Annotated in this window: 56 protein-coding genes and 1 riboswitch (2 of these 57 cut by a window edge); of the genes, 40 read left to right on the forward strand and 16 right to left on the reverse strand. The window is 57.0% G+C overall.

Going from position 1 to position 57671, the window contains the following annotated elements; genetic code table 11:
• Nucleotides 1-616 carry the 3' portion of a ribokinase gene (locus AC2FFP_RS07235; protein ID WP_496766004.1) on the forward strand. The gene continues 257 nt to the left of window position 1, outside the view, so the window shows 616 of its 873 coding nt (coding positions 258-873); the start codon falls outside the window, past its left edge; its stop codon occupies nt 614-616.
• Here AC2FFP_RS07235 and msrA read toward each other — a convergent pair.
• The 3 genes from msrA to AC2FFP_RS07250 form a co-directional block, all read right to left on the reverse strand.
• Nucleotides 613-1284, reverse strand: a complete 672-nt coding sequence (gene msrA / locus AC2FFP_RS07240) for a peptide-methionine (S)-S-oxide reductase MsrA (RefSeq protein WP_496766002.1) — start codon at nt 1282-1284, stop codon at nt 613-615. The genes AC2FFP_RS07235 and msrA overlap by 4 nt on opposite strands.
• Before the next feature lie 98 nt (nt 1285-1382).
• The gene (locus AC2FFP_RS07245; RefSeq protein WP_496739263.1) at nt 1383-1664 is read right to left on the reverse strand and encodes an SCP2 sterol-binding domain-containing protein; all 282 of its coding nucleotides are present in this window, start codon (nt 1662-1664) and stop codon (nt 1383-1385) included.
• Nucleotides 1665-1812: 148 nt separating this feature from the next.
• Nucleotides 1813-3039: an argininosuccinate synthase gene (locus AC2FFP_RS07250; protein WP_496726272.1), complete on the reverse strand. Its 1227-nt coding sequence runs from the start codon at nt 3037-3039 to the stop codon at nt 1813-1815.
• A gap of 91 nt (nt 3040-3130) precedes the next feature.
• Here AC2FFP_RS07250 and AC2FFP_RS07255 point away from each other — a divergent pair, with 91 nt between their 5' ends.
• From AC2FFP_RS07255 to AC2FFP_RS07270, 4 genes are all read left to right on the forward strand, one after another.
• Nucleotides 3131-3946, forward strand: a complete 816-nt coding sequence (locus AC2FFP_RS07255) for a hypothetical protein (protein WP_496880856.1) — start codon at nt 3131-3133, stop codon at nt 3944-3946.
• A gap of 56 nt (nt 3947-4002) precedes the next feature.
• Entirely contained in the window at nt 4003-5229 is a 1227-nt protein-coding gene (ilvA, locus tag AC2FFP_RS07260; protein ID WP_496765997.1) for a threonine ammonia-lyase IlvA, read from the forward strand.
• Between the two features lie 175 nt (nt 5230-5404).
• The gene (locus AC2FFP_RS07265; protein ID WP_496880857.1) at nt 5405-7039 is read left to right on the forward strand and encodes an SAM-dependent methyltransferase; all 1635 of its coding nucleotides are present in this window, start codon (nt 5405-5407) and stop codon (nt 7037-7039) included.
• 161 nt (nt 7040-7200) lie between these two features.
• Nucleotides 7201-7929, forward strand: coding sequence for a glycosyltransferase family protein (locus tag AC2FFP_RS07270; protein WP_496765994.1), 729 nt, complete (start codon nt 7201-7203; stop codon nt 7927-7929).
• A 333-nt stretch (nt 7930-8262) separates the two neighbouring features.
• On the opposite strand, the gene AC2FFP_RS07275 is transcribed toward AC2FFP_RS07270, so the two are convergent.
• Nucleotides 8263-8586, reverse strand: coding sequence for an Hpt domain-containing protein (locus tag AC2FFP_RS07275; protein WP_496765989.1), 324 nt, complete (start codon nt 8584-8586; stop codon nt 8263-8265).
• 151 nt (nt 8587-8737) lie between these two features.
• Here AC2FFP_RS07275 and AC2FFP_RS07280 point away from each other — a divergent pair, with 151 nt between their 5' ends.
• Nucleotides 8738-10009, forward strand: coding sequence for a PP2C family protein-serine/threonine phosphatase (locus AC2FFP_RS07280; RefSeq protein ID WP_496880858.1), 1272 nt, complete (start codon nt 8738-8740; stop codon nt 10007-10009).
• On the opposite strand, the gene AC2FFP_RS07285 is transcribed toward AC2FFP_RS07280, so the two are convergent.
• On the reverse strand, nt 10006-10449 hold the full coding sequence (locus AC2FFP_RS07285) for an NUDIX hydrolase (protein WP_496777004.1): 444 nt from the start codon (nt 10447-10449) through the stop codon (nt 10006-10008). The genes AC2FFP_RS07280 and AC2FFP_RS07285 overlap by 4 nt on opposite strands.
• Nucleotides 10450-10525: 76 nt before the next feature.
• On the opposite strand from AC2FFP_RS07285, the gene hslO reads away from it, so the two are divergent.
• The 8 genes from hslO to AC2FFP_RS07325 all read left to right on the forward strand — a co-directional run bounded on the left by hslO (nt 10526) and on the right by AC2FFP_RS07325 (nt 19745).
• A complete protein-coding gene (gene hslO, locus AC2FFP_RS07290) occupies nt 10526-11503 on the forward strand; it encodes an Hsp33 family molecular chaperone HslO (protein ID WP_496765983.1) in 978 nt (325 codons plus the stop codon).
• Nucleotides 11487-12092, forward strand: coding sequence for a CoA pyrophosphatase (locus tag AC2FFP_RS07295; RefSeq protein WP_496765981.1), 606 nt, complete (start codon nt 11487-11489; stop codon nt 12090-12092). Before hslO ends, AC2FFP_RS07295 begins: the two co-directional genes overlap by 17 nt.
• Nucleotides 12089-13243, forward strand: coding sequence for a CCA tRNA nucleotidyltransferase (locus AC2FFP_RS07300; protein ID WP_496765979.1), 1155 nt, complete (start codon nt 12089-12091; stop codon nt 13241-13243). Before AC2FFP_RS07295 ends, AC2FFP_RS07300 begins: the two co-directional genes overlap by 4 nt.
• Before the next feature lie 190 nt (nt 13244-13433).
• Complete coding sequence (locus tag AC2FFP_RS07305) at nt 13434-15272, forward strand: ABC transporter ATP-binding protein (protein WP_496765974.1); 1839 nt, start codon at nt 13434-13436, stop codon at nt 15270-15272.
• Nucleotides 15269-17101 carry an ABC transporter ATP-binding protein gene (locus tag AC2FFP_RS07310; protein WP_496880859.1) on the forward strand — a complete coding sequence of 611 codons (1833 nt, stop codon included), beginning with the start codon at nt 15269-15271 and terminating at the stop codon, nt 17099-17101. Before AC2FFP_RS07305 ends, AC2FFP_RS07310 begins: the two co-directional genes overlap by 4 nt.
• Nucleotides 17102-17139: 38 nt before the next feature.
• Nucleotides 17140-18363 (forward strand): class I SAM-dependent RNA methyltransferase, encoded by a 1224-nt coding sequence (locus AC2FFP_RS07315; RefSeq protein ID WP_496777013.1) that lies wholly within the window; start codon nt 17140-17142, stop codon nt 18361-18363.
• 21 nt (nt 18364-18384) lie between these two features.
• On the forward strand, nt 18385-19170 hold the full coding sequence (locus AC2FFP_RS07320) for an ion transporter (protein ID WP_282170605.1): 786 nt from the start codon (nt 18385-18387) through the stop codon (nt 19168-19170).
• Between the two features lie 56 nt (nt 19171-19226).
• The gene (locus AC2FFP_RS07325; RefSeq protein WP_496736634.1) at nt 19227-19745 is read left to right on the forward strand and encodes a L,D-transpeptidase family protein; all 519 of its coding nucleotides are present in this window, start codon (nt 19227-19229) and stop codon (nt 19743-19745) included.
• Here AC2FFP_RS07325 and AC2FFP_RS07330 read toward each other — a convergent pair.
• The 7 genes from AC2FFP_RS07330 to cysQ all read right to left on the reverse strand — a co-directional run bounded on the left by AC2FFP_RS07330 (nt 19729) and on the right by cysQ (nt 27727).
• Nucleotides 19729-21174 (reverse strand): nodulation protein NodH, encoded by a 1446-nt coding sequence (locus AC2FFP_RS07330; RefSeq protein ID WP_496880860.1) that lies wholly within the window; start codon nt 21172-21174, stop codon nt 19729-19731. The genes AC2FFP_RS07325 and AC2FFP_RS07330 overlap by 17 nt on opposite strands.
• 6 nt (nt 21175-21180) lie before the next feature.
• Nucleotides 21181-22881: a DUF5927 domain-containing protein gene (locus AC2FFP_RS07335; RefSeq protein WP_496880861.1), complete on the reverse strand. Its 1701-nt coding sequence runs from the start codon at nt 22879-22881 to the stop codon at nt 21181-21183.
• Complete coding sequence (locus tag AC2FFP_RS07340) at nt 22878-23864, reverse strand: glycosyltransferase family 2 protein (protein ID WP_496880862.1); 987 nt, start codon at nt 23862-23864, stop codon at nt 22878-22880. The genes AC2FFP_RS07335 and AC2FFP_RS07340 overlap by 4 nt, the downstream gene beginning before the upstream one ends.
• A 165-nt stretch (nt 23865-24029) precedes the next feature.
• Complete coding sequence (locus AC2FFP_RS07345; RefSeq protein ID WP_496880919.1) at nt 24030-25022, reverse strand: glycosyltransferase family 2 protein; 993 nt, start codon at nt 25020-25022, stop codon at nt 24030-24032.
• Nucleotides 25023-25077: 55 nt separating this feature from the next.
• The gene (gene galE / locus AC2FFP_RS07350) at nt 25078-26061 is read right to left on the reverse strand and encodes a UDP-glucose 4-epimerase GalE (protein ID WP_496880863.1); all 984 of its coding nucleotides are present in this window, start codon (nt 26059-26061) and stop codon (nt 25078-25080) included.
• A gap of 68 nt (nt 26062-26129) precedes the next feature.
• Nucleotides 26130-26930 carry a 3-deoxy-manno-octulosonate cytidylyltransferase gene (locus AC2FFP_RS07355; protein ID WP_496844848.1) on the reverse strand — a complete coding sequence of 267 codons (801 nt, stop codon included), beginning with the start codon at nt 26928-26930 and terminating at the stop codon, nt 26130-26132.
• Nucleotides 26930-27727 (reverse strand): 3'(2'),5'-bisphosphate nucleotidase CysQ, encoded by a 798-nt coding sequence (cysQ, locus tag AC2FFP_RS07360; protein WP_496844849.1) that lies wholly within the window; start codon nt 27725-27727, stop codon nt 26930-26932. The genes AC2FFP_RS07355 and cysQ overlap by 1 nt, the downstream gene beginning before the upstream one ends.
• 123 nt (nt 27728-27850) lie before the next feature.
• On the opposite strand from cysQ, the gene AC2FFP_RS07365 reads away from it, so the two are divergent.
• Nucleotides 27851-28672: an ABC transporter permease gene (locus AC2FFP_RS07365; protein WP_496844850.1), complete on the forward strand. Its 822-nt coding sequence runs from the start codon at nt 27851-27853 to the stop codon at nt 28670-28672.
• On the opposite strand, the gene AC2FFP_RS07370 is transcribed toward AC2FFP_RS07365, so the two are convergent.
• Nucleotides 28669-29271 carry an alpha-ketoglutarate-dependent dioxygenase AlkB family protein gene (locus AC2FFP_RS07370; RefSeq protein ID WP_496726250.1) on the reverse strand — a complete coding sequence of 201 codons (603 nt, stop codon included), beginning with the start codon at nt 29269-29271 and terminating at the stop codon, nt 28669-28671. The two genes, AC2FFP_RS07365 and AC2FFP_RS07370, sit on opposite strands and share 4 nt — an antisense overlap.
• A gap of 212 nt (nt 29272-29483) precedes the next feature.
• Between AC2FFP_RS07370 and dnaK the strand changes: the two genes are divergently transcribed.
• The 13 genes from dnaK (at nt 29484) to radC (ending at nt 41053) form a co-directional block, all read left to right on the forward strand.
• Nucleotides 29484-31394, forward strand: a complete 1911-nt coding sequence (gene dnaK, locus AC2FFP_RS07375; protein ID WP_496765948.1) for a molecular chaperone DnaK — start codon at nt 29484-29486, stop codon at nt 31392-31394.
• Between the two features lie 74 nt (nt 31395-31468).
• Complete coding sequence (gene dnaJ / locus AC2FFP_RS07380) at nt 31469-32623, forward strand: molecular chaperone DnaJ (protein ID WP_282119766.1); 1155 nt, start codon at nt 31469-31471, stop codon at nt 32621-32623.
• Between the two features lie 129 nt (nt 32624-32752).
• Nucleotides 32753-32858, forward strand: a riboswitch (TPP riboswitch).
• A 45-nt stretch (nt 32859-32903) separates the two neighbouring features.
• Nucleotides 32904-33707 (forward strand): bifunctional hydroxymethylpyrimidine kinase/phosphomethylpyrimidine kinase, encoded by an 804-nt coding sequence (thiD, locus tag AC2FFP_RS07385; protein WP_496765944.1) that lies wholly within the window; start codon nt 32904-32906, stop codon nt 33705-33707.
• Nucleotides 33704-34681, forward strand: coding sequence for an FAD-dependent oxidoreductase (locus tag AC2FFP_RS07390; protein ID WP_496765941.1), 978 nt, complete (start codon nt 33704-33706; stop codon nt 34679-34681). The genes thiD and AC2FFP_RS07390 overlap by 4 nt, the downstream gene beginning before the upstream one ends.
• On the forward strand, nt 34665-34859 hold the full coding sequence (gene thiS / locus AC2FFP_RS07395) for a sulfur carrier protein ThiS (RefSeq protein WP_496721321.1): 195 nt from the start codon (nt 34665-34667) through the stop codon (nt 34857-34859). Before AC2FFP_RS07390 ends, thiS begins: the two co-directional genes overlap by 17 nt.
• Nucleotides 34860-34862: 3 nt before the next feature.
• A complete protein-coding gene (locus AC2FFP_RS07400) occupies nt 34863-35627 on the forward strand; it encodes a thiazole synthase (RefSeq protein ID WP_496765939.1) in 765 nt (254 codons plus the stop codon).
• The gene (locus AC2FFP_RS07405; protein ID WP_496765937.1) at nt 35624-36220 is read left to right on the forward strand and encodes a thiamine phosphate synthase; all 597 of its coding nucleotides are present in this window, start codon (nt 35624-35626) and stop codon (nt 36218-36220) included. The genes AC2FFP_RS07400 and AC2FFP_RS07405 overlap by 4 nt, the downstream gene beginning before the upstream one ends.
• Nucleotides 36217-37179, forward strand: a complete 963-nt coding sequence (locus AC2FFP_RS07410) for a HesA/MoeB/ThiF family protein (RefSeq protein WP_496880864.1) — start codon at nt 36217-36219, stop codon at nt 37177-37179. Before AC2FFP_RS07405 ends, AC2FFP_RS07410 begins: the two co-directional genes overlap by 4 nt.
• A gap of 20 nt (nt 37180-37199) precedes the next feature.
• A complete protein-coding gene (locus AC2FFP_RS07415) occupies nt 37200-38135 on the forward strand; it encodes an ABC transporter substrate-binding protein (protein ID WP_496765932.1) in 936 nt (311 codons plus the stop codon).
• Nucleotides 38132-38806 carry a thiaminase II gene (gene tenA, locus AC2FFP_RS07420; RefSeq protein ID WP_496765930.1) on the forward strand — a complete coding sequence of 225 codons (675 nt, stop codon included), beginning with the start codon at nt 38132-38134 and terminating at the stop codon, nt 38804-38806. Before AC2FFP_RS07415 ends, tenA begins: the two co-directional genes overlap by 4 nt.
• A complete protein-coding gene (locus AC2FFP_RS07425) occupies nt 38803-39531 on the forward strand; it encodes an ABC transporter ATP-binding protein (protein ID WP_496765928.1) in 729 nt (242 codons plus the stop codon). Before tenA ends, AC2FFP_RS07425 begins: the two co-directional genes overlap by 4 nt.
• A complete protein-coding gene (locus AC2FFP_RS07430; protein ID WP_496880865.1) occupies nt 39528-40262 on the forward strand; it encodes an ABC transporter permease in 735 nt (244 codons plus the stop codon). The genes AC2FFP_RS07425 and AC2FFP_RS07430 overlap by 4 nt, the downstream gene beginning before the upstream one ends.
• 35 nt (nt 40263-40297) lie before the next feature.
• A complete protein-coding gene (gene radC / locus AC2FFP_RS07435) occupies nt 40298-41053 on the forward strand; it encodes a RadC family protein (protein ID WP_496736660.1) in 756 nt (251 codons plus the stop codon).
• Between the two features lie 3 nt (nt 41054-41056).
• Here radC and AC2FFP_RS07440 read toward each other — a convergent pair whose 3' ends face one another.
• From AC2FFP_RS07440 to secA, 3 genes are all read right to left on the reverse strand, one after another.
• Nucleotides 41057-42613 (reverse strand): phosphate ABC transporter substrate-binding/OmpA family protein, encoded by a 1557-nt coding sequence (locus tag AC2FFP_RS07440; protein ID WP_496880866.1) that lies wholly within the window; start codon nt 42611-42613, stop codon nt 41057-41059.
• 24 nt (nt 42614-42637) lie between these two features.
• Nucleotides 42638-43564 (reverse strand): hypothetical protein, encoded by a 927-nt coding sequence (locus tag AC2FFP_RS07445; RefSeq protein ID WP_496880867.1) that lies wholly within the window; start codon nt 43562-43564, stop codon nt 42638-42640.
• Nucleotides 43565-43664: 100 nt separating this feature from the next.
• Nucleotides 43665-46382 (reverse strand): preprotein translocase subunit SecA, encoded by a 2718-nt coding sequence (gene secA / locus AC2FFP_RS07450; protein WP_496844861.1) that lies wholly within the window; start codon nt 46380-46382, stop codon nt 43665-43667.
• Between the two features lie 176 nt (nt 46383-46558).
• Here secA and AC2FFP_RS07455 point away from each other — a divergent pair, with 176 nt between their 5' ends.
• The 12 genes from AC2FFP_RS07455 to AC2FFP_RS07510 form a co-directional block, all read left to right on the forward strand.
• Nucleotides 46559-47407, forward strand: a complete 849-nt coding sequence (locus tag AC2FFP_RS07455) for a peptidylprolyl isomerase (RefSeq protein WP_496844862.1) — start codon at nt 46559-46561, stop codon at nt 47405-47407.
• 5 nt (nt 47408-47412) lie between these two features.
• Nucleotides 47413-48639, forward strand: coding sequence for a bifunctional glutamate N-acetyltransferase/amino-acid acetyltransferase ArgJ (argJ, locus tag AC2FFP_RS07460; protein WP_496765918.1), 1227 nt, complete (start codon nt 47413-47415; stop codon nt 48637-48639).
• Nucleotides 48636-49034 (forward strand): 8-oxo-dGTP diphosphatase MutT, encoded by a 399-nt coding sequence (gene mutT / locus AC2FFP_RS07465; protein ID WP_496765915.1) that lies wholly within the window; start codon nt 48636-48638, stop codon nt 49032-49034. Before argJ ends, mutT begins: the two co-directional genes overlap by 4 nt.
• A gap of 34 nt (nt 49035-49068) precedes the next feature.
• Nucleotides 49069-49362, forward strand: a complete 294-nt coding sequence (locus AC2FFP_RS07470) for a hypothetical protein (RefSeq protein ID WP_496765911.1) — start codon at nt 49069-49071, stop codon at nt 49360-49362.
• Between the two features lie 246 nt (nt 49363-49608).
• Nucleotides 49609-51552 (forward strand): AMP-binding protein, encoded by a 1944-nt coding sequence (locus tag AC2FFP_RS07475; protein ID WP_496844906.1) that lies wholly within the window; start codon nt 49609-49611, stop codon nt 51550-51552.
• Between the two features lie 78 nt (nt 51553-51630).
• A complete protein-coding gene (locus AC2FFP_RS07480) occupies nt 51631-52449 on the forward strand; it encodes an ABC transporter ATP-binding protein (protein WP_496765909.1) in 819 nt (272 codons plus the stop codon).
• A 29-nt stretch (nt 52450-52478) separates the two neighbouring features.
• A complete protein-coding gene (locus AC2FFP_RS07485) occupies nt 52479-53465 on the forward strand; it encodes a branched-chain amino acid ABC transporter permease (protein WP_058279216.1) in 987 nt (328 codons plus the stop codon).
• Nucleotides 53466-53469: 4 nt separating this feature from the next.
• Nucleotides 53470-53727, forward strand: a complete 258-nt coding sequence (locus tag AC2FFP_RS07490) for a hypothetical protein (RefSeq protein WP_496844864.1) — start codon at nt 53470-53472, stop codon at nt 53725-53727.
• Nucleotides 53728-53730: 3 nt separating this feature from the next.
• The gene (locus AC2FFP_RS07495) at nt 53731-54807 is read left to right on the forward strand and encodes a branched-chain amino acid ABC transporter permease (RefSeq protein ID WP_496844866.1); all 1077 of its coding nucleotides are present in this window, start codon (nt 53731-53733) and stop codon (nt 54805-54807) included.
• Nucleotides 54808-54882: 75 nt separating this feature from the next.
• Nucleotides 54883-56163, forward strand: a complete 1281-nt coding sequence (locus AC2FFP_RS07500; protein ID WP_496844867.1) for an ABC transporter substrate-binding protein — start codon at nt 54883-54885, stop codon at nt 56161-56163.
• A 75-nt stretch (nt 56164-56238) separates the two neighbouring features.
• Complete coding sequence (locus AC2FFP_RS07505; protein WP_058275083.1) at nt 56239-57072, forward strand: ABC transporter ATP-binding protein; 834 nt, start codon at nt 56239-56241, stop codon at nt 57070-57072.
• A 19-nt stretch (nt 57073-57091) separates the two neighbouring features.
• Nucleotides 57092-57671: the beginning of a phenylacetate--CoA ligase family protein gene (locus AC2FFP_RS07510; protein WP_496765892.1), read on the forward strand. The gene runs 638 nt beyond the window's last position; 580 of the gene's 1218 nt are visible here — the first part of the coding sequence; its start codon is at nt 57092-57094; its stop codon lies beyond the right edge, outside the window.

Genomic DNA, 57671 nt, shown 5'->3' on the forward strand with positions numbered 1-57671 from the left:
GCCCACAGGTCACGCGATCATTGCGGTGGACGAGCAGGGTGAGAACCAGATCATTCTGTATCCCGGCGCGAACCACGCCATCGAGCAGGATCAGCTAGCACAGGCGTTATCGCAGGCTGTTCCCGGCGATCTGCTGGTCATGCAGAACGAAACCAACGCCCAGGTCGAGGCCGCCCGCATGGGCCGTGATCTGGGACTGACCGTCTGCTATGCCGCAGCGCCGTTTCAGGCTGATGCCGTACAGGCGGTGCTGCCCTATCTGGGCTTCCTGATCCTGAATGAGGTCGAAGCAGAACAGCTGCGTGAAAGTACGGGGCAATCCGTCGCTGAATTGCCCGTCAAGCATGTTCTGGTCACGTTGGGGTCCAAGGGCGCGCGCTATCTACCCAAAGATGGCGACGTGCTTGAGATTTCGGCACACAAGGTGAAAGCCGTGGACACGACCGGCGCAGGGGATACCTTCACCGGTTACGTTCTGGCCGGAATGGACCGCGGGTTGCCGATGCCGCAGGCGATTGCACAAGCAAATCGTGCCGCGGCCCTGATGGTCACGCGGCACGGTACGGCTGATGTTATTCCCGACCTCAAAGAGGTGCTTGAGGCCCGGTTCGGTTAGGATCCGGCGAATGGCGCGTTGCCGCCCCACAGCTGTTTGACCCGGGCGTCCCGACCGCAGGCTTTGCGGTAGGCTTTGTATGCGTTTTTCTGGCGTTTCGGACCAAAGCGGGTGAACACCAGCTTGTCGCCCTTGTAGTAATCCTGATGGTAGGCTTCGGCTGGGTAAAAGGCGCCCGCGTTCAAGATGGGCGTGACTACGGTTTGACCCAACGCTTGCTGCGCATTGGCTTTGGCTCTCTGCGCCAATGCCTTTTCGCCTGTGTTAGAGACAAAAACAGCAGTGCGATAGCTGTTGCCGCGATCACAGAACTGGCCGCCTGCGTCGGTTGGATCAACGGAACGGAAAAACATGCTCAGCAACGTTTCACGGGAAACCCGCGCAGGGTCGAAGGTGATCTGAACAGCCTCGTAATGGCCAGTACCGCCTTTGGTTACTTGGTCATAAGTCGGATTGGCTGTCTTGCCGCCGGTAAAGCCGGATACGGCGCCAATCACGCCGGGAACCGATTCAAAATCGGATTCAACACACCAAAAACACCCTCCGGCGACGGTCAGGGTTTCGGTGCCGGCAGCTGGTGCGGGCAGGGCGCGCAACATCGCAGCCAGTGTGATCAGGACAAACAGAAGCGACGGTTTAACGAAACAGAGGTATGCGGTCCGGGTCATGGCAGATCTCCTTCTGAGATCAGGCTGCCCCGACTTTTCTACGGTTGCAATCCGCTGACATGGTTTGTCACGCGCTGGTGAGACGAGTTTATCGGCGCTTACCCCAGCAACTGTCCAAGTTTCATCGCCACACCCATATTGCCCGAGATCTTGAGCTTGCCCAATGCCACACCGGTCATCGGGTTCAGCTTGCCGGTCAGCAGTTTGGCCAGATTTTCCTGTGAAATTCGTATTGTACAGTCTGCATCCTGATCTTGCGTCGTCGCTTGATTGTCGATCAGCACGATCACCCCGTCATCACCGCAATCGAACTTAAGAGAGCCGTCAAATGACTTGCCATTCAGGCCTTTTTGAATTCCGTCAGCGATGTCCTGAAGCATGGTGTACCCTTTCCTGTTGACCTTTGCGTAAAGACAAACAGGCAAAGCAGGCAAGGGTGACGCTACTGGAACTGACTTGTCAGCGAAGACAAAGAAAAACCCGGCATCCTTTCGGGCACCGGGTTCGTCGTTGCAGCGATGGCAAAAATTACTTGGACAGACGCTTCTCGCGCGAGGCCAGCAGTTTCAGACGCAACGCGTTCAACTGGATAAATCCGGCTGCGTCTTTCTGATCGTATGCCCCGGCATCGTCTTCAAAGGTCACGTGTTCCTCGGAGTAAAGCGAGTGATCCGACCAGCGACCAACGGTTGAAGCCAAACCTTTGTAAAGTTTCACGCGGACGGTGCCGGTGACGTGTTCCTGCGACTTGTCGATTGCAGCCTGCAACATCTCACGCTCAGGCGAGTACCAGAAGCCATTATAGATCAGCTCCGCATATTGCGGCATCAACTGGTCCTTCAGGTGCATTGCGCCACGGTCCATGGTGATGGATTCGATACCACGATGTGCTTCCAGCAGGACGGTGCCGCCGGGCGTTTCGTAGATGCCACGCGACTTCATGCCCACAAACCGGCCTTCGACCAGGTCAAGACGCCCAATGCCGTGCTTGCCGCCGTATTCGTTCAGCTTGGTCAGGATGGTCGCGGGGCTCATCGCCTCGCCATTTATGCTGACCGCGTCGCCTTTTTCAAAGCCGATCTCGATGAATTCGGGTTCATTCGGCGCATCCTCGGGGTGGACGGTGCGCTGATAGACGTAATCGGGCGCCATATCGGCGGGGTCTTCCAGAACCTTACCTTCGGACGAGGTGTGCAGCAGGTTGGCATCGACCGAGAAGGGCGCCTCGCCACGTTTGTCCTTTGCAATCGGGATCTGGTTCGCCTCGGCAAACTCCAGCAGTTTGGTCCGGCTGGTCAGATCCCACTCACGCCAAGGCGCGATCACCTTGATGTCGGGGTTCAGCGCATAGGCCGCCAGTTCAAAGCGCACCTGATCGTTGCCCTTGCCTGTCGCGCCGTGGGCGACGGCATCGGCACCGGTTGCCTCGGCAATCTCAACCAGACGTTTCGAGATTAGCGGACGCGCGATTGAGGTGCCCAGCAGGTAAAGACCTTCGTATTGCGCATTGGCGCGGAACATCGGGAAGACAAAGTCGCGGACAAACTCTTCGCGAATGTCTTCGATATAGATGTTTTCGGGCTTGATCCCCAGCAGCTCGGCCTTTTGGCGGGCGGGTTCCAGTTCCTCACCTTGACCCAGATCGGCGGTGAAGGTCACAACCTCACAGCCATACTCGGTCTGCAGCCATTTCAGAATGATCGAGGTATCAAGGCCACCGGAATAGGCCAGAACAACTTTCTTGGGCGCGGACATCTGACTTCCCTTTATGCGTAGAACGACTGGCCCCTAGCGGGTTTTGGACGCGGGGGCAAGCTGTGTGGATTGACGCAGGCCCGGAATTGGGGTGAAACGGTCGGATAGAGAACAAGGATTGGTTGAGAGGGCGGTTTTTGTGTTGGGACTAGAGATTTTGGTGCATTCGGTGAAGATGGTTCTAAGGAACCTTAAACAAGCGCTGCAGATTTCAGTTGTGCCTGCGCTCATCGGCGGGCTTCTGGTCATCGGATTGTTTTTTCTGTTCGGCATCCCTTTTGAAGAATTCGACAGTGAAACGAACGGCTTCCCTGAAGGCGTAACAGCGGTTTCCTTCGCGGGGTTTCTGTTGTGTTTAGTGGTGGTTATCTTTGGGGTTATGCTCTGGATTGTCGTGTCGTGGCACCGGTTTGTTCTGCTTGAAGAATACCCGACCGGGTTGGTTCCACCTTTCCGGTTCGACCGAGTTCTCGCCTATTTCGGGCGTCTTCTCATGCTTTGCCTCATAGCTTTTGTAATCATGATACCGGCGGTGCTGATCATGGGTATGATGGCGCAAGCTTCAGCAGCGTTGGGAATTTTGGTCTGGGTGGCTTTGGTAATCTTTCTCACCATCGGGTTTTATCGGGCATCCCCTATTTTGCCCGGCGCAGCCATCGGAAAACCACTAAAACTTTCTGAGGCTTGGCAGGCAACTTCGGGTGCCAACGGTGCAATTGTGCTTCTGGTCATTTTATCCATTCTCCTCCAGTTGTTGCTTCAACTGCTGGCGTCGCTGTTGCTCTTTGTTCCGGTAGTCGGCGTCCTGATCGTGTTGTTTGCCAGCATGCTGGTTGTCCCATTGATCAATGTCAGCATCCTGACCACGATCTACGGCGTCTTTATCGAAAGACGCCAGCTCTCGTGAGCCGTACACATATGTATTCCTTGCCCTTTTGGTCGGGATAGGCCACTGAACGGGTCATGTGTGATTTCGTGACCCGCGCCCGCGCTGCCGAACAGGCGATGCGCTCTGTGTTTCCAGCGACGCCGCTGCAACGGAATGCCCATCTGTCCGACCGCTACGGTGCGGACATCTGGCTCAAGCGCGAAGACCTAAGTCCGGTGCGGTCCTACAAGATCCGTGGCGCATTCAATGCCATGCGCAAGCAGCAGGGGCAGGACCTGTTCGTCTGTGCCAGCGCGGGCAATCACGCGCAGGGTGTAGCCTATATGTGCAAGCATCTGGGTGTGAAGGGGGTGATCTTTATGCCGGTGACGACGCCGCAGCAGAAAATCCAGAAGACCCGGATTTTCGGCGGCGACAATATCGAGATCCACCTGACCGGAGACTATTTTGACGATACTCTGTCTGCGGCGCAGGACTGGTGTGCCCAGCAAGGTGGATATTTCCTGTCGCCGTTCGACGATGAAGATGTGATCGAAGGGCAGGCTTCCTTAGCGGTTGAGATTGAGGAACAGCTTGGACAGGTTCCCGATCATGTCATCTTGCCAGTGGGTGGTGGTGGCATGTCGTCTGGCGTGGCCACGTGGTTCGGGGATCGCACCCATTGTCTATTTGTGGAGCCGGCGGGTGGCGCCTGTCTGCGTGCTGCATTGGCGGCGGGTCATCCGGTGGCTCTTGATCACGTGGACACGTTTGTCGACGGTGCGGCCGTGGGTCGGATTGGGGAAAAGCCATTTGAGCTGTTGAAATCCCGCCACCTGTCTGACGTTCTCGTGCTGTCCGAAGATCGCATCTGTACCACCATGATCGAAATGCTGAACGTCGAGGGCATCGTACTGGAACCTGCGGGTGCTCTGGCGGTCGAAGCCGTCGGTGACGTGCAAAGTTTCATTCGTGGTAAGACCGTGGTGTGCGTCACCTCGGGCGGCAATTTCGATTTCGAACGCTTGCCCGAGGTTAAGGAACGGGCGCAGAGGTATTCGGGCGTCAAAAAATACTTCATCCTCCGCCTGCCACAACGTCCAGGCGCGTTGAAGGAATTTCTGGGCATTCTAGGTCCTGAGGACGATATTGCCCGCTTTGAGTACATGAAAAAATCGGCCCGCAATTTCGGATCTGTCCTGATCGGGATCGAAACGCGAAAGCCTGAGAATTTTGTGCGCCTGTTCGCGCATCTTGATGATGCGGGCTTTACCTATACCGACATTACCGAAGACGAAACGCTGGCGCAGTTCGTGATCTGACGGGCGCAAACGCCACGGCGGCTGGATCACGGGCCGGATTGTGGTGTCGTCGTTCGCTTGGCAGCGTGGGTGCAGGTCAACCGAATGGGAACGCTTCTGTCCAAATTCCCTCTAGAGACAACTCCGGTTGCCGGATAGTGTGCAGCCACCAACACCCTCAGATAGCTTGATCAAAATGACATACGTACAAGATGCCGAACACAACATTTGGGTTCGCAACGATTCCGCAGACATCCTCTATTCGGATGGTGTCGCGAAGGAGGATAGACTCTTTAATGGTGTATCAAGCTGTAAGGACCGATCCGTAAATTCATCCGAGATCGACGCATTGATCACGGATTGGGCTTCCGAATACCATTTCTCGGCCAAGCGCCACTTTGTTCTGAAAGGCTTGGACTTCAAGAAAAACCAGTCGGTACTGGAACTAGGTTGCGGTTGTGGTGCCATTTCCAGGTATCTGGCAGAGCAGGGCGTGGATCTAACATCCGTCGAAGGAACGGTCTCGCGTGCACGAACCGCATCAAAACGATGCGAAGACCTGCCGAACGCCGAGTTTTATGTCGACAATTTCACCAAGTTTCAGTCCGACAAAAAATTCGATTGGGTCCTCTTTATTGGCGTGCTGGAGTATGCGCCGTTGTTTGGTGACCAGAATGACCCGTTCGGTTCTTATTTGGAAGTGGCCAAGCGGCACCTAAAGCCCGGCGGTAAAATGGTCATCGCGATCGAGAACAAGCTTGGTTTGAAGTACTGGAACGGGGCGTCAGAAGATCACGTGGGAAGCCCTTACTACGGAATCCACGATTTGTATGATGGGGGCTCAGCTGAAACATTCAGTAAGCGGGAAATAGCGAACCTACTGTCTGACAAAGGTTTTGAACATCAAGAATTCCAATACGCTTTTCCAGATTACAAAGTTTGTGAGACTTTGCTTACCGAGGCCGGCCTTATTGCTCCTGGCTTCAATTCCTCTGATCTGCTTCTGGGCACCCGCTCACGCGACTACAGCCGAAAGTGGGAGCCAGCATTCACAGACGGTCTTGCCATCTCTACTCTGAACAAGGCCGGGCTTCTTGGTGAGTTCGCCAACTCGTTTCTGATCGTTGCAAGCTCTCGGAAATTCAAACACGCCACGAAACTTGCGTTCACGCATAACATCGGAAAACGGCACCTGGCATTTACCTGCGAGACCGCATTTGTGCCCCGCAGAGGTCAGATATCCGTTCAAAAAACGACAGCAATCTCAGAGCCGGACAGGAGAATTGACGTCGGCCCCTACACCATTTGTCACGACACCTCTTCCGCGCCATACGTTTCAGGCGTCAGTGAGGGTGGCCAGATTATCCGCCAGATGCACCGAACCCCACGTCCCGTCCGTCTTTGGCAGAGTTTTGTGCCTTGGGCAGAGCATCTGAAAGCCCAGTGCACGCAAGCAGCGGACAGCAACTCAAGTGAAGACTGGACCATCGACGGTTCTTATGTCGACGCTACACCATTCAATTTCATCAGAACCCCCAGCGGGCTAAAGCAAATTGATGTCGAATGGCGGGCAGAACAAGACATTCCATTGGGGTGGGTGATCGCGCGCGGTGTCAGGCAGGTCATGATGCATGGATCGCCCAAGATTTCATACAATCAAGCAAGAATTTTTGGCACCGCAAGAATGGTTTTGGAAGGCATTGGTTTGACGCTGACGAATGACGAATATGATCGTTTCACACAGCTTGAGCGTTCTTTCATGCGTGCCGTCAAATCTGCCCCGGCAAAAAAAAAAGATCCTCTACATCGCGCAGAACTGACCCAGTCCTGATTGCTGTAAAATCACCCTATCAAGAAGGCAAGCAGCACAGTTGGGGGGAAAAAATATATGCACACAGCCTTGCTGACGCATTTTCCGACATTGGTCTTCCTGCGCGGGTAGATGACCACAACGAGTGGTCATCAAAATCTGACGCCGACGAAGCGGCCGTTTTGATTCGCGGTAAGTTGAAGTATCCGTATGAAGCAAAACAGGGCTCTGCCAGTTGGCTAATCAGCGAGATGATTCAGGGCGAGGTTTCAAAAGAGGCCGACAATCATACAGCCAACTTCTTTGCATCGCGTCTCTTTTTCGAGGGAATCAAAACTCGCCCTCAGGATTCCGTTCTTTTTCAGGCAACGGATCATCGCATTTTCTACCCGGGCGAGCGTGACTATGGTGGTCCTACGCTGTTTGTCGGAAACAATTACCGAAGATGGGAAGTTCGGCCGGTCATTCAAAAAGCATTAACCGAGGCATTGCCTGTCGAAGTCTACGGAGACAGGTGGGACAGGAAATTAACCTCGGATCGCCTTCGTGCTGCAAGCGTTCCGAACCTCCAGTTGGGTCAACTATATCGATCTGCGGGCGTCGTCCTGAACGATCACCGCCCCCCGATGCGTGAGAATGGTCTGATTTCCAACCGGGTCTTCGATGTGCTTGCCTGCGCAGTCCCGCTGATTTCAGATAGAATAAAAGGCCTGCCTGATGGGTTCGAGGAATTTATTTATATGTTTGATGATGATTTACCGCTGGCGGACTTAATCACACAGGCAAAAACGGAATCGGCTGCGAAACGCCGCAAGCGCGCAGACTTCGCGCACTATGTTGTGCAGGAGTACAGTTTTCTGGCGGCGGCAAAAACTATCGCTGCTAGCCTAGGGTTACCGCAGAAACCCTAACCGGAACTGACATGCATTATTTGAAAACCTTCAGCTGGGTTTCTTTCTTTGTTCGACACTGATCAAAGTATTAATACCCGGCAGAAAATGAACAGTCGCGCGCACGAATGAACGCCACGGTTCGCGCCAACTAGGACACACATGCAGAGGACTGCGGTATGAAGGACGGCGTGGAGTTGTGCCGACAGGGCGCGCTGCGGATCCTGAAAAAGATGGGCGTTGGGTATTTCACTCAGGATTGAGGATTGGAGTTCAGCTTCAAGAAATCCCCTTCTTTGGACGGGTTTGCCCTGAAAATCTTGCGCCTGAATGTTCCGAAAATGGCCTTGGGCGTTAAAGATCGCCCAACCCAGTCTTGAATTCACTGGCAGAGCGTTCGAATACACTGAGGATATTGGCAAGGTCGACCACCTGGCTGTTCCCTTGCGCCGATTGTCGTTCCCCATCCTGACACAGCTTGGCCAAAGCTTCGAACCCAAGGCTCAGTGCGCTGCCTTTTACGAAATGCAGGTTTTGTTCAAACTCTGTGCGGGCGGTGTCGTTCCGAAGCCGGGTAAGGGCTTCGTTCACCTCATCAAGAAAGATGTTCACCACCTCTTCAAATTCGCTGGCGCCAACCTCGTCCCTTAGTTGCCGGACCCTGGAGCAGTTGATCATGCCATCCTCGCTTTATCTGCCAGGGGATTTGGTACCGCAGAACCGGTAAAGAGCAGGTTAAGCGGAATGAACTTCGGCTTTCACCCATTGTTAAACTGCGGCGCGATAGGGTCTTCCTATTCTGATAAGAGCCGCTGGGCAGAGGGTTAAGGTGACAAGGTTCAGTCAGGCAGACAGTGGATCAGATCTGGATTTTGGTGTGATCCAAAAGGTGCTTGTCGTCGATGACAGCCGCCTGCAGCGTCGTATTCTGGTCGCATCGCTCAAGAAATGGGGATTTGACGTGCTTGAGGCCGATAGTGGTGATGTTGCGATTGAAATGTGCGCAACGGACCCGCCGGATCTTGTCCTCAGCGATTGGGTAATGCCGGGGATGAGCGGGCTGGATTTCTGCAAGGCGTTCCGCGCCTTGGACAACAGGCAGTATAGCTATTTCATCCTGCTGACGTCCAAAAGCGAAAAGCAAGAGGTGGCGCGCGGTCTGGATGCCGGCGCGGATGATTTTCTGATCAAACCGCTTGAGGCAGATGAGCTGCGCGCGCGTATATCAGCTGGTGCGCGTATTTTGGATATGCAGCGCGAATTGTCCAAGAAAAATCAGATGATCGAATCCGCGCTTGAGGAGCTGCGCGTCGCCCATGACGCGATCGACAAGGATCTGATCCAGGCACGCAAGATACAGGAATCGCTAGTGCCCGAATTGACGCGCGAATTCGGTAAGTCCCGAGTCAGCATGTTGCTGAAACCCTGCGGCCATATCGGCGGCGATCTGGTGGGGATGTTCTCTCCGGGTGTGAACAGGCTTGGGTTTTACAGTATCGATGTGTCCGGGCACGGCATCACATCTGCGATGATGACCGCGCGTTTGGGGGGCTATCTGTCCAGCAATCATTTTGATCAGAACGTGGCGATGGCGCGGCGTTTCGACAAGTTTTATGCTCTGCTGCCGCCGGAAGAAGTTGCCGAAACCCTGAACTCGCGGCTGATGGCGGATACGGGAATCGAAGAGTATTTCACAATGGTCTATGCCATCGTAGACCTGCGCAATGGGCATGTGAAAATGGTGCAGGCCGGGCACCCTCATCCGCTGTTGCTATGTCAGGACGGCAGAACTGAATTTCTGGGCGAGGGCGGGTTGCCTATCGGATTGCTGCCGGACGTCACCTTTCAGCGGACCGAATCCTACATGCAACCCGGCGACCGGCTACTGCTTTATTCCGATGGGTTCACAGAATGCAGTCTCGCCGACGGTGGCCTGCTGGACGAGGATGGCTTACGACAGATGGCGCTGGATTGCGGGCCCGATCGAAACGGAACGGAGTTCCTTGACGATATGTTCTGGCGGCTGACACAGGCGATGGCACCTGGCCGGGGTATGGATGATGATGTTTCGGCTGTTTTCTTTGAATACAACGGTCACTAAAGCCGCTTTTCATGCAGCGCGGCAAAGTGGCGATCTCCGTCATTGCCCAGCAATTGGACCGCATCGGCGGTGTCCATCCATATGGCTTCATGGAACGGCTCAGACGGTGGACCCATGCGCTGGATGGGACGCGCGCGATAGATATGGCACAGCTTTTCGGCCCACAAATCGTATTCGGGCATATAAGTGAACCGACGAAAAGCGCCGATGCGGCGGGGCGACGCGATCAACCAGCCGGTTTCTTCGAACACTTCTCGGTGCAGGGCTGTGATGGGTGATTCGCCCGGATCAATTCCGCCGCCGGGCAATTGCAGATCGGGCCCGGGTTCTGTCTGACAGGTCAGTAAAAGGCTTCGACCTCGGGGCAGCAATGCATAAACACCCACCCGGCGTGTATATGTTCGCCCAGCTTGAGGGGTTTCACCAAACCGTCTGATCATGTATGGCCCCTTAAAACCCGAATAGTTCGACCTATATGCTGGCGGTATGCCAACCTGTGGCGTGTAAGGAAACCCCATGTCTCTTGGAACAAAAATCGCGTGGGACGATACCGTCCTGCCCTTTCAACTCGATGTATCGGATATCCGCGGCCGTGTGGCCCGTCTGGATGGTGTGCTTGATGGCATCCTGAGCCAGCATGACTATCCCGAAAAGGTCGAGGCGCTGGTGGCCGAGATGGCCCTGCTGACCGCATTGATCGGCCAGACTGTTGCGCTGCGCTGGAAGCTGTCGCTGCAGGTTCAATCCAAAGGTCCGGTGCGCATGATTGCGACCGACTATTATGCGCCTCAGCATGAGGGGGAGCCGGCCCGCATTCGCGCCTATGCCAGCTTTGACCGTGATCGCCTGACCGATGGTGCGCCGTTCGATCAGGTGGGCGAGGGGTATTTTGCCATCATGATTGATCAGGGTGAGGGAACCCAACCTTATCAAGGCATCACACCCCTGGACGGTGGATCGCTTAGCGCTTGTGCCGAGGCATATTTCGCCCAGTCGGAGCAGTTACCGACGCGGTTTTCGCTGAGCTTTGGCAAATCGACCGAGCCGGGCGTTGGCGAACATTGGCGTGCAGGTGGGGTCATGTTGCAGCACATGCCCAAAGCCTCGCCTTTTGTGGCCTCCGGTGAGGGCGAAGGGAACATCCTGACTGCAAATGATCTTGTTGATGGTGAAGAAGGCGAAAACTGGGGTCGCGTCAACGTGTTGTTGGACACGGTTGATGACCTGGAGCTGATCGGCCCGTCAATTGCACCGACGGATTTGTTGATCCGTCTGTTTCATGAGGAACAGCCGCGGGTCTACGATGCGCAGTCGGTGCAATTTGGGTGCACATGTTCCGAAGATCGTGTGCGGCAAAGTCTGTCGATTTATTCGGCTAAGGACATCGAGAAGATGACTACGCCCGAGGGTGACGTGACCGCCGATTGCCAGTTCTGCGGTGCGCATTACGTGCTTGATCCTTCCACGGTTGGTTTTGATGCGGACAACGCCTGATCCAACTGATCAGCTGCGGGCGGCCTTGCGCCGCCCCGGCGAAGGTTCAAGCGATTTCGACCTGAACCCTGATTTTGTTCTTCCCGAAGGTCGTAAACTCCGTCCCGCCGGAGTTTTGGTTCCGATTTCACTGGTGGGTGGTGTGCCCCGCCTGATCCTTACAAAACGATCTTCGGCTCTTAAACATCACCCCGGTCAGATTGCTTTTCCGGGTGGCAAACAGGATAAAGGCGATGCGGATGTAACCGCCACCGCTTTGCGCGAAGCCCAGGAAGAAATCGGGCTGCCACAGGAGTTGCCGGAAATTCTTGGCCACTTACCGACACATGAAACGGTGACCTCCTTCACGGTCACACCTGTGGTGGCGATCCTGCGGGAACCCTTCCAACCGGTACCGGAACCGGGCGAAGTGGCAGAAGTGTTTCCGGTTCCGCTTGCACATGTGCTCAACCCCGCGAATTATATCGTTGAATCGCGTCGCTGGCGCGGACAAAGGCGGTATTATTTCACGGTACCTTTCGGCCCCTACTACATCTGGGGTGCAACCGCCCGAATTTTGCGGGGATTGGCAGCACGGATTAACGAATGACACACATCATAGAAGACTGGGTGTCCGAACCTGCAACGCAAAGGTTCTGCGCCGCCCTGACCGATGCCGGTTTCCAGGCTCTGTTTGTCGGCGGATGCGTGCGCAACGCGCTATTAGGATCTCCGGTATCAGATATCGACATCGCCACCGACGCGCGGCCTGAAAAAGTGGTCGAGCTGGCGCAGAAAGCAGGGCTTAAGGCCATTCCCACCGGGATTGATCACGGCACAATCACCGTGGTTAGCCAGGGTATCCCGCATGAGATCACTACCTTTCGCCGTGATGTTGAAACGGATGGCCGGCGCGCCGTCGTCGCTTTTTCAGACAAAGTCGAAGAGGATGCCGCACGTCGCGATTTCACGATGAATGCGATCTACGCGAGGCCTGACGGTATCGTTCTGGACCCTTTGAATGGCTTGCCTGATCTGAAGGCGCGTCGCGTCCGGTTTATCGGCACTGCTGCGAACCGAATTCGTGAGGATTACCTGCGGTCGCTACGCTATTTCCGCTTTCACGCCTGGTATGGGGATGCCGAGGCTGGGTTTGATCCCGACGCTCTGGCGGCCATTGCGTCCAACCTGGATGGTCTGGCGGGATTATCCCGCGAACGCGTGGGGGCCGAGCTATTGAAACTGTTGGGGGCACCTGATCCCGCGCCCTCCGTTGCCGCGATGCGCAGTGCCGGAGTTATGGTGCAGCTATTGCCGGGCGCAGATGATCGTGCATTGGCACCGTTGATCGCGTTGGAACAGCAGGCTGGCGCCGATCCGGAACCGGTGCGGCGACTGGCGGCCATTGCGCCACCCGAGGTCGCGAAATCGTTGCGTCTGAGTCGTGCACAATTGCAGCGCCTGACCCGTATGCGGGATGAGGCATCCAGCCCGGCCAGCTTTGCCGAATTGGGATTTCGGTACGGTGAAACAGACGGGCTGCATGAATCGCTTTTGCGCTGTGCCTTTCTGGAACAGCCCTGGTCAGACACTATCAAACGCGATCTTCACGCAGGTGCCGCTGCGATCTTTCCAATCAAGGCAACCGATCTGATCCCTGAATTCACCGGCCCTGCGCTGGGCAAGAAACTGGCTGAGCTTGAGGCGCAGTGGATTGCTTCGGGCTTCACGCTGCGTCGCGAAGACCTGCTGGGTGAATGAAGGAAGTCTCAAAAGGGGATGACAAGCAAATAAGTTTATGGTTACTTGCCCCTGTCACATGAATGGAGGGATGCGAATGTATTACGGGATCTGGGACAGCTAAGGCTGGAACACTTTGACCCGTAAGGGTGGTGTTCTGACGCCATCTTTCTTCGCATGACTTACTTTTTGCTCAACCGGAGCACCCTCCATGTTTCGCTATTTCGAAAACCTCGTTGACCCTTTTATTGCCTACAAAGAAACCGACACGCCGCCGACGCGGTTGTGGCCATTCATGCTGGACTACTCGCAGCCGTTCATGCGGGTGTTCTTCTGGGCTGGTTTAATCTCTGTCGTTGTTGCGGCAGTTGAAGTTGGCCTGATTTACTACATGGGCCGAGTGGTTGACCTGCTGTCGGGCTCTCCGGCCGAGGTCTGGCAGAACCACGGCACCGAATTTATCCTGGTCGCGGCGTTTGTGCTGCTGCTGCGCCCGATGCTGCATGTCGTGGATGTGCTGTTGTTAAACAACACGATCCTGCCGAACTTTGGCACCCTGATCCGCTGGCGTGCCCACAAACATGTTCTGCGACAATCGGTGGGGTGGTTCGAAAATGACTTTGCCGGACGCATTGCCAATCGGATCATGCAGACGCCACCTGCCGCAGGCGAGGCCGTGTTTCAGGTGTTTGACGCCATCTCATTTTCGATCGCCTATCTGATTGGCGCGGCGATCCTGTTGATGGCGGCGGATCCACGGTTGCTGTTGCCGCTGCTGATCTGGTTTGCGCTTTACGCCATTCTGGTGCGCTGGACGGTGAAAAGGGTCGGTCCGGCTTCGCAGGCTGCGTCCGATGCGCGCTCGGCTGTGACGGGTCGGGTGGTGGACAGCTATACCAACATCCATTCGGTCAAGATGTTCGCCCATAACGAACAAGAGTTGGACTATGCCCGCGAAGCCATTGAAGAAACGCGTCGTACCTTTCAGGTCGAAATGCGGATTTTCACCATAATGGATGCGGTACTGGTCGCTCTGAACGGTTTGCTGATCGTCGGCGTGGTTGGTTGGGCCATTTCCCTTTGGATGCAAGGGAGCGCATCTGTGGGTGTCGTTGCGGCGGCGACTGCCTTGACCCTGCGACTGAACGCGATGACTGGATGGATCATGTGGGCGTTGACCAGCTTCTTCCGCCAGCTTGGTGTCGTGGCAGAGGGCATGCAAACAATTGCCCAGCCCGTTGACCTGCTGGATATGCCGGACGCTAAGTCCTTGCAGCTGAACAAGGGCCAGATCGAAATTCGCGATCTGTCGCACCATTATGGCCGTAAAACCGGTGGGCTGGATCACATCAATCTGACCCTCCATCCAGGCGAAAAGATTGGCCTAATCGGGCGGTCTGGTGCGGGGAAATCGACCCTAGTTAAGCTGCTTTTGCGGTTTTACGACGTTGAACAGGGCGCGATCCTGATTGACGATCAAGATATCGCCAGCGTCACGCAGGACAGTTTGCGCAGCCATATCGGTATGGTTCAACAGGACAGCGCTCTGCTGCATCGTTCGGTGCGCGACAACATCCTCTATGGCCGTCCCGAAGCCACAGAAGAGCAGATGATTGCTGCCGCCAAGCAGGCCGAAGCCCATGAGTTCATTCTTGATCTGCAAGATCCCGAGGGGCGCACCGGCTACGACGCGCATGTGGGTGAGCGGGGCGTGAAGCTGTCTGGCGGTCAGCGGCAGCGCGTAACACTGGCGCGGGTGATCCTGAAAGATGCACCAATCTTGCTGTTGGACGAGGCGACATCCGCTCTAGATTCCGAGGTCGAAGCGTCAATTCAGGAAACTCTTTACGGCATGATGCAAGGTAAAACCGTGATCGCAATTGCCCACCGGCTGAGCACCATCGCGCAGATGGACCGTATTCTGGTCATGGATGGCGGTCGGATCGTCGAAGAAGGCGGCCATTCCGAACTGTTGGCGCAAGGTGGGCTTTACGCGCAGTTCTGGGCACGGCAATCTGGGGGCTTCCTGAATCCGGAGGCCGCTGAATGAGGATTGCCGACCTCATAAACCCGTTCAAGAACACCGAAACGCCCCCGCCGCAAATGCTGGGGGCGTTCATTCGCTGGTGCCTGTCCGGCGCATGGCCAATGATCTTCGTTGCAGCGTTTTTCTCGGCTACCGCGGGTGCGATGGAGGCGGGCACTGCGTGGATGCTGGGCCTGGTCATTGACGCAGCAACCACAAGCGGGCCTGAGAACTTTCTGACCGCCAACAACGTCTGGATGATCCTTGGGGTCGTTGCGTTTTTCATGCTACTGCGCCCGGCACTGTTCGGACTTTCGTCGCTGACCAACAACTATATCGTCATGCCCAATATCACGCCGTTGGTTCTGGCCAAGCTGAACCGGTGGACGTTGGGCCAGTCGGTCACATATTTCGACGACGATTTTGCCGGGCGGATCGCGCAGAAGCAGATGCAAACATCCAACGCGATGGCGTCGGTGGTGTCCGAGACGATCAGTGCGATCGTGTTTGCCTTGGCCTCGCTGGCGGGCTCATTACTTTTGTTAGGGTCTATTCATCCGCTGGTTATGCTGCCATTTGCGGCTTGGCTGGTCGTGTATTTCTTGCTTGTCCGTTGGTATCTGCCGCGCATCCGTAAACGCTCAGCGGCGCGGGCAGGCGCTCGCGCGATGGTGTCCGGGCAAGTTGTCGACACGATCACCAATATCAAGACCGTTAAACTGTTCGCCCATTCGGAATTCGAAGATCACGCCGCGCGAAATTCCATGGTTGATCTGCGTGAAAAGATGTTGGCGTTCGGAAGCCTGTCGGCCAGTTTCCGCTTTATCTTGATGCTGTTGGCCGGGGTTCTGCCGGTTTTGCTGATAGGTGCAACGCTGTGGCTGTGGCAAGCGGGGTCTGCGACAGCCGGTGACGTTGTGGCCGCAGGTGCCATTTCCATCCGCATTGCCCAGATGACCGGCTGGGTAAGTTTCACCCTCATGGGTCTTTACGCAAATGTTGGCGAGATCGAGAACGGCATGAATACGCTGGCCAAGCGTGAACGGGTTGAGGATCAAACGGGCGCGGCGGAGTTGTCCGTACCCGAAGGCCAGATCACCTTTGACCATGTCAGCTTTGCCTATGGTCGGGATGTCGGTGGTGTATCAGGCCTGAACATGACCGTGCACCCCGGCGAGAAACTGGGCATTGTCGGCGCTTCGGGGGCAGGGAAATCAACCTTGGTTTCGCTGCTGTTGCGCCTGTACGACGGTGAAAAGGGCACGATCTTGATAGATGGTCAGGACGTATCCGGAATAACGCAGAACAGCTTGCGCCGTCAGATCGGCATGGTCACGCAGGAAACCGCGATGTTCAATCGGTCGGCGCGGGAGAATATTCTTTACGGCCGCCCTGACGCCTCGGAAGAGGAAATGATCGAGGCGGCCAAAAAGGCCGAGGCGCATGAATTCATCCTCAGCCTTCAGGATGCCCACGGACGCACCGGCTATGAAGCACATCTGGGCGAGCGCGGAGTGAAACTTAGCGGTGGCCAGCGACAGCGGATTGCGCTGGCGCGCGCCATTTTGAAGGATGCGCCTATATTGGTGCTGGATGAGGCAACCTCGGCGCTGGATTCCGAGGTTGAGGCCTCGATTCAGACGGCGTTGCATCGGGTGATGCAAGGCAAGACGGTTCTGGCTATCGCGCATCGGTTGTCCACACTCAGCGAGATGGACCGGATTATTGTCCTGGACCAAGGGCGTATCGTGGAAACCGGCACACATGACGCGTTGTTGGACCAGGGTGGGCTATATGCCCGGTTCTGGCATCGTCAGTCAGGCGGGTTCATTCAGGCCGAGGCTGCGGAATAAGGGTTTTGTTGCCGGCCAAGCCCCGGTATCAGGCCCTCATGACGCAAACCTACACCATTACCCGCCTTGGTCATCAAGGCGACGGCATCGCTGATGGCCCCGTTTACGCTCCGCGTACCTTGCCGGGTGAGGTCGTCAGCGGCACGCTGCTGGATCAATTTCTGACAGATATCCGTGTCGAGACGCCCTCGGATCAGCGGGTCAAGGCACCGTGTCGTCACTACAAATCCTGTGGTGGATGCCAGTTGCAGCACGCGGCAGATAGATTCGTTGCGGATTGGAAGGTCGAAGTGGTGCGCACCGCGCTGGCCGCTCAGGGGTTGGAGGCGTCGATGCGCCCGATCCATACGTCACCAGAACGGTCCCGCCGTCGCGCGACGATCGCGGTACGACGGACCAAAAAGGGCACTCTGGCCGGGTTCCATGGCCGCGCGTCAGACACGATCACCGAGATCCCGGATTGCCATTTGCTCGACCCGGCCCTGATCGCGGCCATTCCGGTGGCCGAAGCACTGGCGATTCTGGGTGGCAGCCGTAAAGGCGTGTTGGCGGTGACGCTAACCTTGTCCGAAGCCGGGCTTGATGTGGCGGTCAAAGGCGGCAAACCGCTAGACGGCCCGCTTGAGTTGGCTTTGGCACAAGCGACCGAGAAACACGGTCTTGCCCGGCTCAGCTGGGATGGTGAAGTAATTGCCATGCGCCAGCCACCCGTTCAGCGTTTTGGTCAGGCAAATGTTGTTCCGCCGCCCGGTGCGTTTCTGCAGGCGACAAAGGACGGAGAACAGGCTCTGTTAAAGGCCGTTTCCGAAGCTGTGTGTGGTTCCAAACGCATTGTGGATCTGTTTGCTGGCAGCGGCACATTCTCTTTGCCGCTAGCCGAGGGGGCTGAGGTTCACGCCGTCGAGGGCGAAGCAGCGATGACGCAAGCGCTGGATCAGGGGTGGCGCAGGGCGCAGGGCCTCAAACGGATAACGACCGAGGCACGGGACCTGTTTCGGCGACCGCTGATGCCGGATGAGCTAAAGTCTTTTGATGCTGTGGTGATCGACCCGCCACGCGCCGGGGCCGAGGCGCAAGTGACCGAACTGGCGCAGGCCCTGCGCCCGGTGATTGCCTATGTGTCCTGCAACCCTGTGACCTTCGCCCGTGATGCGAAAATTCTTGTTAATGCGGGCTACACCCTTGAATGGGTACAGGTTGTTGACCAATTTCGATGGTCGTCACACACCGAACTCGCGGCACGGTTCACCCTGAACCCTTAAGACTTACAGGAGACTACCCGAATGGGGATCACCCAACGCCTGCTGACCCTTGTCGAAGCACCAGCTTTCGGGAAGTTCATTACCGGTGTCATAATCTTCAACGCCGTGCTGCTGGGGATGGAGACATCACCCACCCTTATGGAAGTTGCAGGTCCATTGATCGTAACACTGGACAGCCTTTGCCTGACCATTTTCGTTGTTGAAATTTCGATTAAACTTCTGGCCACTGGGCGCAGGTTTTTCACCAACGGCTGGAATGTCTTTGACTTTGTGATTGTCGGCATCGCTCTTGTACCGGGTGGGTCCGGCCTTTCGGTGCTGCGGGCATTGCGGATTTTGCGGGTGCTGCGCGTTATCTCGGTCGCGCCACGCCTGCGCCGCGTGGTTGAGGGTTTTATTTCGGCCTTGCCCGGCATGGCCAGCGTGTTCCTTCTTATGGCGATCCTGTTTTACATCGGTGCGGTGATTTCAACCAAACTGTTCTCACAGACCTTCCCAGACTGGTTCGGCGATCTGGGCCTTTCAGCCTATACGCTGTTCCAGATCATGACGCTGGAAAGCTGGTCCATGGGGATCGTGCGCCCGGTGATGGAGATCTATCCTTACGCTTGGCTGTTCTTTGTGCCGTTCATCATGGTGACCACTTTTGCGGTGGTAAACCTGCTGGTCGGTCTGATCGTGAATTCGATGCAGGATGCGCACCATGCCGAGGACGAAGTCAAAACCGATGCCTATCGTGACGAAGTGCTAGAGCGGCTTGAAAGCATCGAGCGTCGCCTGACAGAGCAGCAAAACATCAAAAAGTGATTTCAGTTTTCACATTTTCTGGCATAATACAGAAAAAAAAGCAGCAGGCAGTGAACATGGATCGTCGAGCATTTGGATTGGGTGCAATGGCAACGCTGAGCCTCTCAGCTTGTGCCTCGGCCAACCCCAGAATTCTAACTTACAACGGACCCGAAGTGACCTCTCTGGTCATCAACAAGGGCTCGCGGAAACTATATCTTCTGCACAATGATAAGATCCTGAAAGAATACAATGTTGATCTTGGATTTGCGCCCAACGGCACCAAAGCCAAGCGCGGTGATGGGCGTACGCCGGAAGGCAGCTACCTGATTGATCGGCACAATCCAAATAGCCGCTATCATCTGTCGCTGGGGATCTCGTACCCGAATTCTGAAGATGTCGCGAAAGCGAAGGCCATGGGTGTCGATCCGGGCGGCGATATCTTCATCCACGGACAACCGAACCGTCGCAAAGAGCGTAAGCGCGCTAAAAAGACGTCGGATTGGACCGCGGGCTGCATCGCCGTCAAGAATGACGAGATCGAAGAGATCTATTCGATGGTAAACCGGGGCACGCTGATTACTCTGCGTCCCTAATCGGTTTCCAGGGCCCAAATCCGAACTGCATATAGTCACGCTGGTACGCCTGGGCGGCCAGCGTTTCCAGTTTGTCGTCATAAATCTCGGCCAAGGTAAACGGTGTATCCGGTTCGCTGAGTTCGGGTAGGGGCGGTGTGCTGTGCCCCATCCGGCGCGCCAGGTCGGGCAGGGCTGTCGTGACCTCATCCTCCCTCAGGATCAGGTCGGGCAATGCGAAGGGCGCCATCCCCTCAAGGGCCTGCGACTGACTGCACCATGCTGCATCCACGCGTATGGCGGTCTGTAGGGCAAGGTTCTGACGCAGGAATGTCAGGAACGCCGAAAACGCCTCGTAGTGCTGCTCAACCGGGTAATTGCCGTCGCGCAATTGCCCGGGGATCGGAATCTTTAACCGGTTGCGCAGGACGTGTCGGATTTTCGGATAGGCGCCGGAACCTGTGTTGAGGATATGTCTGCAAAAGGCCCGATGCGCGCGCGCCATTGGGTGTTGCAGTACGGCGAACTTTCGATGCCCGGGATTGGACAAAAACCACTGACGCGTCTGCTTTCTGTTCTGGTTGGTGAGCAATTGTTCGACATCAACTTGGTCCAGTGCGGCCATCCACCTTGTTACCGGGCTTTCCATTCCCCCGCGGATGGGCATGTACATCAGTGGTGTCTTTGGTGCGGCAACGTAGTTCGCCACCAAGGGGCGTCGGCGTGGTTCGAAATTCGGAGTGCTGTGCAGATTAAAGCTGTCGATCTGTGACAACGCCTGCTCCATTTCGTCGGGGTTCGTCACCTTTGCCAGCGCAGGCTCGGGGTTTTGTGGTTTGAGTGTTTCGTCGATCGCCGACAGCCTGCCGGACACACCCAGCCAGGCGGCAAGACCATTCAACAGGTGCACCTGGTTCAGGTCTTCATAGGCAATGTAAAATGGGGTCTGGCCGCTTTGCTGCAAACGCTGCGCCAGCATCAGGTGGTATTCATGCTGCCGGTTCAGGTATTTCATGAACGCTTCGGCATCGAACTCAACCTGTGCTTCGCGACGACGCTTGATGTTCTTCAGCTGCCACTGCTTGGTTTCGCGCGCAATCTTCAATGAGATGAAACTGTCCAGAGGGTTTCGGGTCAGAATGATCTTGGCGCAACGCGGATCGTCCAAAGCAGGCTCTAACACACGAGAATCATGCCCCTGAAAAAGGCGAAACCCGTTTAGTTCCCCTGGTGCCTGCCGGATCGCTTCAAGCAATGCGGAAGGATCACGATCCCGCTCTTCCACCGAGATGCCCAGCAGAGTGTCGGATTTTAAGCGCCCGATGAAATGGGGATTGAACGCCTCGCCATGGCTGGTGACTCCTTCGATGGCATTCAGGTTCGCCTCAAGCAGGTTGGAACCGGTCCGCATGGCCGCAAGAATGATAAAATAGTCAAATTGGGGCGTCATTTAGCTTTACTGCACCAGATAGGGTTTTCGATATGGCCGGACCCGGTCGGCAAAACTGTCATCCGGCGGGAAATCGCCCATCAGATAGGGGTGCATGCCCTGGTTCTTTAGGTTTTGCAGGAACTGGCCGAACCCGGACAGATCCACCATTTTCGGTGCTTCGGTCAGGTGGCTGGTTTGGGTGGTTCCGGTATCCTCGACCGCGGTCTGCAAAGGCTCGACCGGAGATTCAACGAATTCTGCCAGTGTCCACCTGCGAACCCGCGCCTTGGTCCAGACAGAAGACAGGATTTCCAGTTGCTTGGTTTCGATCTGCTGCAGCCGCGCGGCCTCGGCCCGGATATCGGCAAAGTTTAAGTTTGATCGAAACAGCGGGATCGCCCAGGCCCCGGTTATGACGGAAATCAGCGCATTCTTGTCCCGAGCCAAGAGCCAGTTGATCTCTTGCGTGTCGGCGGGGCCGAACTGAAAACACTGTTTTTCGCCGCGTGTGTTCCAGATCAGGTTCGAAAGGAAAGCCGTTGGGTTGTAGTCCCGCAGCTTTGCGCAGTCGCTGAGGCCGCCGTTGACGATGGTTTCTCCTCCAGCGAATTCAGCGCGCTTCGGGTCAAACAGGTGCCCGTGGACACGCGCGCCGGTGATGTTGCTCAACCAGGGTTCAAAATCTTCGAACACTTCGGTAAAGCCCTGAAAAACTGAATACGGAGAGGACGTCAGCCCGTTTTCGTTGCCGTGCCGTGGAAACCGGCTTTGCATGTACAACCCGTCCCGCCCACGTGTGCGCCGTTCGACTGCTTTGGAAAACACCCGGTCAATTTTGCTCGGGTTGGGCTCTGTGGGTTTCATGGCTCCGGCCTGATCGGTCAGAAAGGCCTGATACAGGCGATCCGCGTCGGGCCAGGCTTTGCGGGCAACAAAACAGTCGGATCTGCGCAGCAGCTGCAGGTGATCGTCATAGAAAATATGCGGACGACCCTGATAGTCGAATTTGGACAGGGTCAGAGACCGACTTTCGATATGGGTCGAATACAGGCGCGCCAGCGTCTGGAAGTAACTTTCGTCGGGAATCCAGACGCGCCGGAAATACCGGTCATAGGTCTCGCGTTTTGGATCCTGCAATATGGCTGACAGGGTTTGGCGGGTAAGGCACCACCACTGACTACCCATATGCGGCACCAACCCTTCGGGTATGTGGCGTCGAATGCGCAATGCGCGCTGCAGTTTCACATAGGCATCGAACAGTTTGCGGTTCTTGCGCCACGAGAACGGAAATCTCAGGGTAAAGCGTTCCTGATCCAAGCCCCCCATAGTCCAGCTCACATCAGAGGTTGTGGCGCTTTCGATAAAATCCACGCGCGGCCGGTCCGAGAGGTAATTGACCAGTTCATCCACTGGTCGCAACGGAAGACAAGACCCCGAAGTCAGGAAAACATGGCGGACATCGGGGAATGTCTCAAGCATCAGCGTGGCGGCAGATTGCGAGGCGGCAACGATGCCCCACCCACCCCAGTTGCAGACATGACGGTCAGAAAACCGGATAAGCGGGTCATTCGCACAGGCGTCAACGAATTCCGCATAGACCTTGTTTGGCACCTTGCGATCCACATGGATCACCACCGGGCACCCCGAAGAGGTCCAGTGTCGGGCCACTTGCCCGGCCCGGTTCAGCGCGGTGTGAACCAGCATAATGATGCCAAGGTCGCTCATGCCCAGTTTCCTTTCGACATGAGGCCCAGAATCTCAAGTTGTCGCCAGTTGATGTAGGCTTCGGACCTATCGCACCAGAACTCGGGCATATCCGCCAAATGTTCGGCATAGGCGCGATATTCGTCAGAGCTGCGGTAATGCTGGCCGCGCTCCATCTCTTCCTGGGCCTTCTCGCCCAGTGTGCTGATGAGTTTGGCGTGCAACAACGCGCCGCTTGCTTTTTCGCCACCCCATTCATCAAACACCTGGTTCAACCCGCGTGGCAGCAGCGCATGGGTCGAGCTGACATAGACATAGCGCTTGTCCCATTTCACCAATGGTATCTTGTTTAGCGCAGGCGCTTTTTTCGGCGTGTCCTTAAAGAACACACGCGTGCGGGGTCCGCCTTGAATCCAGAGATTCCCGTAGGTCGGGTTCTTTGTGATCGTATAATTGCCTGCATCAAACCATTTGGCGATTTCGAACGGGTTTTGTCCCTCAGAATAGATGGCGTCTTCGACTGGTCCTTCGGGATACATGTCGATCAGCATTGCACTGAAGCTGCGCACGGCGCAGCCGTCCAGCCAGTCGGTCAGGGCACGGATCGGCCGGGTATCGCAGAATGGATAGATGAAGAATTCGTCCGGATCGACGGTCAGAACCCAGTGGCGGTGTGCATATTTGCGCAGCAGGTAGTTTGTCCAGTCCACCCCAAACGACGCACGCTTATAGCTTGCATCGGCTCGCCAGACCGAGACGTCGGGTTGACCCGCCAGATATTCAAGTGACCCGTCATTGCTGGCGTTATCAACGAACAGAAAATGGTTGATGCCCAGCTGCCGGTAGTAGGCCAGAAAATATGGCAGGCGGATTTTCTCATTCCGTATGACGCTGACCAGCAGGACGTCTTTCCGTTTTATCGAATTTGTATTTACGGAAACGGGAATAAGGTCGCGCCGCTTTCGAAGACAGCGCAGGATACGGCGCTTGCGCCGCAATCTCATTCGGTATGAATCCAATAGGCCCACGCGACTGCCCAACCTTTGTTATTTACGCGAGCGTGCCCGGAGGCTGTACAAGCCAGAGTGGTACCGGACAATTGCCGTTTTATGCCATTTTTCCATCTTTCGAAGCAACGACTTTAAAAACCGTTAGTTCGAGTTGTGACTTTACCAGTCAATTATTCCCATCAGGCCCAGCTGCTGCAAAGATTCCCAACCAGTGTATCGCTTGGAATCAGGCGTCCACATGACAGGGTGTTCCATGATGCCGTCATAGTAGTCTGCAAACTGTTCAGGATCGTGAAAGTGTTGCCGGCGCTCTTTCTCGATCTTTGATTTTTCCACAACTTCGGGCAGGAATTTTGTGTGTAACAAGACACCAGATGACGCTGTGTCGCCGGGCCCTCCGTAACTGGCGTTCAAGTAGCGTGGCAATGCGGAATGGCACGAATTCACATAGGCGTAGCGCCGCGACCACCGGACCAGTGGGATTTTGTTCAGCGTCGGAGATCGGCGCGGGGTGTCGGCAAAAAACATGCGCTCGCGCGCGCCGCCCTGTACCCAAAGGTTGCCCAGCGGGCTTTGCCTTTGTGCCCGGTAGGGGGCGGCATCAAACCACCTCACCACGTCGGTCGGGTCGGTTTCAGGATCGTAGCCTTGTTCCCCCAGCGGGCCATTGGGATAAAGATCCAGCATCAGCGCGCCGAATGCCACACGTCCCTGATCATCCAGCCATTTCGTCAGGTCGGGTAGGGGCCGGGTGCCATGATCGGGGTAGATCAGCAACTCATCCGCGTCGACCATCAGGGTCCAGTGGTCGTGCCCATAGCGCATTTGCAGCCAGGTCAGCCAATCCAGCCCATAGCGCGACATGCGATAGCTGTCCCGGGTCTGCCACAGAGAAACGTCCGGCTGTTCCTTGAGAAAGGGCACCGAGCCATCGTCGCTGTCGTTGTCGACGATCAGAAAGTGATTGACGCCCAATGCGCGATAATGGCGCAGGAACCAGGGCAGGCGGGTGATTTCATTGCGCAGCGTGGTGAAGGCCAGAATACCACCGGGTATGATGTTCGCCGTGCGATCGCTCAGACAGGACAATTGATGGCGGCTGCGAAAGGACCGCCACAACAACCGCTGTCGTTTTAGCCGCAACTTGTACATTTGCACCCATGAGATGGACGGAAGCGTATCTTCCCCTGTACCAGTCACAATAAGCTCATTTTTCGTAATGGCCGTTCTGATGCCAGCGCCATGCATCGGCAATCATTGTCTCTAACGTTGATCTTTCCGGGGACCAGCCAAGCTCGTTACCCGCAAGAACAGAACCGGATACCAGCTTGGTGCAATCGCCCGCTCGACGCGGTCCGATCGCGAAAGGCACGTCGCGGTTGGTGACGGCCTTGGAATGGCTGATCACATCCATCACCGAAAACCCCGACCCGGTGCCAAGGTTGAACACGCGGCTGCCCTTGTCTTGCTCCAGCCAGTTCAGCCCCAAGACATGGGCGTCGACCAGATCGCAAACGTGTACATAATCGCGGATGCAGGTGCCGTCTGGTGTGTCGTAGTCCGTCCCGAATACCGTCAATCCGTCGCGCTTGCCGTCGATGGCATCCAGCATCAGAGGCACAAGGTGGGTTTCCGGGCGGTGGAACTCACCCACCTCGCCATCAGGGTCGGCACCGGCCACGTTGAAATACCGGAAGATCACGTGGTTCAGCCCGTGCGCGGTCTCGAAATCGCGCAGGATATCTTCGATGGCACGTTTTGAGGCGCCGTATGCGTTCAGCGGCAGTTGCGGCGTGTCTTCGTCCAGCACCACATTGTCATGCTCGCCATAGGTGGCGCAGGTGGACGAGAATACAAAGTTCTCACATCCGGCGGCCACCGTGGCTTCGATCAAATTCAGCGAACCGGTCACGTTGTTGGACCAGTATTTGCCAGGCTCGGACATGGCCTCACCCACTTGGCTGAGGGCGGCAAAATGCATCACGGCCAAGGGTTCGTATTTGGCGAAGACCTCATCCAGCCGGGCACGATCCAACAGATCGCCCTGTTCGAACGGACCGAACTTCACCGCATCCTGCCAGCCAGTGACCAGATTGTCGAAGGTCACAGGCGTGTAACCAGCTTGAGAAAGCGCCTTACAGGCATGCGATCCAATGTACCCGGCACCGCCAGTGACAAGAATGTTCTTCATATTCGTTCCAAATTGCGGTGTGACGCCCGGTTAGACGTCGTCTCGACAGGAGTTCAGGTGAAAATAGGTCAATCCAACCCCATAGCGGCCATCATCTCTTCGAGCTTCGGCACATCTTGCGGGTTATTCAATTCCCAGAATTGGCGGCCCTTGGCCTCAACCTCAACGCACAGAACCTTGCGGCCATTTTCCATAAAGCGTAGCTGTTCCAGCCCTTCCAATTGCTCCAAAGGTCCTACTGGCCAGGTTGGATAGGCTGACAGCGCATCGGGGCGATAGGCGTAGACGCCGACATGGTGGAACACCGGTGTCGGTTCGGTGCCGGCAAAAGTTTCGGCGGTAAAAGGCACAACCTCTTTCGAGAAGTACATTGCGCTGTGATCGGTCGCAAATACGGCAGTTGTGCCGCCGACCCGCCCGTTTTTGCGATCGTTCAGCAAGCTGTTCAAAGCATCTCCGTCACAGCGCAGAACCGGCGTCGCGACCCCGGCGTAGGGCGCGGCGCGCAGACCGGCGATCAGGTCTTCGACAAACCAATGTGGTGTCAGTGGTGCATCCCCTTGCAGGTTGACCACGATCTCATAGCCTGCGCCCAGAGCAGTATGGGCCTCGGCGCATCGCTCAGTGCCATTGCCGCAGGTCTCGGATGTCATCACCACCTCAGCCCCGAACCCTTCGGCCACGTCGCGGATGCGGTCGTCATCGGTGGCGACAACCACCTTGTCCACGCCCGACACAGAACATGCAGCGCGCCAGGATCGTTCGATCAGGGTCATCGCATTGCCGCTTGCCCCGGTCAGCAAAACCAGCGGCTTGCCGGGGTAGCGGGTTGAGGCATAGCGGGCGGGGATGGCAATCAGAACAGACATCAGGCCTCCTTCAGGTCAACGCCCGGAGCGTAGGCGATAAAGAACGGGTTTGCATAGCCGTCCTTGCCATAGGTCAATGACGAGTGATCATCGAAACGAACAACCTTGCCGCCCGCGCCAGCCAACACGGCATGACCTGCGGCGGTGTCCCACTCCATCGTGCGCCCGACGCGGGGATAGAGGTCCGCTTCCCCTGTTGCGACCAGACAGAATTTCAGGGACGAGCCCGCGCTTTTGCTGTCCTTGACCTGATATTTGTTGATGTAATCTTCGGTCGCCTGATCGCGGTGTGATTTTGACGCGACGATCATAAGTGCCGAATTGTCCGGTTCTGACACCGAAATCGGGGTCACGTCGCCGGCCTGTGCCTTGTTCAGCGCGCCGGTTTCCTCAACCGATTGACCGTCAGCTTGCGTGTAGAACATGCGCCCCTTGGCCGGTGCATACACAACGCCCCGAGTTGGCACTCCGTTTTCGACCAATGCGATGTTCACCGTGAAATCACCGCGCCGGTTGATGAATTCCTTGGTGCCGTCCAGCGGATCGACGATCAGAAATGTGTCGCCTTTTTCGGAATGTGATGCGGCCTGTTCTTCGGTCACCAGCAGAATATCCGGGAATGCCGCGCGCAAGCCCGCCGAAATCAAGGCATCGGCTGCCTCATCAGCCTCGGTCACCGGGCTGGCGTCGGATTTGACTTTGACGTCGAAATCATCCGCCTCGTAAATCTGCATGATTGTGTCCCCGGCTTCCAGCGCCAGACGTCTGATTACGGGAATAAGGGCGTCATAGGTCACAAAAATGCTCCGTTGCTGTAGTTTGTTGATCGAAATCCTTGTGGGTCTTATGCTGTGCCGGTTACGGAACGGCAAGAATTTCGTGGCAGTTTGCAGGTAATTCAGCGGGAAAGAGTGCACTGAGTGTTTTATTTTAAGCGGAATCAGACCCTTCTGGGCGGCGCTTTCACGACTTCCGAGCTTATCTTCCATGCGGTGGCGCATGGAATACGGTCCAGACATTCGAATGCTGTGATCGCGATCATTGTGAATATCTTGCAAATTCTCGCACTTGTGACCGTGTTTTACCTGATCATGTCGATGCTGGGCACGCGGGTCGCCAAGATCAGGGGTAACATTATCCTATTTCTGTTGTCAGGTGTCTTTCTGTTCCTGACCCATATCAAAGCCGTCTCGTCCGTCTCTGGCGTGGCAACAGGAAACAACCCGATGATGCTGCACTCTCCGATGAACATGATGGTTGCGCTGTTGGCAACCGCATTTGGGTCGCTTTACACGCAGTTGGTCTCGATCCTTGTGATCCTTTTCATCTACACTGTCGCAGTTGAGCCATTGGAGATCCAAGAACCGGGTGGCGCGTTCTATATGTTGATATTGGCCTGGTTTACCGGATGCGCGGTGGGCGTCGTGTTTATGGCAATCTCGCCATGGTTTCCCACCACCACGGGAATTCTCAGTACAATCTATCGACGCCTGAACATGATTTTTTCTGGCAAAATGGTTGTAGGGAACGCGCTGGGTGGCTTCATGCTGAGCTTCTTTGCCTGGAACCCGTTGTTTCACATAATCGACCAGTGCCGCGGCTTTGTCTTTCGCAATTACTTTCCGCGAAACACCAGTTGGGAATATGCGATTTGGGTTGGAATGGCCTTGTTGATGATTGGGTTGCTGGGTATCTTTTTCACCCGTCAGCATGTGTCGGCCAGTTGGGGCGCGCGCCGCTAGTTTGCCACCCGTAAGGTCAGGTTGATCCGTCCACCTTTGGGCAACAGTTTGGATGAACCGAAACGGATGCGGTCTACCCCGTGATAGGTCAGGCGGGCGGGGCCGCCCATGACTACGACGTCGCCGGAGTTCAGCCAGATCGACTCGGTCTTGCCGCCCCGGGTTTCGTTTCCGATGCGAAAAAGGGCATCGTCGCCCAGCGAAATGGACAGGACAGGCCATGAAAAATCTGCCTCGTCCTTGTCTTGATGCAGCCCCATACGCGCACCTTCGCCGTAATAGTTGATCAGACAGCAATCCGGATCGCGTTGGGTGCTGGCAAGCTTGCGCCATATGCTCAGTATCGTATCGGGAATGTCAGGCCACACCGTTCCTTTAGGGTGTTGCGCCTGATATCGGTAACCCCCTTTGTCGGTGACCCAGCCAAGCGCCCCGGCCGAGGTCATACGCACCGACATTTCCTTGCCCGAAGGCGTAACCGGCCGGAACAGCGGCGCAGATTTCAGAATCGGGCGCAATGCCTCAATCAGTTGCGTTTGTGCCGCAACGTCCAGATAGGTTTTTCTGATGTCAAATCCGCGCAAAAGCAGCCGCGCCATTGAAGATTCCCCAATCCTTGCCAAAACCTTGCCAAAAAGGCCGCAGATTCCCGAAAACCTGCCTTTTACACCGCTTGCAGGCCTCTGATCTCGCCCTTATATACGCCGGGACGCGCGATGGTGTAGTGCTGTTGCGCAAACCAGATCGGGGCCGGATGCCATAACGGGTCCGGACCTCGAGACATCGCCTTGAAGAGAAAGGGATTGAACATATGGGAAAAGTAATCGGTATTGACCTCGGGACCACCAACTCGTGTGTGGCCATCATGGACGGCTCTCAGCCGAAGGTCATCGAAAACGCAGAAGGGGCGCGGACCACGCCCTCGATCGTCGCCTTCACCGAAGATGAGCGTCTGGTTGGTCAGCCTGCAAAACGTCAGGCGGTCACCAACCCCGACAACACGATCTTTGGCGTCAAGCGTCTGATCGGTCGTCGTGTGGATGATGCAGAAGTCCAGAAAGACAAGAAAATGGTGCCGTACGCCATCGTGGATGGCGGCAACGGTGACGCGTGGGTGGAAGCCCGCGGTGAAAAATACTCCCCAAGCCAGATTTCGGCCTTCACTCTGGGCAAGATGAAGGAAACTGCCGAGAGCTATCTGGGTGAAGAAGTCACGCAGGCGGTCATCACCGTTCCCGCGTATTTCAATGACGCACAGCGTCAGGCCACCAAAGACGCAGGCAAAATCGCCGGTCTGGAAGTGCTGCGGATCATCAACGAACCGACAGCCGCCGCGCTGGCCTATGGCCTGGACAAAGAAGAAACCCAAACCATCGCGGTTTATGACCTTGGTGGTGGTACGTTCGACGTGACCATTCTGGAAATCGACGACGGGCTGTTCGAGGTCAAATCGACCAATGGTGACACCTTCCTGGGTGGTGAAGACTTTGACATGCGCATCGTCAACTACCTGGCGGACGAGTTCAAAAAGGAACACGGTGTCGACCTGTCGCAAGACAAGATGGCCCTTCAGCGCCTGAAAGAAGCTGCTGAAAAAGCCAAGATCGAGCTGTCCTCGACCTCGCAGACCGAAATTAACCAGCCGTTCATCTCGATGGGCGCTAATGGTCAGCCGCTGCACATGGTCATGAAACTGACCCGTGCCAAGCTGGAATCGCTGGTTGGTGACCTGATCAAGAAGTCGATGAAACCCTGTCAGGCCGCATTGAAAGACGCCGGTTTGTCGGCGGGCGACATTGACGAGGTTGTTCTGGTCGGTGGTATGACCCGCATGCCGAAGGTGATCGAAGAGGTCACCAAATTCTTCGGTAAAGAACCGCACAAGGGTGTGAACCCGGACGAAGTTGTTGCCATGGGCGCCGCCATTCAGGCCGGTGTTCTGCAGGGTGACGTCAAAGATGTGGTTCTGCTGGACGTAACCCCGCTTTCGCTGGGGATTGAGACGCTGGGTGGCGTGTTCACCCGTCTGATCGACCGCAACACCACGATCCCGACCAAAAAGTCTCAGGTCTTCTCGACTGCCGAGGACAACCAGAACGCTGTGACCATCCGCTGCTTCCAGGGGGAACGCGAAATGGCTGCGGACAACAAGATCCTGGGTCAGTTCAATCTTGAAGATATTCCGCCCGCACCGCGTGGCATGCCTCAGATCGAGGTGACTTTTGACATCGACGCCAACGGCATTGTCTCGGTTTCGGCCAAAGACAAAGGCACCGGCAAAGAGCAGAAGATCACCATCCAGGCATCGGGTGGTCTGTCGGATGAAGATATCGACAAGATGGTCAAGGACGCCGAAGAGAACGCCGAGGCGGACAAGGAACGCCGCGAGCTGATCGAGGCGAAGAACCAGGCGGAAAGCCTCATCCACTCGACCGAGAAGTCGATGGAAGAGCATGCCGACAAGGTCGACCCGACCACCATCGAAGCTATCGAGCTGGCGATTGTCGCGCTGAAGGACGAGCTGGAAACCGAGAATGCCGACAAGATCAAGTCAGGCATTCAGAACGTGACCGAAGCCGCCATGAAGCTGGGCGAAGCCATCTACAAGGCGCAGTCTGAAGAGACCGAGGATGAGCCTGCGGCGGCGGATGCCGCTCCGGCTGGTGAAGACGATATCGTCGATGCCGAATTCGAAGATCTTGACGACGAAAAGCGTAAGTAACGGGAAACCGGGCCAATTCGGGCCGGTCCGGTCACCGGGCCGGCCCGATTACGTTGCGGCAGAAGGAAATACTGATGTCAAAACGCGACTACTATGATGTGCTCGGCGTGTCCAAGGGCGCATCAGCGGACGAGATCAAGAAGGGCTTTCGCACGAAAGCCAAGGAATTGCATCCCGACCGCAACAAGGACAACCCGGATTCCGAGGCTCAGTTCAAAGAAGCGAACGAAGCTTACGACGTCTTGCGCGATGCCGAAAAAAAGGCCGCGTATGACCGTTTTGGTCATGCCGCGTTTGAAAACGGTATGGGCGGCGGTGGCCGTCCCGGCGGCGGATTTGGCGGACAGGGCGATTTCTCCAGTGCCTTCTCGGACGTGTTCGATGACCTGTTCGGCGATTTTATGGGTGGTCAGCGCGGTGCTACCGGGGGTGGTCGACGGGCCGCGCGCGGGTCAGACCTGCGTTACAACCTGCGTGTAAGCCTGGAAGAAGCATTCTCTGGCCTGCAAAAGACGATCAACGTGCCTGCTGCCGTGGCCTGCTCGGCCTGTGACGGCTCGGGTGCGGAAGGCGGGGTTGAGCCCACAACCTGCCCGACCTGTTCGGGCATGGGGAAAGTGCGGGCGCAACAGGGCTTTTTCACAGTTGAACGGTCGTGCCCGACTTGTTCGGGTCTGGGTCAAATTATCAAGAACCCCTGTAAATCATGCGGCGGCGCCGGGCGCGTCGAAAAAGAACGCGCGCTGTCGGTCAACATTCCGGCCGGTGTCGAAACCGGCACACGCATCCGTCTTGCGGGCGAAGGTGAGGCCGGGATGCGCGGTGGCCCCCCGGGCGACCTGTATATTTTTGTCGAAGTTTCGGACCACAAGCTGTTCGAGCGCGACAGCGTAAACCTGTATTGCCGTGTTCCGGTCAGCATGGCCAAGGCAGCGCTGGGCGGTTCGATCGAAGTGCCCACTATCGACGGTGGCCGGGGTCGCGTGCAAATTCCGGCTGGCAGCCAGTCAGGACGTCAGATGCGCTTGCGCAGCAAAGGCATGCCCGCCCTTCGCGGCGGTGGCGTTGGCGATATGTTCATCGAACTGGCCGTCGAAACCCCGGTCAATCTGACCAGCCGTCAAAAAGAGCTGCTGCGTGAGTTCGACGATCTGGGCGAAGATAACCATCCGGAATCAAAAAGCTTTTTCTCGTCCGTCAAGTCATTTTGGGACGGTATGAAGGGCTGAACCTGCACACCTGAACATCAAACAGAAGCCGGTCCGTTGAGGCCGGCTTTTGCATTTCATAAGTCCAGATTGACCGTAATCTGCACCAAAATTGGCCCTTGATTCCCCCGCCATCCCCTGAGAGTGTCGCCCCAACCGTTGGGGTGCCCTGTTTGGGGGCTGAGAGGCGTGAATGCGCTAACCCATCGAACCTGATCCGGGCAATACCGGCGTAGGGAACGGTCTTTTAGTGTTTAGACGTTTTCCATGCCCGTTGCCCATTTTGAACCGGAGCAACGACATGGCACCCATTGCCTTAACAATCGCAGGATCTGACAGCGGCGGAGGGGCTGGAATTCAGGCTGACCTCAAGGCGATGTCCGCGCTTGGCGTTTACGGGGCCAGCGTGATTACCGCAGTGACGGCGCAGAATACTCGCGCAGTTACGGCGGTGCATGGCATCCCTCTGGACGTAATTGTAGCCCAGATCGAGGCTGTTCTGACCGACCTGGATGTTGGTGCGATCAAGATCGGAATGCTGGCGACCCCTCAGATCATCCAACGTGTCGCAGATAGTATCGCCGAATTTGATGGGCCGGTAGTTTTGGATCCGGTCATGATCGCGAAATCCGGCGATGCCTTGCTGGCAGAAGAGGCGGTGCAAACCCTGCGCGACGTATTGTTGCCGCGCGCGACGGTGTTAACGCCAAACCTGCCCGAAGCAGCCTGCCTGCTGGGCTCTGAGTCTGAGGACAGCCTCGAACAGATGATCGCACAAGGGCAAGATCTGTGTGCACTTGGCGCTGGTGCGGTTCTGATGAAGGGCGGTCACGGCAAGGGTGACATCTGCCATGACATATTGATCTCACATTCGGGCGTGATTGCTCAGTTTCAAGCGCCGCGCCAACAGACCCGCAACACCCACGGAACCGGGTGCACGCTGTCCTCATCCATAGCGGCCGGGTTGGCTAAGGGCCTTTCGCTGCCCCAGGCCGTGGCGCAAGCACATGACTATCTGCAAGGCGCTATCGCTCAGGCTGATGCTCTAAAAATCGGACAAGGTCACGGGCCTGTTCATCACTTCCATCAGGTTTGGCCCGCGTGACCGTCTGGTCGATCATAGGGGCAGGTGTGGCCGGGTTGGCCGTTGCTTCCGAACTTGTCGCGCGCGGGGCCAAGGTTCAGGTGTTTGATCCCGGTGGTGCACCTGGGCCGCATGGCTGCTCCTGGTGGGCGGGCGGAATGTTGGCACCTTGGTGCGAGTATGAAAACGCCGAGGAACCTGTCCTGCGTCTGGGGCAATTGGCAATCGACTGGTGGGCCAAACGCACTCAGGTCCACAGGCGCGGCACACTGGTTGTTGCTAACCCACGGGATCTGCCGGATCTGCGTCGTTTCGCCCGCAGAACTGAGGGGTTTTCTGAAGTTGATGACAGAGAAATAACCTTATTAGAGCCTGATCTGTATGGTTTCAAAAAAGGTCTCTACTTTGCTGCGGAAGCCCATTTGGATCCGCGTCAGGCCTTGCTGGATCTGTCGCACCAGCTTCAGGATCACGGTGTTGAATTCCATCATGCGTGCGCTCCGACGGGATTGGACAACGCCATTGATTGCAGAGGTCTGCACGCGCGCGAATACCTGCAGGACTTGCGCGGCGTGAAGGGTGAGATGCTGGTGATACGGTGCCCAGACGTGACACTGACCCGGCCTATACGCCTGCTTCATCCACGCGTGCCGCTGTATATCGTTCCACGCGGCGACGGCGTCTACATGCTGGGCGCGACAATGATCGAATCCGAGGATAGCAGCCGAATTACCGCACGCTCGATGCTTGAGTTGCTGAGCGCAGCCTACGCCCTGAACCCCGCCTTTGGTGAGGCTGAAGTGTTGGAAACCGGCGTCGATCTGCGCCCCGCTTTCCCCGACAACCTGCCGCGTATTCGGCGGCTGGGACCGACAATCTATGCCAACGGCCTCTACCGCCACGGCTACTTGCTGGCCCCTGCACTGGCCAAGGGCGTGGCTGACCTAGCGTTGGACAACAAACATTCGGAGATGGTCGATGAAGATCGTACTTAACGGCGAGATGCGCGACGTGCAGGCCGAAACTCTTTCCGGCCTTTTGCAGGAATGCGGGTTTTCGGGCCGGGTGGCGACGGCTGTGAACGAGGGTTTTGTGCCTTCGAGCCTGCGCAAGGCCCGTAAAATCAAGGATGGCGATCGGATCGAAGTCGTCGCCCCGATGCAGGGGGGGTGAGCGATGAAGACCGTCTACGGCACATCACTGCCGAACCCGCTGATGCTGGGCACCGCGCAATATCCAAGCCCTGCAATCTTGGAACAGGCATTTCGGGACAGCGGGGCCGGGGTGGCCACCGTATCTTTGCGACGCGAAGCAGGCGCAGGACAAACCTTTTGGCAGATGATCCGCGATCTGAGCGTTCTTATCCTGCCCAACACAGCGGGTTGCCATACGGTGAAAGAGGCTGTGACCACCGCCCATATGGCACGTGAGGTGTTTGACACCAAATGGATCAAGCTGGAACTAATCGGGCATACCGACAGCCTCCAGCCCGACGTGTTCCAACTGGTCGAGGCCGCGCGCATTCTGACCGAAGACGGGTTCGAGGTGTTTCCCTATACCACGGACGACCTGATCGTGGGTGAGCGCCTTTTGGCGGTAGGGTGTGAGGTTCTGATGCCTTGGGGCGCTCCGATAGGCTCGGGCCGTGGTTTGAACAACGAATACGCCTTGCGCGCAATGCGGGCTGAGTTTCCCGAAGTACCACTGGTGATTGACGCAGGTATCGGCCTGCCCAGCCACGCCGCTCATGCGATGGAGCTTGGGTATGATGCTGTTCTGCTGAACACTGCGGTGGCACGGGCCGGTGATCCCGCAGCAATGGCCAAGGCGATGAAGCTGGGCATCGAGGCCGGGCAATTGGCCTATCAGGCCGACCCGATCGAAGCGCGCGATATGGCCGAACCCTCGACCCCCGTTATCGGAAAGGCGTTTTTGTCATGAAACTCGACCGGTTTTACCCAATCTTCGACCATTCCGACTGGCTGCGCCGGATGCTGCCTCTGGGCGTGAAACTGGTGCAGTTGCGGATCAAGGACCAACCGGATGCGGTCGTGCGTGAACAGATCGCGGTTTCGCGGGATCTGTGCCGTGCGCATGGGGCTGTTCTGGTGGTGAATGACCATTGGCAGGTTGCCATCGACGCAGGCTGCGACTGGATTCATTTGGGACAAGAGGATCTGGATGACGCAGATCTGAAGGCGATCCGACGCGCAGGGCTGAAACTGGGTGTCTCGACCCATGACGATGACGAGCTTGAGCGTGTTCTGGCCATGACCCCCGATTATGTCGCGCTTGGTCCCGTCTACCCAACGATCCTGAAAAAGATGAAATGGGAACAACAAGGCCTGCCGCGTGTCACTGAATGGAAAGCGCGCGTGGGGGAAGTCCCTTTGGTCGGTATAGGCGGGATGAGTGTGGAGCGCGCGCCGGGGGTGTTGCAGGCCGGGGCGGACATTGTCTCAGTCGTGACAGACATCACCTTGAATGCAGACCCAGAAGCCCGCGTACGTGCGTGGATCGAGGTCACTAAATGAGCCGCTACGCCCGTCAGATGATCCTGCCGGAGGTCGGCGCCCGTGGACAGGCCCGCCTATCCGGCGCGCGGGTTCTTGTGGTGGGGGCCGGGGGGCTGGCAGCGCCGGTTTTGCCTTTGCTGGCTGGTGCTGGGGTTGGATATTTGACCATCGTAGACCCCGATGAAGTCGCCCTGTCGAACCTCCCTCGCCAGACCTTGTTTGGCGAGGGGGACTGTGGCCGTCCCAAAACCGAAGTCGCGGCTGAGCGGTGTCAGGCCTTAAACTCTGAAATTACGATCTCCACGAAAAATCAGGCTCTAACCAATCTAAATTCGCAACGATTTGCCTCACAAGTCGATGTCATCCTCGATTGCGCAGACAGTTATGCGGCAAGCTATACGCTGTCGGATACGTGTCGCGCGCTTGGCAAACCGCTGATAAGCGCCTCGGTCCTAGGGTTGTCCGGCTATGTCGGCGGTTTCTGCGGTGGTGCCCCATCTTTGCGGGCGGTTTTTCCCGACGCGCCGGGCAGTGGTGCAAGCTGTGCCACGGCTGGTGTGTTGGGTCCGGTCGTCGGAATGATTGGCGCGATGCAAGCGCAAATGGCGCTGAGTGTTGTTCTCGGGATGGACCCTTCGCCACTTGGGCAGATGGTTCAGTTCAATGCTCGCACGATGCGAAGTAGCACGTTCCGCTTTGACGGCGCGCCTGAGCCCAGCCATCACTTCCCGTTTGTGTCGGTCTGCCAACTGACCACGGATGATTTGATCATCGAGTTGCGGAGCCCGGATGAGGCCCCTGAACCCATTCATCCCAAAGCACTCCGCGGGTCTACTGAATTGGCAAAAATAGTGCCTAACAAAAGCAAAAGACTGGCATTTTGCTGTTCCACCGGCCTGCGTGCGTGGCGTGCTGCCGAAAAATTGCAACCGGATTGGCCGGGCGAGATCGTTCTCGTCGCGGCCTCAACCTCGTGAACGAAAAGGATACGCGAGATATGAAAAAGTTGATGACAGCAATTGCCCTACTGGCCGCCGCGCCGGCCTGGGCCGAAGACAAGATGACCGTTCTGCTGGACTGGTTCGTTAACCCCGACCACGGGCCCATCATCGTGGCGCAAGAGAACGGATACTTTGCCGACGAGGGGCTGAATATTGAGATTGTGCCACCCGCGGATCCATCGGCCCCTCCGCGTCTGGTTGCCGCCGGGCAAGCTGATCTGGCGGTCTCCTACCAGCCGCAACTTCACCTGCAAATCCATGAGGGCCTGCCGCTGAAGCGCGTCGGCACCTTGGTCGCGACGCCGTTGAACTGCCTGCTGGTGCTACAGGACGGTCCGATCAAAACGCTCGCCGACCTCAAGGGCAAAAAAATCGGCTTCTCGGTCGCGGGCGTTGAAGAGGCCGTTCTGGGCGCCATGCTGAACGCCCATGATGTCGCGCTAGACGATATTGAGATGGTCAACGTCAACTTCTCGCTGTCGCCATCGCTGATGACGGGACAGGTGGATGCGGTGATCGGTGCCTTCCGGAACTTTGAATTGAACCAGATGGATATCGAAGGCGTCGCGGGCCGCTGTTTCTACATCGAGGAAGAAGGCGTGCCGTCTTATGATGAGCTGATCTATGTCGCCAACCCCGACACGATGGATGCGGATAAGGTCGCCCGTTTCCTGGCTGCGACCGAAAAGGCGACCCAGTTCATCGTCAACAACCCGGAAAAAAGCTGGGAAATCTTTGCCGCCACCTCACCCGAATTGCAGGATGAGCTGAACGCGCGCGCATGGGTTGATACACTGCCCCGTTTCGCGCTGCGCCCGGCAGGTTTTGATGCAGGTCGCTATGCCCGTTTCGAGGCTTTCCTCAAAGACAGCGGTATGATCGACAGCATCAATCCGGTCAGCGACATCTCAGTAGATGTGACCGTGCAATGAGCGACTATGGCAAAGCATTCGCGCTGATGCGTGAGGCGGCGCAGGGGCCGTGGCAGGATTACACCTGCCACGCTTTTGTCGAAGGGATGAAGGACGGCTCGCTGCCGCGCGCGGCGTTTCTGCACTATCTGCGGCAAGACTATGTGTTCCTGATTCATTTCTCGCGCGCCTGGGCGCTGGCAGTCGTGAAATCTGAAACGCATGCGGAAATGTTGGCAGCCTCGCGCACCGTGAACGGGTTGATCAGCGAAGAGATGAAGCTGCATATCGGGATCTGCGAGGCCGAAGGCATCCCGCAGGACCAGCTGTTTGCCACGCCGGAACGTGCCGGGAACTTGGCATATACGCGTTTCGTGCTAGAGGCTGGGTACAGCGGCGATCTACTTGATCTGCTGGCGGCTTTGGTACCTTGTGTGATGGGCTATGGTGAGATTGGCACAAGACTGGCGACCGAGGCGACGTCTGACACCTATCGCGATTGGATCGCCACCTATGCCAGCGATGACTACCAAGATGCCTGCGTGGCGGTTGGGGAATTGTTGGATATGGCTCTAACGAGGCGTATTGGAGAGAATTTCGAAGCATCCCCGCGTTGGACTCGTCTGTGCCACACCTTCCGTACCGCGACCGAGTTAGAGGTCAATTTCTGGCAAATGGGCCTGACTCCATGACCCCAGCCCCCGATCTGACCGTCCGTGGTTCGGCTGCGATTGGCGACTCGTTATTGTTCGCGCCGTTGACCCTGACGCTTGCAGCAGGGCGGTGGACGTGTCTGCTGGGTGGATCGGGGGTCGGCAAAACCACCATTCTGCGCCTGATTGCTGGCTTGGACACTGGCGCAGAGTTCACCGGTCAGATTACCGCCAGTGACGGACAATCTGTGCGGGAGCGGGTAGCCTACATGGCGCAGGACGATCTGTTGTTGCCTTGGGCGACTGTGGCGCAGAACGTCCTGCTGGGTGCGCGGTTGCGCGGAGAAAAGCCAGATTTGCGCCGCTGTGATCAGCTGATCGAACGGATGCGCCTGCAGGATCATATGACCAGGAAGCCCGCCGAACTCTCTGGTGGGCAACGTCAACGCGTGGCCTTGGCCCGCACGTTGATGGAAGATCGGCCCATCGTTCTACTGGACGAGCCGTTCTCGGCCCTGGACGCCCGCACCCGCGCGGATATGCAGGACCTTGCGGCCGAAGCGTTACAGGACCGAACCGTGCTGCTGGTCACCCATGATCCGGGCGAGGCTGCCCGGTTGGGGCAATCCATCGTGGTCATGACGCAGAACGGCATAACGCCCTGCCAACCCCCGCATGCACCGGCCCCACGCAGCGTCGATGATCTGGAGACGCTTGAGGCGCAGGGCGCCTTACTGCGTATGCTTCGTGAGGAAGCGGCATGAAATTGTTGTCAGCTCTAGCTGCGACGCTATTTGCGTTGGCGATCTGGCAGGGGATCGTTTCCCTGACCGGCCTGCCGAAATTCATTCTTCCCGGCCCGGCTTTGGTGGCCGAGACCTGGTGGCAGAACCGCTGGGTTATCGCGGAACACACATGGGTTACGGCGGTCGAGGTCGTTATCGGCTTGGCTTGTGGAACGGTTCTTGGCGTTTTGACAGCATTGCAATTGGCCAATTCCCGCGCCGCGCGAGTGCTGGTACAGCCGATGCTGGTGTTCACGCAGGCATTGCCGGTCTTCGCACTGGCGCCGTTGCTGACCCTTTGGCTGGGCTATGGTCTGTGGTCCAAGGTCGCAATGGCGGTGTTGATCATCTATTTCCCGATCACCTCTTCCTTTTTTGACGGGTTGATGCGCACGCCGCCCGGATATCTTGATCTGGCGCGGACCATGCAGGCCAGCCGGCACGCCGTGTTGTGGCACATTCGTATCCCTGCAGCTTTGCCCTCATTGGCGTCCGGAATGCGGCTGGCGGCCGTCTATGCCCCGATCGGAGCGGTGATCGGAGAATGGGTCGGGTCGTCGCAAGGGTTGGGGTACCTAATGCTGCTGGCCAATGGGCGGGCCAAAACCGATTTGATGTTTGCGGCGATGCTGACTCTGGGGTTTTTTTCGATCCTGCTGCACCTGACCGTTCGACGGGCAACTGCAGGCATTGCGGGTGAGACGCGTTAACCATTCAGAAACCGATTCTGCGGCACGGTGGTCCCATGACACAGGACGCCTTTGCCGAAGCACCGATGCTGTTTGAAACCGACGAAGCCCCCGTGCAGCCGCTGCCGACGGGTCGCTTGCCGTCGTATATCAAAGATCACCGCAAACGATTGCGCGAACGGTTTATGTCTGGTGGGTCGGCGGCAATGCCGGATTACGAATTGTTGGAGCTTGCCCTGTTCCGCTCGATCCCACGGCAGGATGTCAAACCCCTGGCCCGAGCGCTGATGGATACGTTTGGCGACTTTAACCGCGTTTTGACTGCGCCCGAAGAACGGCTGCGGCAAATCAAAGGCGTAGGCGATACGGTGATCACCGACCTGAAAATCCTTGAGGCGTGTGCGCATCGGATGACCCGTGCGCGGGTCATGCAACGGCACGTCGTATCAGGCTGGGACGCATTGCTGGACTATTGTCATACGACGATGGCGCATCGCGAGACTGAGCAGTTCCGCGTGTTCTACCTAGACCGAAAGAACGTTCTGATTGCGGATGAAGAACAGGCCAAAGGCACTGTCGACCACGTTCCCGTCTATCCGCGCGAGGTTGCCAAACGCGCGCTTGAGCTGAATGCCTCGGCACTAATCTTGGTACACAATCACCCATCGGGCGATCCGACACCGTCGCAATCGGATATCGATATGACCAACCGAATTCAGGATGCCTGCGTCGCGCTGGGCCTGACGCTGCATGACCATCTGATTATTGGCAAATCGAATGAGTTGAGCTTTCGGTCCGAGGGCTATTTGTGAGGGTTACTGAACCCAGACCTCGACCCTGCGATTGACTTTGCGGCCCCAGTCCGTGTCATCACAGGCCATGGGCATTGCTTCGCCAAATGCGTCCACGGCGATCTCGACACTCTCCGGAATGGCTGTTTCTACCGCCGACAGCACTGCGTTGCGCACGGTCTTTGCCCGCAGCAATGCGATCCTTGCATTGGCTGTGGCCGCGCCTTCGCCGTCGCTAAAGCCCACAAAGGTCAGTTTACGAGCGTCGATGGTCCCGGTTTCGAGGGCGTGGGCCAACTGCCGGATGTTGGAACGTGACTGCGCGTCGGGTCTGGAGGAACCTGCCTCGAACCGGAACGACAGAGACAGGCGCGATTGTGGGCGCAGCGTGTCGATCATGCGCAGTAACTCTTCCAACCCGACCTCGGCACCACCTGAAACCACTGCGTTGGCCAGACGATCCCCTTGCAACCCGATCCGCATGGTTTCGGGTTCTTGATCCACAAATCCGGCATCGCGGATCGCCATCTGTGCCTCGGCGCTTTGCGAATAGGCCAGGAATTGCCGCGCGATGCGGGGCAGGCGGATTTCCGGCAGATACAAGAACATCGGCGATGTCAGCGGATAATCTTCGGTCTTGATGGATTGCCGCGTGGCGGTCAGCGCGTGACCGCAACCGCCGGTCAGAGGCAGGCCCCGGGCAGGCCCGACCTCGGCATGGCTGGCGATACCGATGGCAAAGGGGTCATCAGCGACAGCGCGAACCAGATCGCTGCTACGGGTGTGACGGACGATTCCCTCGGCCAGCGTGGATTGAGCGGGGGCCAGCAACCGGTCCTCAACCCCTTGCGCCAAACCGGAACCCGCGTCTGGTAAGTGCAGGGAAACCGGCGCATCAGGTCCTCCTAATTCAGACCAGTTTTGGATCTCGCCGGAAAACACGCGCACCAGTTCTGCGGGCGAAATTTGCCGCGCCGGGTTTTCCCGGGCCACAATTGGGACAAGCGCGTCCAGCGCGATGACCCGGGATCGCCTTGCATCTGCCAGATCACCCAGACCAGCGGTCTGCGCGGCCTCCTGTTCCGATGGGCGAATTTCACGCAGTGCCATGACGATATCTGTCTCATCGGCGATCAGATCCGCAAAGCCGCCACCTGTGTTGTTAGGGGCGAAATAGAACCGCGCCAAAGGGGCATCGCGCCCGGTCTGGTAAAGCTCATAGGTGAATGCGCCCGAATCCAAACGCTGCGGCGTCGCCGACATCCCCTCTTGCTGGGCGAAACCAACGATCAGGGCCGGCAGTACCTTTTCCGCCATGACGGAAGAACCTGAGAACCGAACCTCGGCCACGAAATCCGTAAGGCTGGGGCAGGCGGGTCCTTCGCAGGTCACACCCGACCCATCCACGGTCAGCTCACCGAACTGCGTATCCACGCGATAAAACTCGCCATCAAAGCTCAGCAGGTTGCCTGTGACCTCGACCTTGCCGTCTTGCGAGGTCAGCGTGATATCCTGTGCGTGTACATAGGACGCCAGAGTCACCGAAATCAGTGTGGCCACTGCCACACGAAAAAATGTCATAAGAAAGTCGAGCCTGCCTGCGGTTTAATTTGCCGCGATTGTCAGGTCTTGGAGCAGATTATTCAACACCAGAAAATCACCGGCTTGTGCGCAATCCGGCATGGGCAGCGTCAAATCGCGCGACCGCAGGCGGCGATCGCCACGCAGCTCGAGCGATTGCACGGCCAAATCCCGGCCGCAATTTGCCTCGGTCACTTCGGCCTCGACCGTCAGTTCGATCGAACCGGTCTGGCTGGTTTCGCCTGCAGGGAAGGAATAGATTTCGATATTCTGCGCGTCACCGAACGCCTGTTGGCCCAGATGCACGACTTTACCCGCACCTTTTGCGTCAGAGTTCGAAGATACATGTCCGGCGGTTCCATAGCTGGCCCCAAATTCCAGCGCATGGATCTGCAGGTCTGTCTCACCCTGCCATTGCAGGGCGATGCGGTTGTAGTTGGACAAGTCGGGGATGTGAGTGGTGGCTACGGTCCCGGTCTGATCATCTACCGAGATCAGAAAGATCGCATATTCCGACAGGGCCGGGATCGTCAGATCCAAAGCGCCGTTTTTGTCCGTTCGTTGGGTAACTGTTAGTCCGCTGTGGTGGATTTCGATCCGTTCATTGCCGTGGCAGGGGGCTTTGACGGTCAGGCGTGCCGCAGCGCCGGGAACGGCTTTAGCACGGGCACTGAGAGTGCAGTTTTCCTGATCAGAGGGGGTCGATCGAGTGGGTTGCAGGGCGCGCCGCGATGCCTTGATGTCGGTGGTTGCATCAGCGGCCGGAAGCGAGGAGGTCAGAACAATTCCTTCCAGCCCGGCAATCACAGAGGATTGATTGGCGGCAGCCACATTTACAGGAGCCTGCGCGCCATCCGATTGCGCTGGCGATCCATTTTGCATCAGGTAACCAATGGCTAAGGCACAAGCGACGGTGCCGCCAGTGGTCACGTAATTCTTTATTACAAACAAAACACCCTCCCCAGTTGAAGGAGCGAGTCGCATCCTGAAGTTGAATCACGGCCAATATGTGGCCGTGAAACGGACTCAATGTGTTTTGATCAAGGTGACGTTAGGTCAGCCGGCCGTGGCAGTGTTTGAATTTCTTGCCAGATCCACAAGGGCAGAGATCGTTGCGCGACGGGTTCCCCCAAGTCGAGGGATCGTCTTCGACAAAGCCAGGGCGCGCATCGCCTGAAGCCTGGGCTTCGGCCAGTGCTTCCGCCTTGTCGGTGGCTTGATCCACCGCCCGTTGTGCCTGAGCTTGCTGAGCTTGCATCTGGGCCAGCATTTCGCGCTGTTCCTCTTCGGTCAGCGGACGGACGCGCGACAATTGCTGAGTCACTGTTTCGCGCAGACTGTCCAGCATCCCTTCGAACAGCTGGAAGCTTTCGTTCTTGTATTCATTCAGCGGGTCGCGCTGGGCGTAACCGCGGAATCCAACGACCGAGCGCAGATGTTCCAGCGTCAGCAAGTGCTCGCGCCATTTGCTGTCGATCGTCTGCAGCAGAACCTGCTTTTCGATGTTGCGCATATTTTCGGGACCGAAGGCTGCCGCCTTTTGCGCCATCATCTCATCGGCAGCATTGACCAGACGCTCGCGCACCTGTTCATCATCGACGCCTTCCTCGGCGGCCCAGTCCTGTACAGGCGCGTCGATGGTCAGCTTTTCCTTGATTGCCGCGTGCAGGCCATCGGTATCCCACTGATCGGCATAGGTTTTTGGCGGCATGTATTCGTCGATCAAATCGTCAATCACCTGTTCGCGCATGTCCGAGACGATCTCGGACAGGTCATCGGTCGACATGATTTCGCGCCGCTGGCTGAACACCACTTTACGCTGGTCATTCATCACGTCGTCGAATTTCAGAACGTTCTTGCGCATGTCAAAGTTTCGGCCTTCGACCTTGGACTGTGCGCGTTCCAGCGACTTGTTCACCCAAGGATGAACAATTGCCTCGCCCTCTTTCATGCCCAGCGTAGTCAGAACCTTGTCGAGCCGTTCCGAGCCAAAGATGCGCATCAGGTCGTCTTCGAGGCTCAGGTAGAACACGGTGCGGCCCGGGTCACCCTGACGGCCCGAACGACCGCGCAGCTGGTTGTCGATCCGACGGCTTTCGTGACGTTCGGATGCCATGACGTAAAGACCACCGGCCGCCAGAACCTTTTCCTTTTCCTCGGCGTGGCGGGCCTCTTCCTTGGCGCGCAACTCGGCAGGATCGGCCTCGGGGTTTTCGGCCAGCGCCTGGAGCACATTCATCTCGACATTGCCGCCCAGCTGAATGTCGGTGCCGCGGCCAGCCATGTTGGTGGCAATGGTCACCGCACCATATCGGCCAGCATCGGCCACGATTTGTGCCTCTTGCTCGTGCTGGCGGGCGTTCAGAACGTTATGTTCGATGCCTTCCTTTTGCAGCAGCTGGCTTAGCAGTTCGGATTTCTCGATCGAGGTTGTGCCCAAAAGAACCGGCTGGCCCTTTTCCTGCGCTTCCTTGGTCTCGTCAATCATCGCGCCGTATTTCTCACCGGCGGTGCGATAGACCTGATCGTCTTCGTCAAGACGGGCAATCGGCCTGTTGGTCGGAACCTCGACCACGCCCAGACCGTAGATTTCGGCGAATTCTTCGGCTTCGGTCAGCGCGGTGCCGGTCATGCCACCCAGCTTGTCATACAGACGGAAGTAGTTCTGGAAGGTCACACTGGCCAGCGTCACGTTTTCAGGCTGAATTTGGACGCCTTCCTTGGCTTCGATGGCCTGATGCAGACCTTCGGACAGACGGCGACCTGGCATCATCCGGCCTGTAAACTCGTCAATCAGAACGACGTTTCCGTCACGGACGATGTAGTCTTTGTCACGTGTAAACAGCTTGTGTGCGCGCAGACCCTGGTTGACGTGGTGTACCACCGTGGTGCTTTCGGGGTCATACAGAGAATGGCCTTCGGGGATCAGACCGTTGGCAATCAGCTGTTGTTCCAGGAACTCGTTGCCCTCATCGGTGAAGGTCACGTTCCGGGACTTTTCATCCAACGTAAAGTGATCATCGCTTAGCGAGGGGATCAGGGCGTCGATGCTGGTATACAGGTCCGAGCGGTCCTCGGACGGGCCCGAGATGATCAATGGCGTCCGCGCTTCGTCGATCAGGATCGAGTCGACCTCGTCCACAATCGCGAAATTGTGGTACTTTTGGTAAATCTGATCCAGCTCCGCCTTCATGTTATCGCGCAGATAGTCAAAACCCAACTCGTTGTTGGTGGCATAGGTGACGTCACAGGCGTACGCGGCTTTTTTGTCGGCATCCGGCTGACCCGACCAGATTACGCCGGTGGTCATGCCAAGGGCACCAAAGACTTTGCCCATCCACTCGGCGTCACGCTTGGCCAGGTATTCGTTTACCGTAACCACGTGCACGCCCTTGCCGGTCAATGCGTTCAGGTAGGCGGGGAAGGTGGCAACCAGCGTCTTGCCCTCACCCGTCTTCATTTCCGAGATATTGCCCTGATGCAGGAACGCGCCGCCCATCAGCTGTACGTCAAAGGCGCGCAGACCCAGCGCGCGTCTGGCACCTTCGCGAACGTTGGCAAAGGCTTCTGGCAGCAAGTCGTCCAGCGCCTCACCATCAAGTGCGCGTTTGCGCAGTTCGGCGGTCTTTTCGATCAGGCCCTCATCGGACAGCTTTTCGAACTCAGGTTCCAGCGCATTGATCTTTTCGACCAGCGGACGGGTCGCCTTGATCTTGCGGTCGTTCGGTGTTCCGAACACCTTTTTGGCGAGCGTTCCGAGTCCCAGCATGTTCACTCCAGCGGATCTGTTCTTGTCTTGGTTGCGACAGGCTTGCCCACCTTGCTTGCAACCCATAGATACGGGGGATGAAAGGCGGCCCTGTCCAAGGCTTCAAAGCGATGTAAGCGGCAGGTCCCAGAGTGTCAACGCCACGCCCCGTCGCGGCAAAGAAATAGGATGATTCCATGCCCAAAGGCCTCACTTTTCTGCCATCGCTGGCTCTGGCTGCCGTGATGGCGATGCCGCTTGCCGCCGAAACCAAGCCGGACGCGGATACGGTTGTCGCCAATGTGAACGGGGATGAAATCACATTGGGTCACGTTATCGCATCCGTTGCAGCCCTGCCGCCGAATTACGCCGAGGTCGAAGATGATGTTCTGTACGAATTCGTAATCGAGCAATTGATCCAGCAGCAATTGCTGGCGCAGCAGCAGGACGATCTGAACCGGCTGAACCAGTTGGGATTGGAAAACGAAGGCCGTTCCATGCGGGCGGTGCAGACAGTAAATGCGTTGCTGGGCGATGTCGTGACCGAAGAGTCAATTCAGGCAGCCTATGATGCGGAATTTGGCAACTTCGAAGGCGAAGATGAGTTCGACGCCAGCCATATTCTTGTAGCCACCGAAGAAGAAGCCAAGGAAATTAAAACTCTGCTGGATGACGGCGGCGATTTTGCCGAAACGGCCAAGGAAAAGTCGACCGGCCCATCGGGTCCGAATGGCGGGTCATTGGGATGGTTTGGCAAGGGCCAGATGGTGCCGGAATTCGAAAACGCCGTTGTTGCGTTGGAAAAGGGTCAGATTTCGGATCCGGTGCAAACACAGTTCGGCTGGCACCTGATCATTCTCAACGACACGCGAAAATCCGAAGCGCCGGAACTTGATGCCGTCCGTGAACAGCTGGCACAGTCCCTTCAGCAGGACGCGATTCAAGCCAAAATCGACGAGCTGACGCAGCAGTCGCAGATCGAACGCCCTGCTTTGGACGGTGTTGGCCCCGAGGTCATCCGTCAGATCGACCTGATTCAGGAGTAACCCCAGTGGCCGCGATCACCAAGGTTTCGCCGCTGGCTCCAGCGGCCTTCCCCGAATTGCCTGCGATTGACGGTGTGCGTTTTGCCACCGTCGAGGCTGGCGTGCGTTATCAGGGCCGTACCGACGTGATGTTGGCGGTTCTGGATCCGGGCACATCTGTGGCTGGGGTGTTTACCCGGTCCGCCACACGCGCAGCCCCCGTGCTGGACTGTCAGGACAAGATCGGCGGGTCCAGCGATGGGCCTGCGGCGATTTTGGTGAACTCCGGCAATGCCAATGCCTTTACCGGTCACTATGGCCAGACTTCAGTGGCCGAGGTGACGCAGGCCGTCTCCAAAGCCACCGGTGTCGCGGTAGAGCGGGTCTTTACCTCATCAACCGGCGTGATTGGTGAGCCGCTGCCGCATGACCGCATCGTAGCACAGCTTGAGGCGTTGAAGATGGGCCTCAGCCGTCATGCCATCGAGGATGCGGCGCGGGCGATCATGACCACGGATACGTTCCCCAAAGGGGCCAGCGCAAAGGTCGAGATTGACGGAAAAACAGTCTCTATTGCAGGGATTACCAAGGGGTCAGGCATGATCGCGCCGGATATGGCGACGATGCTGGTCTACATCTTTACCGATGCACAGGTCGAACAGTCCGCGCTGCAGGCGATGCTGAGCGCCCAAACCGACCGGACGTTCAACTGCATCACCGTCGACAGCGACACATCGACCTCGGACAGTCTGTTGCTCTGTGCAACCGGGGCCTCAGGCGTGGACGCAACCGGCGATGCGGCGTTTGCCGAGGCGTTGGAGGGCGTGATGCTTGACTTGGCGCAACAGGTTGTGCGTGACGGCGAAGGTGCTACGAAATTCGTGGAAATTTGTGTAACCGGTGCCGCCTCGGATGCGGACGCCAAGGTGCACGGACTGGCGATTGCCAACTCACCTTTGGTGAAAACGGCCATTGCTGGAGAAGACCCGAACTGGGGCCGCATCGTCATGGCCATCGGTAAATCCGGTGCCGCCGCTGACCGCGACCTGCTGAGCATTTCCTTCGGGGATATTCTGGTTGCCGAAAAGGGCTGGGTCAGCCCGGATTACCGTGAGGATGACGCCGCCGCCTATATGAAAGGTCAAGACCTTGTGATTGCGGTCGATCTTGGGCTGGGCGAAGGCAAATCCACCGTTTGGACCTGCGATCTGACCCACGGCTATATCGAGATCAACGCGGATTATCGCTCGTGAAGACCTTACTGGTGTCTGCTGTCGCCCTGATCGACATTGAGGGCCGGGTGCTACTGGCCCAACGACCCGAGGGCAAATCCATGGCCGGTCTCTGGGAGTTCCCCGGTGGCAAAATCGAACCCGGCGAAACCCCCGAGGCTGCCCTGATCCGCGAATTGCACGAGGAACTGGGCATCGACACCTGGGCCTCATGCCTCGCCCCGCTGACCTTTGCCAGCCACAGCTATGACGATTTTCACCTGCTGATGCCGTTGTTTGCTTGTCGCAAGTGGGAAGGTATTCCGCAGTCGAAAGAAGGTCAGGCGTTGAAATGGGTGCGTGCGAATGAGTTGCGGAACTATCCGATGCCTGCGGCGGATGTGCCTTTGATTCCGATTTTGCGGGATTGGTTGTAACTTGCTGATTTTCCGTCTTGAAAAAGAGACTTTAATGGAAAGTACGATAACGACCTCTGTTGGAAGCAGTGAATGGGAAATCGCCCCTGCAAACACTATTGCAGTTATCTTGCTGTTTGTACTGTTTATCTATTTGTTCTTTAGACACTTTATGTTTGTTCTAATGGTCATGGACGTGGGTATTGGTTGGCTTAGGAAATTTGAGTGGTTCCCCAAAGAAAAGCGGCGGCTCAAAGCTCTGTTCCACTGGATGGTCGCAAATGCGCTATTTTTTGGGTACTTATTGGTTGCGGATAAGCTCGGGTATCTTGAGTTTATCCCCACTTGAAAAATTCTCCAGCCAAGAAGCTCTTTTGACTTACGTCTGTCAGGCGGTCCGATTTCTGTACTACCACTGTTACAATTCGTAAGAATTGAGAAAACATCAGGTAAAAGTTGACGCTGATCTTTCCTGCGTCCCTTAGTGGGGCGTTGGCGTCCGGGGTTGATCCCTGGTCCGCCGTTTCCGGCCCGGAGGAGGGGTCGGATGGGGAGGAGAAAGAGATTGGCTCAGACGCAGTCGGGCGCTGAAGGGATGCACTCTCTTCCGGCGCTGCTACACCGCAATGCGACCCAGTTCGGGGACGCCCCGGCCTACCGGGAAAAGGAATTCGGAATCTGGCAATGCTGGACCTGGGCCGAAACGGCCAGGGAAATCCGTTCGATTGCCCTGGGCTTTCTGGAACTTGGCGTTGAAAAAGGCGACCACATCGCAGTGATCGGGCGCAATCGTCCGGCGCATTACTGGTCGATGGTTGCGGCTCAGATGGTGGGTGCTGTGCCAGTTCCGCTGTATCAGGATGCAGTCGCTGAGGAGATGGCCTATGTGCTGGATCATTGCGGCGCAAAATACGTCGTCTGCGGTGATCAGGAGCAGGTCGACAAGGTCATCGAGATTCAGGAGAACCTGCATCAGGTCAAACACATCCTCTACACCGACAAACGGGGGATGCGGAAATACGATCACAGCCAGATGAACGCATTGGACGATCTGATGGCCGAAGGCAGTGCCGGTCATGCGCGTTTTGATGCGGAACTGGATCGTCGGATTGCCGAGATCGATTACGACGGCACCTGCGTCATGCTGTATACGTCGGGCACCACGGGTAAACCCAAGGGCGTGGTGCTGTCGAACCGGAATGTGATCGAAAGCGCCAAGAATTCCGCCGAGTTCGATCATTTGAACCGGAACGAAGACATCCTGTCTTACCTGCCGATGGCTTGGGTAGGCGATTTCATCTTTTCCATCGGTCAGGCCTATTGGTGCGGCTTCTGCGTGAACTGCCCTGAAAGCGCCGACACGATGATGACGGACCTGCGCGAGATCGGGCCGACTTATTTCTTCGCCCCACCACGAGTGTTTGAAACTCAGCTGACCAATGTGATGATCCGGATGGAGGACGCTGGCAAGCTGAAGCAGCGTATGTTTCATCACTTCATGGCGCATGCCAAGAAAGTTGGCGGGCTGCTGCTGGACGGTAAGCCGGTTGGGTTCGGCGACCGCGTGAAATACGCGCTGGGCAACCTGCTGGTTTACGGGCCACTCAAGGATACACTGGGTTATGGCCGCTTTCGCGTAGGTTATACTGCGGGTGAAGCAATCGGTCCGGAGATTTTTGATTTCTACCGCTCTTTGGGCATCAACCTGAAACAGCTTTATGGTCAGACCGAAGCGACCGTATTTATCACGGTTCAACCCGATGGAGAGGTGCGCGCCGATACCGTTGGTGTGCCCGCCCCGGACGTTGAGCTGAAGATCGACGACAAGGGCGAAATCCACTACCGCTCGCCCGGTGTGTTTGTCGAGTACTATAACAACCCGGATTCCACGGCCTCGACCAAGGACGCCGAGGGATGGGTTGCCACTGGCGATGCCGGTTTCATCGAAGAAAACTCAGGACATTTGCGGATAATTGACCGCGCCAAGGACGTTGGCAAGATGGCCGACGGGTCGATGTTTGCGCCGAAATACGTCGAGAACAAGTTGAAATTCTATCCCGACATCCTTGAGGTTGTTTTGTTCGGAAACGGCAAAGACCGCTGCGTGGCCTTTATCAATATTGACCTCACAGCAGTGGGCAACTGGGCGGAACGCAACAACGTAGCCTATGCGTCTTATCAGGAACTGACTGCAAATCCCCGTGTGTTAGAGACGATTCGTAGCCATGTCGAAGAGGTGAACAAGTCTGTAGCCGCTGATGAGATGTTGTCGGGCTGTCAGGTGCATCGCTTTGTGGTTCTGCACAAAGAACTGGACGCGGATGACGGTGAGATGACCCGTACGCGGAAGGTGCGCCGCGGATTTGTCGAGGACAAGTTCAGTGACATCATCGATGCGCTTTATGACGGGTCCAAGCAGGTCTCAACCACGACCGAAGTGACCTATGAAGACGGCCGCAAGGGGTCGATCAGTGCCACGCTTGAAATCGTGGATGCGCCGGTCGTACCGGTTGCGCAGCACAAGGTGGCGGCGGAATGAGGGCCGGTCATGCGCCGCTCGACCTGCGGTCATCGCCCCGCCCGCCGTCCCGTTTTTCCGCAAGTCAGGGAGTGACTGATGCTGGATAACTCCGAAGGATATGTCACCGAAGATGGCCGCAAGATCGGCGGCGTGGTGATGGAGATGAAGAACATCACCCTGCGTTTTGGCGGTGTGGTGGCGATCAAGGATATCTCATTCGACATTCGTGAAGGCGAGATCCGCGCCATCATCGGTCCGAACGGCGCCGGTAAATCCTCGATGCTGAACGTGATTTCAGGGTTCTATATCCCGCAGGAGGGCGAGGTCTGGTTCCATGGGGCCAAGCGTCCGCAGATGCGCCCTTATGAAGTTGCGCGGCAAGGTATTGCCCGGACGTTCCAGAACATTGCCCTTTTCGAAGGCATGAGCGTGCTGGACAACGTCATGACCGGGCGGCTGAACTATATGAAAACCAACCTCTTTCAGCAGGCCCTGTGGAAGGGCAAGGCTGAGGCGGAAGAGGTTGAAAACCGCGAAGCGGTCGAGAAAATCATCGACTTTCTCGAAATTCAGCACATCCGTAAAACTCCGGTATCCCGTCTGCCATACGGTCTGAAAAAGCGGGTCGAACTGGCCCGTGCGCTGGCGGCGGAACCCAAACTGTTGCTGCTGGATGAACCTATGGCCGGCATGAACGTTGAAGAGAAAGAGGACATGAGCCGCTTTATCCTCGACGTGAATGACGAGTTTGGCACCACCATCGCGCTAATCGAGCATGACATGGGTGTTGTGATGGACCTGAGCGATCGGGTGGTCGTGATGGATTACGGCAAGAAGATCGGCGACGGCACCCCGGATGAGGTGCGCAGCAATCAGGAAGTCATCGACGCCTATCTGGGGGTAAGTCATGACTGAGCAACTGACAGACATGAGAGGGGGCACACATGCCTGATCAGCTGATTTTCGCGATGGAGGTTTTCCTCAACGGTCTTATGGCCGGTGTGCTGTACGCTCTGGTCGCGCTGGGCTTTGTATTGATCTACAAAGCGTCCGGAATCTTCAACTACGCCCAAGGGGTTATGGCCCTGTTTGCCGCCATGACGCTTGTGGGGATCATGAACGGGCAGGTCCCGTTTGCCCACCTGATCAACGCTACTTTCGGGACTCATATCCACAAGTTCGGATGGAATGTGCCAGCGTTTGTGGCGATTATCCTGACGATGGGTGTCATGGTTCTGCTGGCCTGGGCGGTACAGCGCTTTGTGATGCGGCATTTGGTCGGTCAAGAGCCGATCATCCTGTTCATGGCGACCATCGGTCTGGCTTATTTCCTTGAGGGCGTGGCTGACCTGATGTGGGGATCCGAGATCAAGACATTGGATGTCGGCCTGCCGCAGGGTATCAACTTGTGGATCGATGAGACCACGTTCAACATCTTTGGCTACGGCTTCTTTATCGACAATCTGGACCTTGTGGCGACGGTGATAGCCGCGCTGCTGGTGACCGCACTGGTCGCGTTCAGCCAATACACCAAGCAGGGCCGGGCGATGCGCGCCGTGGCGGATGACCACCAGGCGGCTCTGTCGGTCGGCATCTCGCTGAACTTCATCTGGATCATGGTGTGGTCGGTTGCGGGTTTTGTCGCGCTGGTTGCAGGCATCATGTGGGGTACCAAGTCGGGCGTGCAGTTCTCACTGTCACTGATTGCGCTCAAGGCGCTGCCGGTGCTGATGCTGGGCGGGTTCACCTCGATCCCCGGTGCCATCGTCGGCGGGTTGATCATTGGTGTGGGCGAGAAACTGTTCGAGTTTGCCATTGGCCCGCTGGTCGGCGGAGCGACCGAAAACTGGTTTGCGTACGTACTGGCGCTGATCTTCCTCGTGTTCCGGCCGCAAGGTCTGTTCGGTGAGAAGATCATCGAGAGGGTCTAGCGGCATGACCAAGCTGATCGCCATCATCAACGTGATCGCATGGGCCGGGTTCTGGGCTTTTGGCTACATCGCGCTCACTTCGGAGGATTTGACCGAAGGCCAGTTGGTGATTGCAGCAATTCTGGCTTTTGCCGGGCTCGCCATGGGCATCTTGGCCTACATGAAACTGGTGCGCGCCTCAGAGGCGAGCGGATATGCAAAAGGCTCCAAGCAGCTGGACGCCGAGGCCCGCAACCGGGCGCAGGAAGAATGGGGAAAGTAAGACATGTTTTATCGTGAGGCCGGGGATTTCAAAACCTCCTACACAGATGACAGCCAAACCTTTCCGATCAAGTTCGACCGGTATCGGTATTATGTGGTTCTGGCGGTGGCTTTCGGGATAATTCCCCTCGTCATCAATGACTACTGGGCCAATGCGCTGTTACTGCCCTTTTTGATTTATGCCATTGCGGCAATCGGGTTGAACATCCTTGTGGGCTATTGCGGGCAGGTATCCTTGGGTACCGGTGGTTTCATGGCTGTGGGCGCCTATGCCTGCTACAAGCTGATGACCTCGTTCCCTGATGTCAGCATGTTCATTCATGTCATTCTGGCTGGCGGCATAACGGCCATTGTCGGGGTGCTGTTTGGCCTGCCCAGCCTTCGGATCAAGGGATTTTATCTCGCGGTGGCCACACTGGCCGCGCAGTTCTTCCTTGTGTGGCTGTTTAACCGGGTGCCGTGGTTCTACAACTATTCGGCTTCGGGTCAGATCAATGCGCCGGAACGGGATGTGTTTGGCATCATCATCACCGGTCCGAATGCACCGGCATGGGCCACCTATATGTTCTGCCTGATTTTCTTGGCCGTCAGCGCCCTTATCGCGCGCAACCTGACGCGCGGCACGACTGGCCGGACATGGATGGCGATCCGTGACATGGACATCGCGGCCGAGATCATCGGGGTAAACCCATTGAAGGCCAAGATGAGCGCCTTTGCCGTCAGCTCGTTCTTCATCGGCATCGCAGGAGCGCTGTTCTTTGCAGTCTATCTTGGCGCGGTCGAGGTCGGCGAAGTATTCGGTATCCAGAAATCGTTCCTAGTCCTGTTCATGATTATTATCGGAGGGTTAGGGTCTATTTTCGGATCGTTCGCCGGTGCCGCTTTCCTTGTTCTGCTGCCGGTGGTCCTGAAAGTGGTGGGCGTCGACGTTCTGGGCTGGCCCACGGATATCGTAGCACATCTGCAGCTGGTGATCGTCGGCGCGCTGATCATCATGTTCCTGATCTTGGAACCGCACGGGCTGGCACAACTGTGGCGCGTGGCGAAAGAGAAACTCAGACTATGGCCGTTCCCGCACTAAGGGGTCGGCCCAATGAAAAAACGGGCGGCACAAGCCTGAACGCAACATCGGACTAACCAAGGGAGGAGACACCCGATGAAATTGAAACTGGCAACCGCGGCGCTAAGCGCCCTGATGGCTGCAGGACCCGCTCTGGCGGATCTTGTGATCCCCGATCTGAGCTATCGTACCGGGCCTTACGCCGCCGGCGGCATTCCGTTCTCGGATGGCTATAACGACTATTTCACCCTGCTAAATGAGCGCGATGGCGGCATCGGCGGTGTTCCGATCCGGATGGTCGAATGCGAAACCGGCTACAACACCGAAAAAGGTGTGGAATGCTATGAAGCCACCAAGGGCGAAGGTGCTTTGGTGTATCAACCGCTGTCGACTGGCATCACCTATCAGCTGATCCCAAAGGTCACCGCAGACGACATTCCGCTGCACACGATGGGTTATGGCCGGACCTCGGCCAAGAACGGCGACGTGTTCAGCCATACCTTCAACTATCCAGCCAACTACTGGGACGGGGCCTCGGGCGCGGTCAATTACCTGCTTGAGGAAAACGGTGGTGACCTGAGCGGCAAGAAAATCGCGCTGGTCTACCACAACTCGGCCTATGGCAAGGAACCGATCCGCACCCTGGAAGAGCTGTCCAAAAAGCACGGCTTTGAACTGGTCGCCCTGCCGGTCGATCACCCGGGTCAGGAACAGAAGTCGCAGTGGCTGCAAATCCGTCGTGATCGTCCTGACTATGTCCTGATGTGGGGCTGGGGCGTGATGAACCAGGTTGCAGTGCAAGAGGCTGCAAACATCCGGTTCCCGATGGAGAACTTCATCGGCATCTGGTGGTCCGGTTCTGAAAACGATGTGCTGCCAGCGGGCGAAGCCGCCAACGGGTACAAGGCGCTGACCTTCCACAATGTTGGCACGGACTTCCCGGTCTTTGACGATCTGCAGAAACACGTTGTCGACGCAGGTAAGGCTGCAGGCGCGGGTGATCAGGTTGGCACGGTTCTGTATAACCGTGGTCTCTATGCGGCTGTTCTGGCTGCCGAAGCCATCAAGAAAGCTCAGGAAATCTCAGGCAATGCGGAAATCACTCCGGCCGAGATGCGCGCTGGCATGGAAGCGTTGGAGATGACCGAAGAGAAGATGGCCGAACTGGGCCTGGCGAACTTTGGTCCGACCTTCTCGGTCTCATGCGAAAACCACGGCGGTGACGCCCTTGTGGGTGTGACGCAGTGGGATGCAGCAAACAAGACCTGGACGCTGATCTCGGACTTCAAGCAGACCGATGGTGAAGTGATCGGCGCGCTGATCGATGAAGATTCTGCGGCCTATGCAGCAGAAAACAACATTGAAGGGCGTTGCTGATCCAGCGCTTTGAACAAACCGGGGCGGCGGCAGACCGCCGTCCCGAACCCCACACTCGCTTAAGGACACGCGCAGATGCTGGATGCGGCACAAACCACTGACACCAAGTCGGAAACCCTGCTTGAGGTCAACAATATCGAGGTGATCTACAATCACGTGATCCTCGTTCTGAAAGGCGTCAGCCTGACTGTGCCCAAGGGCGGTATCACGGCCCTGCTGGGCGGCAACGGCGCAGGAAAAACGACGACGCTCAAGGCTGTGTCGAACCTGCTGCATTCCGAGCGCGGTGAAGTCACCAAGGGAACGATCGAATATCGCGGCACCAGCGTGCATGAAAGCGACCCTGCCGATCTGGTGGAAAAAGGCGTCATCCAGGTGATGGAAGGCCGCCATTGTTTCGAACACCTGACGGTCGAGGAAAACTTGCTGACGGGCGCCTATACCCGCAAGGATGGCAAGGCCGCCATCCAGCAGGACCTTGAACTGGTCTACACATATTTTCCCCGTCTGAAAGAACGCCGCCGGTCGCAGGCAGGCTACACTTCAGGTGGTGAGCAACAGATGGTTGCAATGGGCCGAGCTTTGATGTCCCGACCCGAAACGATCCTGCTGGACGAACCCTCGATGGGACTTGCGCCGCAGCTGGTCGAAGAGATTTTCGGTATCGTGAAGGACCTGAACGAGAAAGAAGGTGTTTCTTTCCTGTTGGCCGAACAGAACACCAATGTGGCTCTAAGGTTTGCCCATTACGGCTATATTCTGGAATCCGGGCGCGTCGTGATGGACGGTCCGGCAGCAGATTTGCGCGAAAACCCGGACGTGAAAGAGTTCTATCTGGGCATGTCCGACGAAGGCCGCAAAAGCTTCCGTGACGTGCGATCTTACCGCCGCCGCAAGAGGTGGTTGTAAGCGAATGGAGGATCTGGCGATGACCTACTACGACGCTCTTGAAACCCGATCAGCCGATGAACGCTCCGCCGATCAGGCACAGGCGCTGCGTACTCAGATTGACCGCGCCCTGTCCGCTCCGGGCTTTGCTGCGCATCTGGCGGATGCGGATGCCAGCGCGGTGATTTCAGCCGACGATCTGGTGAAACTGCCGGTATTGCGGAAATCCGATCTGGCGCAAGCACAGGCGTCGCGTCCGCCATTCGGCGGATTTACCGTCAAACCAGCCCGACATTTCCATCATGTGTTCCAGTCTCCCGGTCCGATCTATGAGCCCGGCAGTACGGATCATGACTGGTGGCGCATGGGGCGTTTCCTGAACGCCGCCGGCGTCGGACCCGGAGATATCGTGCAAAACTGTTTCGGCTATCACCTCACGCCAGCTGGTATGATTTTTGAGAGCGGCGCGCGCGCGGTAGGGGCCGCTGTGCTGCCAGCGGGTACCGGTCAGACCGAATTGCAGGTGACAGCAGCGCGCGATGTGGGCTGCACGTCCTATGCGGGCACACCGGACTATCTGAAGGTCATTCTGGACAAGGCAGATGAGATGGGCGTGGCCC

The organism is Ruegeria sp. YTSC004 (genome assembly GCF_059609805.1).

Coding starts and splice junctions, on each gene's coding strand:
- AC2FFP_RS07405 (WP_496765937.1), top strand. CDS start 35,624: ATGAAACTCGACCGGTTTTACCCAATCTTCGACCATTCCGACTGGCTG.
- radC (WP_496736660.1), top strand. CDS start 40,298: ATGACACAGGACGCCTTTGCCGAAGCACCGATGCTGTTTGAAACCGAC.
- msrA (WP_496766002.1), bottom strand. CDS start 1,284: ATGACCCGGACCGCATACCTCTGTTTCGTTAAACCGTCGCTTCTGTTT.
- AC2FFP_RS07495 (WP_496844866.1), top strand. CDS start 53,731: ATGTTTTATCGTGAGGCCGGGGATTTCAAAACCTCCTACACAGATGAC.
- AC2FFP_RS07410 (WP_496880864.1), top strand. CDS start 36,217: ATGAGCCGCTACGCCCGTCAGATGATCCTGCCGGAGGTCGGCGCCCGT.
- AC2FFP_RS07425 (WP_496765928.1), top strand. CDS start 38,803: ATGACCCCAGCCCCCGATCTGACCGTCCGTGGTTCGGCTGCGATTGGC.
- AC2FFP_RS07470 (WP_496765911.1), top strand. CDS start 49,069: ATGGAAAGTACGATAACGACCTCTGTTGGAAGCAGTGAATGGGAAATC.
- AC2FFP_RS07400 (WP_496765939.1), top strand. CDS start 34,863: ATGAAGACCGTCTACGGCACATCACTGCCGAACCCGCTGATGCTGGGC.
- AC2FFP_RS07415 (WP_496765932.1), top strand. CDS start 37,200: ATGAAAAAGTTGATGACAGCAATTGCCCTACTGGCCGCCGCGCCGGCC.
- AC2FFP_RS07505 (WP_058275083.1), top strand. CDS start 56,239: ATGCTGGATGCGGCACAAACCACTGACACCAAGTCGGAAACCCTGCTT.
- secA (WP_496844861.1), bottom strand. CDS start 46,382: ATGCTGGGACTCGGAACGCTCGCCAAAAAGGTGTTCGGAACACCGAAC.
- hslO (WP_496765983.1), top strand. CDS start 10,526: ATGTCTCTTGGAACAAAAATCGCGTGGGACGATACCGTCCTGCCCTTT.
- AC2FFP_RS07275 (WP_496765989.1), bottom strand. CDS start 8,586: ATGATCAACTGCTCCAGGGTCCGGCAACTAAGGGACGAGGTTGGCGCC.
- AC2FFP_RS07345 (WP_496880919.1), bottom strand. CDS start 25,022: ATGTACAAGTTGCGGCTAAAACGACAGCGGTTGTTGTGGCGGTCCTTT.
- AC2FFP_RS07295 (WP_496765981.1), top strand. CDS start 11,487: ATGCGGACAACGCCTGATCCAACTGATCAGCTGCGGGCGGCCTTGCGC.
- AC2FFP_RS07370 (WP_496726250.1), bottom strand. CDS start 29,271: ATGGCGCGGCTGCTTTTGCGCGGATTTGACATCAGAAAAACCTATCTG.
- AC2FFP_RS07300 (WP_496765979.1), top strand. CDS start 12,089: ATGACACACATCATAGAAGACTGGGTGTCCGAACCTGCAACGCAAAGG.
- AC2FFP_RS07305 (WP_496765974.1), top strand. CDS start 13,434: ATGTTTCGCTATTTCGAAAACCTCGTTGACCCTTTTATTGCCTACAAA.
- tenA (WP_496765930.1), top strand. CDS start 38,132: ATGAGCGACTATGGCAAAGCATTCGCGCTGATGCGTGAGGCGGCGCAG.
- AC2FFP_RS07285 (WP_496777004.1), bottom strand. CDS start 10,449: ATGATCAGACGGTTTGGTGAAACCCCTCAAGCTGGGCGAACATATACA.
- AC2FFP_RS07320 (WP_282170605.1), top strand. CDS start 18,385: ATGGGGATCACCCAACGCCTGCTGACCCTTGTCGAAGCACCAGCTTTC.
- dnaJ (WP_282119766.1), top strand. CDS start 31,469: ATGTCAAAACGCGACTACTATGATGTGCTCGGCGTGTCCAAGGGCGCA.
- AC2FFP_RS07455 (WP_496844862.1), top strand. CDS start 46,559: ATGCCCAAAGGCCTCACTTTTCTGCCATCGCTGGCTCTGGCTGCCGTG.
- AC2FFP_RS07250 (WP_496726272.1), bottom strand. CDS start 3,039: ATGTCCGCGCCCAAGAAAGTTGTTCTGGCCTATTCCGGTGGCCTTGAT.
- AC2FFP_RS07325 (WP_496736634.1), top strand. CDS start 19,227: ATGGATCGTCGAGCATTTGGATTGGGTGCAATGGCAACGCTGAGCCTC.
- ilvA (WP_496765997.1), top strand. CDS start 4,003: ATGTGTGATTTCGTGACCCGCGCCCGCGCTGCCGAACAGGCGATGCGC.
- AC2FFP_RS07490 (WP_496844864.1), top strand. CDS start 53,470: ATGACCAAGCTGATCGCCATCATCAACGTGATCGCATGGGCCGGGTTC.
- AC2FFP_RS07500 (WP_496844867.1), top strand. CDS start 54,883: ATGAAATTGAAACTGGCAACCGCGGCGCTAAGCGCCCTGATGGCTGCA.
- AC2FFP_RS07480 (WP_496765909.1), top strand. CDS start 51,631: ATGCTGGATAACTCCGAAGGATATGTCACCGAAGATGGCCGCAAGATC.
- AC2FFP_RS07310 (WP_496880859.1), top strand. CDS start 15,269: ATGAGGATTGCCGACCTCATAAACCCGTTCAAGAACACCGAAACGCCC.
- AC2FFP_RS07330 (WP_496880860.1), bottom strand. CDS start 21,174: ATGACGCCCCAATTTGACTATTTTATCATTCTTGCGGCCATGCGGACC.
- AC2FFP_RS07315 (WP_496777013.1), top strand. CDS start 17,140: ATGACGCAAACCTACACCATTACCCGCCTTGGTCATCAAGGCGACGGC.
- AC2FFP_RS07265 (WP_496880857.1), top strand. CDS start 5,405: ATGACATACGTACAAGATGCCGAACACAACATTTGGGTTCGCAACGAT.
- galE (WP_496880863.1), bottom strand. CDS start 26,061: ATGAAGAACATTCTTGTCACTGGCGGTGCCGGGTACATTGGATCGCAT.
- dnaK (WP_496765948.1), top strand. CDS start 29,484: ATGGGAAAAGTAATCGGTATTGACCTCGGGACCACCAACTCGTGTGTG.
- AC2FFP_RS07475 (WP_496844906.1), top strand. CDS start 49,609: ATGCACTCTCTTCCGGCGCTGCTACACCGCAATGCGACCCAGTTCGGG.
- thiD (WP_496765944.1), top strand. CDS start 32,904: ATGGCACCCATTGCCTTAACAATCGCAGGATCTGACAGCGGCGGAGGG.
- AC2FFP_RS07355 (WP_496844848.1), bottom strand. CDS start 26,930: ATGTCTGTTCTGATTGCCATCCCCGCCCGCTATGCCTCAACCCGCTAC.
- AC2FFP_RS07430 (WP_496880865.1), top strand. CDS start 39,528: ATGAAATTGTTGTCAGCTCTAGCTGCGACGCTATTTGCGTTGGCGATC.
- thiS (WP_496721321.1), top strand. CDS start 34,665: ATGAAGATCGTACTTAACGGCGAGATGCGCGACGTGCAGGCCGAAACT.
- AC2FFP_RS07485 (WP_058279216.1), top strand. CDS start 52,479: ATGCCTGATCAGCTGATTTTCGCGATGGAGGTTTTCCTCAACGGTCTT.
- AC2FFP_RS07335 (WP_496880861.1), bottom strand. CDS start 22,881: ATGAGCGACCTTGGCATCATTATGCTGGTTCACACCGCGCTGAACCGG.
- AC2FFP_RS07340 (WP_496880862.1), bottom strand. CDS start 23,864: ATGAGATTGCGGCGCAAGCGCCGTATCCTGCGCTGTCTTCGAAAGCGG.
- AC2FFP_RS07245 (WP_496739263.1), bottom strand. CDS start 1,664: ATGCTTCAGGACATCGCTGACGGAATTCAAAAAGGCCTGAATGGCAAG.
- AC2FFP_RS07440 (WP_496880866.1), bottom strand. CDS start 42,613: ATGACATTTTTTCGTGTGGCAGTGGCCACACTGATTTCGGTGACTCTG.